Annotated in this window: 56 protein-coding genes and 2 riboswitches (1 of these 58 running past the window's edge); of the genes, 42 read left to right on the top strand and 14 right to left on the bottom strand. The window is 39.5% G+C overall.

The genetic code is table 11. The annotated features are described in order from the left end of the window. On the bottom strand, positions 1-348 hold the 5' end (the start) of the coding sequence (locus tag V4T18_RS13910; protein WP_332650298.1) for a CPBP family intramembrane glutamic endopeptidase. 390 nt of this gene lie to the left of the window's left edge; the window shows 348 of its 738 coding nt (coding positions 1-348); its start codon is at positions 346-348; the stop codon falls past the left edge of the window. A 203-nt stretch (positions 349-551) separates the two neighbouring features. On the opposite strand from V4T18_RS13910, the gene groES reads away from it, so the two are divergent. The 3 genes from groES to V4T18_RS13895 all read left to right on the top strand — a co-directional run bounded on the left by groES (position 552) and on the right by V4T18_RS13895 (position 3,496). Then, positions 552-836, top strand: coding sequence for a co-chaperone GroES (gene groES / locus V4T18_RS13905; RefSeq protein ID WP_332650297.1), 285 nt, complete (start codon positions 552-554; stop codon positions 834-836). A 108-nt stretch (positions 837-944) separates the two neighbouring features. After that, the gene (gene groL / locus V4T18_RS13900; protein ID WP_332650295.1) at positions 945-2,585 is read left to right on the top strand and encodes a chaperonin GroEL; all 1,641 of its coding nucleotides are present in this window, start codon (positions 945-947) and stop codon (positions 2,583-2,585) included. Positions 2,586-2,860: 275 nt separating this feature from the next. Further along, a complete protein-coding gene (locus tag V4T18_RS13895; protein WP_332650294.1) occupies positions 2,861-3,496 on the top strand; it encodes a transmembrane-type terpene cyclase in 636 nt (211 codons plus the stop codon). A gap of 10 nt (positions 3,497-3,506) precedes the next feature. Here V4T18_RS13895 and V4T18_RS13890 read toward each other — a convergent pair whose 3' ends face one another. The 3 genes from V4T18_RS13890 to V4T18_RS13880 form a co-directional block, all read right to left on the bottom strand. Next, positions 3,507-3,746, bottom strand: a complete 240-nt coding sequence (locus tag V4T18_RS13890) for a hypothetical protein (protein ID WP_332650293.1) — start codon at positions 3,744-3,746, stop codon at positions 3,507-3,509. Positions 3,747-3,774: 28 nt separating this feature from the next. Continuing rightward, positions 3,775-3,987, bottom strand: coding sequence for a DUF6199 family natural product biosynthesis protein (locus V4T18_RS13885; protein WP_332650292.1), 213 nt, complete (start codon positions 3,985-3,987; stop codon positions 3,775-3,777). Between the two features lie 241 nt (positions 3,988-4,228). Further along, the gene (locus V4T18_RS13880; RefSeq protein WP_332650290.1) at positions 4,229-4,666 is read right to left on the bottom strand and encodes an ABC transporter permease; all 438 of its coding nucleotides are present in this window, start codon (positions 4,664-4,666) and stop codon (positions 4,229-4,231) included. A 270-nt stretch (positions 4,667-4,936) separates the two neighbouring features. On the opposite strand from V4T18_RS13880, the gene V4T18_RS13875 reads away from it, so the two are divergent. Both V4T18_RS13875 and V4T18_RS13870 read left to right on the top strand, forming a co-directional pair. Next, positions 4,937-6,226, top strand: coding sequence for a glycoside hydrolase family 18 protein (locus tag V4T18_RS13875; RefSeq protein ID WP_332650288.1), 1,290 nt, complete (start codon positions 4,937-4,939; stop codon positions 6,224-6,226). 515 nt (positions 6,227-6,741) lie between these two features. Continuing rightward, the gene (locus tag V4T18_RS13870) at positions 6,742-6,915 is read left to right on the top strand and encodes a hypothetical protein (protein WP_332650287.1); all 174 of its coding nucleotides are present in this window, start codon (positions 6,742-6,744) and stop codon (positions 6,913-6,915) included. 69 nt (positions 6,916-6,984) lie between these two features. Here the strand turns inward: V4T18_RS13870 and V4T18_RS13865 are convergent, their stop codons facing one another. Continuing rightward, complete coding sequence (locus V4T18_RS13865; RefSeq protein WP_332650285.1) at positions 6,985-8,670, bottom strand: methyl-accepting chemotaxis protein; 1,686 nt, start codon at positions 8,668-8,670, stop codon at positions 6,985-6,987. A 429-nt stretch (positions 8,671-9,099) separates the two neighbouring features. On the opposite strand from V4T18_RS13865, the gene V4T18_RS13860 reads away from it, so the two are divergent. Both V4T18_RS13860 and V4T18_RS13855 read left to right on the top strand, forming a co-directional pair. Next, positions 9,100-9,624, top strand: a complete 525-nt coding sequence (locus tag V4T18_RS13860; protein WP_332650284.1) for a YusW family protein — start codon at positions 9,100-9,102, stop codon at positions 9,622-9,624. Between the two features lie 178 nt (positions 9,625-9,802). After that, complete coding sequence (locus V4T18_RS13855; protein WP_332650282.1) at positions 9,803-11,161, top strand: S-layer homology domain-containing protein; 1,359 nt, start codon at positions 9,803-9,805, stop codon at positions 11,159-11,161. Between the two features lie 172 nt (positions 11,162-11,333). On the opposite strand, the gene V4T18_RS13850 is transcribed toward V4T18_RS13855, so the two are convergent. Then, on the bottom strand, positions 11,334-12,083 hold the full coding sequence (locus tag V4T18_RS13850) for an alpha/beta hydrolase (protein WP_332650279.1): 750 nt from the start codon (positions 12,081-12,083) through the stop codon (positions 11,334-11,336). A gap of 222 nt (positions 12,084-12,305) precedes the next feature. Here V4T18_RS13850 and V4T18_RS13845 point away from each other — a divergent pair, with 222 nt between their 5' ends. The 10 genes from V4T18_RS13845 to V4T18_RS13800 all read left to right on the top strand — a co-directional run bounded on the left by V4T18_RS13845 (position 12,306) and on the right by V4T18_RS13800 (position 26,465). Further along, positions 12,306-13,190 carry a LysR family transcriptional regulator gene (locus V4T18_RS13845; protein ID WP_332650277.1) on the top strand — a complete coding sequence of 295 codons (885 nt, stop codon included), beginning with the start codon at positions 12,306-12,308 and terminating at the stop codon, positions 13,188-13,190. 11 nt (positions 13,191-13,201) lie between these two features. Continuing rightward, entirely contained in the window at positions 13,202-14,068 is an 867-nt protein-coding gene (locus V4T18_RS13840; RefSeq protein ID WP_332650276.1) for a tetratricopeptide repeat protein, read from the top strand. 206 nt (positions 14,069-14,274) lie between these two features. Next, positions 14,275-15,567: a globin-coupled sensor protein gene (locus V4T18_RS13835; protein ID WP_332650274.1), complete on the top strand. Its 1,293-nt coding sequence runs from the start codon at positions 14,275-14,277 to the stop codon at positions 15,565-15,567. A gap of 128 nt (positions 15,568-15,695) precedes the next feature. Further along, positions 15,696-17,081, top strand: a complete 1,386-nt coding sequence (gene hemG, locus V4T18_RS13830; protein ID WP_332650272.1) for a protoporphyrinogen oxidase — start codon at positions 15,696-15,698, stop codon at positions 17,079-17,081. Positions 17,082-17,179: 98 nt separating this feature from the next. After that, a riboswitch (SAM riboswitch) is annotated at positions 17,180-17,283 on the top strand. A 107-nt stretch (positions 17,284-17,390) separates the two neighbouring features. Further along, positions 17,391-19,235, top strand: a complete 1,845-nt coding sequence (locus V4T18_RS13825; RefSeq protein WP_332650271.1) for a bifunctional homocysteine S-methyltransferase/methylenetetrahydrofolate reductase — start codon at positions 17,391-17,393, stop codon at positions 19,233-19,235. Then, entirely contained in the window at positions 19,228-22,656 is a 3,429-nt protein-coding gene (metH, locus tag V4T18_RS13820; protein ID WP_332650269.1) for a methionine synthase, read from the top strand. Before V4T18_RS13825 ends, metH begins: the two co-directional genes overlap by 8 nt. A gap of 62 nt (positions 22,657-22,718) precedes the next feature. Further along, the gene (locus V4T18_RS13815; RefSeq protein ID WP_332650267.1) at positions 22,719-23,222 is read left to right on the top strand and encodes a GNAT family N-acetyltransferase; all 504 of its coding nucleotides are present in this window, start codon (positions 22,719-22,721) and stop codon (positions 23,220-23,222) included. A gap of 330 nt (positions 23,223-23,552) precedes the next feature. Beyond that, positions 23,553-24,587, top strand: coding sequence for a fatty acid desaturase (locus V4T18_RS13810; RefSeq protein ID WP_332650265.1), 1,035 nt, complete (start codon positions 23,553-23,555; stop codon positions 24,585-24,587). Between the two features lie 143 nt (positions 24,588-24,730). Continuing rightward, entirely contained in the window at positions 24,731-25,858 is a 1,128-nt protein-coding gene (locus V4T18_RS13805) for a sensor histidine kinase (protein WP_332650264.1), read from the top strand. Between the two features lies 1 nt (position 25,859). Further along, positions 25,860-26,465, top strand: coding sequence for a response regulator transcription factor (locus V4T18_RS13800; RefSeq protein WP_332650263.1), 606 nt, complete (start codon positions 25,860-25,862; stop codon positions 26,463-26,465). Between the two features lie 45 nt (positions 26,466-26,510). Here the strand turns inward: V4T18_RS13800 and V4T18_RS13795 are convergent, their stop codons facing one another. From V4T18_RS13795 to V4T18_RS13775, 5 genes are all read right to left on the bottom strand, one after another. After that, positions 26,511-27,479 carry a proline dehydrogenase family protein gene (locus tag V4T18_RS13795; RefSeq protein WP_332650262.1) on the bottom strand — a complete coding sequence of 323 codons (969 nt, stop codon included), beginning with the start codon at positions 27,477-27,479 and terminating at the stop codon, positions 26,511-26,513. Positions 27,480-27,548: 69 nt separating this feature from the next. Next, on the bottom strand, positions 27,549-28,307 hold the full coding sequence (locus V4T18_RS13790) for an ABC transporter permease (protein WP_332650260.1): 759 nt from the start codon (positions 28,305-28,307) through the stop codon (positions 27,549-27,551). Continuing rightward, positions 28,304-29,032, bottom strand: coding sequence for an ABC transporter ATP-binding protein (locus V4T18_RS13785; RefSeq protein WP_442916943.1), 729 nt, complete (start codon positions 29,030-29,032; stop codon positions 28,304-28,306). Before V4T18_RS13785 ends, V4T18_RS13790 begins: the two co-directional genes overlap by 4 nt. Positions 29,033-29,191: 159 nt before the next feature. Continuing rightward, the gene (locus tag V4T18_RS13780; protein WP_332650257.1) at positions 29,192-30,499 is read right to left on the bottom strand and encodes an ammonium transporter; all 1,308 of its coding nucleotides are present in this window, start codon (positions 30,497-30,499) and stop codon (positions 29,192-29,194) included. 14 nt (positions 30,500-30,513) lie between these two features. Continuing rightward, the gene (locus tag V4T18_RS13775; RefSeq protein ID WP_332650256.1) at positions 30,514-30,855 is read right to left on the bottom strand and encodes a P-II family nitrogen regulator; all 342 of its coding nucleotides are present in this window, start codon (positions 30,853-30,855) and stop codon (positions 30,514-30,516) included. Positions 30,856-31,307: 452 nt separating this feature from the next. Here V4T18_RS13775 and V4T18_RS13770 point away from each other — a divergent pair, with 452 nt between their 5' ends. The 17 genes from V4T18_RS13770 to V4T18_RS13690 all read left to right on the top strand — a co-directional run bounded on the left by V4T18_RS13770 (position 31,308) and on the right by V4T18_RS13690 (position 49,834). After that, positions 31,308-32,774: a nicotinate phosphoribosyltransferase gene (locus V4T18_RS13770; RefSeq protein WP_332650255.1), complete on the top strand. Its 1,467-nt coding sequence runs from the start codon at positions 31,308-31,310 to the stop codon at positions 32,772-32,774. An 18-nt stretch (positions 32,775-32,792) separates the two neighbouring features. Next, complete coding sequence (gene nadE, locus V4T18_RS13765; RefSeq protein WP_332650253.1) at positions 32,793-33,623, top strand: ammonia-dependent NAD(+) synthetase; 831 nt, start codon at positions 32,793-32,795, stop codon at positions 33,621-33,623. A gap of 117 nt (positions 33,624-33,740) precedes the next feature. Then, the gene (locus V4T18_RS13760) at positions 33,741-34,082 is read left to right on the top strand and encodes a hypothetical protein (protein ID WP_332650251.1); all 342 of its coding nucleotides are present in this window, start codon (positions 33,741-33,743) and stop codon (positions 34,080-34,082) included. 406 nt (positions 34,083-34,488) lie between these two features. Continuing rightward, on the top strand, positions 34,489-35,136 hold the full coding sequence (locus tag V4T18_RS13755; protein ID WP_332650249.1) for a nitrous oxide reductase accessory protein NosL: 648 nt from the start codon (positions 34,489-34,491) through the stop codon (positions 35,134-35,136). 58 nt (positions 35,137-35,194) lie between these two features. Continuing rightward, on the top strand, positions 35,195-36,478 hold the full coding sequence (locus tag V4T18_RS13750; protein ID WP_332650247.1) for a right-handed parallel beta-helix repeat-containing protein: 1,284 nt from the start codon (positions 35,195-35,197) through the stop codon (positions 36,476-36,478). Then, positions 36,475-36,927 carry a nitrous oxide reductase accessory protein NosL gene (locus tag V4T18_RS13745; protein WP_332650245.1) on the top strand — a complete coding sequence of 151 codons (453 nt, stop codon included), beginning with the start codon at positions 36,475-36,477 and terminating at the stop codon, positions 36,925-36,927. Before V4T18_RS13750 ends, V4T18_RS13745 begins: the two co-directional genes overlap by 4 nt. Then, positions 36,927-37,739 carry an ABC transporter permease gene (locus V4T18_RS13740; RefSeq protein WP_332650302.1) on the top strand — a complete coding sequence of 271 codons (813 nt, stop codon included), beginning with the start codon at positions 36,927-36,929 and terminating at the stop codon, positions 37,737-37,739. Before V4T18_RS13745 ends, V4T18_RS13740 begins: the two co-directional genes overlap by 1 nt. Continuing rightward, the gene (locus V4T18_RS13735) at positions 37,736-38,422 is read left to right on the top strand and encodes an ABC transporter ATP-binding protein (protein WP_332650243.1); all 687 of its coding nucleotides are present in this window, start codon (positions 37,736-37,738) and stop codon (positions 38,420-38,422) included. Before V4T18_RS13740 ends, V4T18_RS13735 begins: the two co-directional genes overlap by 4 nt. Positions 38,423-38,597: 175 nt before the next feature. Beyond that, positions 38,598-39,716 (top strand): ABC transporter, encoded by a 1,119-nt coding sequence (locus tag V4T18_RS13730; RefSeq protein WP_332650242.1) that lies wholly within the window; start codon positions 38,598-38,600, stop codon positions 39,714-39,716. A 13-nt stretch (positions 39,717-39,729) separates the two neighbouring features. After that, a complete protein-coding gene (locus tag V4T18_RS13725; protein ID WP_332650240.1) occupies positions 39,730-40,911 on the top strand; it encodes an ABC transporter permease in 1,182 nt (393 codons plus the stop codon). Between the two features lie 18 nt (positions 40,912-40,929). After that, complete coding sequence (locus V4T18_RS13720) at positions 40,930-41,841, top strand: ABC transporter ATP-binding protein (RefSeq protein WP_332650238.1); 912 nt, start codon at positions 40,930-40,932, stop codon at positions 41,839-41,841. 180 nt (positions 41,842-42,021) lie between these two features. Then, on the top strand, positions 42,022-42,966 hold the full coding sequence (locus V4T18_RS13715) for an AAA family ATPase (RefSeq protein WP_332650236.1): 945 nt from the start codon (positions 42,022-42,024) through the stop codon (positions 42,964-42,966). Continuing rightward, on the top strand, positions 42,963-44,162 hold the full coding sequence (locus tag V4T18_RS13710; RefSeq protein ID WP_332650235.1) for a DUF58 domain-containing protein: 1,200 nt from the start codon (positions 42,963-42,965) through the stop codon (positions 44,160-44,162). Before V4T18_RS13715 ends, V4T18_RS13710 begins: the two co-directional genes overlap by 4 nt. Further along, the gene (locus tag V4T18_RS13705) at positions 44,159-46,309 is read left to right on the top strand and encodes a transglutaminase TgpA family protein (RefSeq protein ID WP_332650234.1); all 2,151 of its coding nucleotides are present in this window, start codon (positions 44,159-44,161) and stop codon (positions 46,307-46,309) included. The genes V4T18_RS13710 and V4T18_RS13705 overlap by 4 nt, the downstream gene beginning before the upstream one ends. A gap of 29 nt (positions 46,310-46,338) precedes the next feature. After that, positions 46,339-46,440: riboswitch (purine riboswitch) on the top strand. Between the two features lie 310 nt (positions 46,441-46,750). Beyond that, complete coding sequence (gene guaA, locus V4T18_RS13700) at positions 46,751-48,301, top strand: glutamine-hydrolyzing GMP synthase (protein ID WP_332650233.1); 1,551 nt, start codon at positions 46,751-46,753, stop codon at positions 48,299-48,301. A gap of 375 nt (positions 48,302-48,676) precedes the next feature. Beyond that, complete coding sequence (locus tag V4T18_RS13695) at positions 48,677-48,811, top strand: hypothetical protein (protein WP_332650304.1); 135 nt, start codon at positions 48,677-48,679, stop codon at positions 48,809-48,811. A 657-nt stretch (positions 48,812-49,468) separates the two neighbouring features. Further along, positions 49,469-49,834 (top strand): hypothetical protein, encoded by a 366-nt coding sequence (locus V4T18_RS13690; RefSeq protein ID WP_332650231.1) that lies wholly within the window; start codon positions 49,469-49,471, stop codon positions 49,832-49,834. Positions 49,835-49,889: 55 nt separating this feature from the next. On the opposite strand, the gene V4T18_RS13685 is transcribed toward V4T18_RS13690, so the two are convergent. Both V4T18_RS13685 and V4T18_RS13680 read right to left on the bottom strand, forming a co-directional pair. Further along, entirely contained in the window at positions 49,890-50,510 is a 621-nt protein-coding gene (locus V4T18_RS13685) for a class I SAM-dependent methyltransferase (RefSeq protein ID WP_332650229.1), read from the bottom strand. Between the two features lie 22 nt (positions 50,511-50,532). Continuing rightward, positions 50,533-50,859 (bottom strand): GNAT family N-acetyltransferase, encoded by a 327-nt coding sequence (locus V4T18_RS13680; RefSeq protein WP_332650300.1) that lies wholly within the window; start codon positions 50,857-50,859, stop codon positions 50,533-50,535. Between the two features lie 354 nt (positions 50,860-51,213). Between V4T18_RS13680 and V4T18_RS13675 the strand changes: the two genes are divergently transcribed. Further along, positions 51,214-51,453: a hypothetical protein gene (locus V4T18_RS13675; RefSeq protein ID WP_332650227.1), complete on the top strand. Its 240-nt coding sequence runs from the start codon at positions 51,214-51,216 to the stop codon at positions 51,451-51,453. A gap of 52 nt (positions 51,454-51,505) precedes the next feature. Further along, a complete protein-coding gene (locus tag V4T18_RS13670; protein ID WP_332650226.1) occupies positions 51,506-51,799 on the top strand; it encodes a hypothetical protein in 294 nt (97 codons plus the stop codon). A gap of 48 nt (positions 51,800-51,847) precedes the next feature. On the opposite strand, the gene V4T18_RS13665 is transcribed toward V4T18_RS13670, so the two are convergent. Beyond that, positions 51,848-52,255, bottom strand: coding sequence for a hypothetical protein (locus tag V4T18_RS13665; RefSeq protein WP_332650224.1), 408 nt, complete (start codon positions 52,253-52,255; stop codon positions 51,848-51,850). A gap of 573 nt (positions 52,256-52,828) precedes the next feature. Between V4T18_RS13665 and V4T18_RS13660 the strand changes: the two genes are divergently transcribed. The 6 genes from V4T18_RS13660 (at position 52,829) to hslO (ending at position 57,537) form a co-directional block, all read left to right on the top strand. Beyond that, positions 52,829-53,680, top strand: a complete 852-nt coding sequence (locus tag V4T18_RS13660; protein ID WP_332650223.1) for an S-layer homology domain-containing protein — start codon at positions 52,829-52,831, stop codon at positions 53,678-53,680. Positions 53,681-53,895: 215 nt separating this feature from the next. Then, the gene (locus tag V4T18_RS13655; RefSeq protein WP_332650221.1) at positions 53,896-54,375 is read left to right on the top strand and encodes an RrF2 family transcriptional regulator; all 480 of its coding nucleotides are present in this window, start codon (positions 53,896-53,898) and stop codon (positions 54,373-54,375) included. A gap of 31 nt (positions 54,376-54,406) precedes the next feature. Further along, the gene (locus V4T18_RS13650) at positions 54,407-55,357 is read left to right on the top strand and encodes an LLM class oxidoreductase (protein WP_332650219.1); all 951 of its coding nucleotides are present in this window, start codon (positions 54,407-54,409) and stop codon (positions 55,355-55,357) included. 49 nt (positions 55,358-55,406) lie between these two features. Beyond that, entirely contained in the window at positions 55,407-55,622 is a 216-nt protein-coding gene (locus V4T18_RS13645; RefSeq protein ID WP_332650218.1) for a DUF896 domain-containing protein, read from the top strand. A gap of 24 nt (positions 55,623-55,646) precedes the next feature. Further along, positions 55,647-56,639 (top strand): LLM class flavin-dependent oxidoreductase, encoded by a 993-nt coding sequence (locus V4T18_RS13640; protein WP_332650217.1) that lies wholly within the window; start codon positions 55,647-55,649, stop codon positions 56,637-56,639. Between the two features lie 19 nt (positions 56,640-56,658). Beyond that, positions 56,659-57,537, top strand: coding sequence for an Hsp33 family molecular chaperone HslO (gene hslO, locus V4T18_RS13635; protein WP_332650215.1), 879 nt, complete (start codon positions 56,659-56,661; stop codon positions 57,535-57,537). The last annotated feature ends 134 nt before the right edge of the window (positions 57,538-57,671 follow it).

Here is a 57,671-nt window from a genome sequence, read left to right as displayed (position 1 = left end):
TTCGATATATGCCCCAATCGATTGACCTAATAATACTAGGAAGAAACCGATAATGCCCCAGCCGATCGCTTGAAGGGTTGAGGCCTTTTCCCCTTTAAAGATGTTGAAAAATTGCTTATTTCGGTTGACTAGCACAAGACAAATGATTAGTGATAGGATACCAAAAATAGTGGACCACCAGGCAACTAAGATAGAACCTTTTTGCGCTGCTGGAGCGTCAATTAAGCCAACTATAAACTCCCGTAAACCAGGAATGAATAAAATAAACGCAGATAGCTGAAAGACAAAAATATACGTTAATAAAATATAGAACGCGGTTTTTTGTGCTTTAAACCTCGGTGATTGCATCGTGCTCAATGGAATAACTCCCTCTTTCTTTGACTATGATGTATAGGCGCTAGCTTTATTTTAGTTGAAAATGGAAAGAAAACAAAATTTTTTGATGTTCTCGCTTGCAAAAAAAAAAAGAATTTATTAATATTAAAAATGTGTTAGCACTCTTTATTGACGAGTGCTAAAATAAACAAACATATTTTGTAGGAGGTTGTTTCATGTTAAGACCATTAGGTGATCGTATCATTATCGAACTAGTTGAGGTAGAGGAGAAAACGGCATTTGGTATCGTCCTTCCAGACTCAGCAAAAGAAAAACCACAAACAGGTAAAGTCGTTGCTGTGGGAACAGGTCGTGTACTAGATAACGGCACTCGTGTCGAGCTTGACGTGAAAGAAGGCGACGAAATCATCTTCTCAAAATTCGCTGGTACAGAAGTTAAATACGAAGGTACAGAGTATTTAATTATACGCGAAAGCGATGTATTAGCAGTAATCGGTTAATCTTGAATATTTCAATCTAGACAGGTAAGCCCCTATAAATAGTAGGTGCTGCCATGCGTATTATGATTCTATTAAATAAACGTTTTTAAATTCAGGAGGTTAATCACAATGGCAAAAGATATTAAATTCTCAGAAGAAGCTCGTTCATTAATGCTTCAAGGTGTAGATAAATTAGCTAACGCTGTAAAGGTAACTTTAGGACCTAAAGGCCGTAACGTAGTGTTAGAGAAAAAATTCGGTTCTCCATTAATTACAAATGACGGTGTATCCATTGCAAAAGAAATTGAGCTAGAAAACCCGTATGAAAACATGGGGGCAAAATTAGTAGCAGAGGTAGCGTCAAAAACGAATGAAATCGCTGGTGATGGTACTACAACTGCAACAGTTTTAGCTCAAGCAATGATTCGTGAAGGTTTAAAAAACGTTACAGCTGGTGCAAACCCTGTAGGTATTCGTAAAGGGATGGACAAGGCTGTAGCGGCTGCTTTAACTGAGCTGCAAGCTATTTCTCGTCCAGTAGAAAATAAAGAGTCAATTGCACAAGTAGCGGCAATCTCTTCAGCTGACGAAGAAATCGGTGGTTACATTGCAGATGCAATGGAGCGCGTTGGTAACGACGGTGTTATTACAATCGAAGAGTCTAAAGGCTTCACAACAGAGCTAGACGTAGTAGAAGGTATGCAATTCGACCGCGGTTATGCATCTCACTATATGGTAACTGATACAGATAAAATGGAAGCTGTACTTGATAACCCATATATTTTAATTACAGATAAAAAAATTACAAACATCCAAGAAGTACTTCCTGTCCTAGAGCAAGTTGTACAACAAGGTCGTCCACTACTGATGATTGCGGAAGATGTAGAAGGTGAAGCACTAGCAACACTAGTAGTAAACAAGCTACGTGGTACATTCCATGCAGTAGCAGTAAAAGCACCTGGCTTCGGTGATCGTCGTAAGGCAATGCTTGAAGACATCGCGATTTTAACAGGTGGTCAAGTGATCACACAAGATCTAGGCTTAGACTTAAAAACAGCTGACTTAACTTCACTAGGTCGCGCGGCAAAGGTTGTTGTATCTAAAGATAACACAACAATCGTTGAAGGTGCTGGTGACGTAGTAGCAATCGAATCTCGCGTAGGTCAAATTCGTGCACAGCTTGCAGAAACGACATCTGAATTCGATAAAGAAAAATTACAAGAGCGCCTAGCAAAATTAGCTGGTGGAGTAGCAGTCATCAAAGTTGGTGCTGCAACAGAAACAGAGTTAAAAGAGCGTAAACTTCGTATCGAGGATGCATTAAACTCTACACGCGCGGCAGTAGAAGAAGGTATCGTATCAGGTGGTGGTACTGCCCTTCTAAACGTATACGGTGCAGTAGAAAAAGTACTTGAAACAGTAGAAGGCGACGTAGCAACAGGTGTGAAAATCATCCTACGTGCTCTTGAAGAACCAGTACGTCAAATTTCTGACAACGCAGGTCTTGAAGGTTCAATCATCGTTGACCGTCTAAAACGCGAGGAAGTAGGAACTGGCTTCAACGCAGCAACAGGCGAGTGGGTAAACATGATGGAAGCAGGTATCGTAGACCCAGCAAAAGTTACTCGCTCAGCACTTCAAAACGCAGCTTCTGTAGCAGCTCTATTCTTAACAACTGAAGCAGTAGTAGCAGACATTCCAGAACCAGCTGGTGCAGGTATGGGTATGCCTGATATGGGTGGAATGGGCGGAATGCCAGGGATGATGTAATTAGAGCCCCAAACCCTTTGAGGCTCTACCACTTACACATAAGCTCTGTCTTAAATTTAACATTTGCTTAACTGAGCCCACTCATAAGTTCACTGAACTTGTGAGTGGGCTCTTTTTTAGTTTTGTTACATGTTGATATACTAAGTTTTTATTCAGCGTTTATGAAGGTATTTCAGGACTCAATGGTGAATCTAATTTTGGTATAAAATTTAATATACTTCTCATATAGTAACAGAGGTGAGCAGCAGGTTTTATTAATCAAAAGGATGGTGTATTTGACGAATCAAATTAATTGGTTATTAGTGATGCAATTAGGAATGGGTCTATTTTGGATTGTGACATACATACTCATTATATTTCGTGGATTTCGAGATAAGGCATATGGGATGCCGATGGTTGCGATTTGTGCCAATATTTCATGGGAATTCATTTTTGCATTCATTTACCCAATAAATGATTTACAACAGAAAATCACGATGATTTGGTTTGCCCTGGATATTGTCATACTGAGGCAATATTTAATTTACGGTCCAAGGGAATTTAAAAAATACCTATCAAGGACGCTTTTTTATTCATCCTTTTTCATAACACTAGGCATTAGCTTTCTTATGATGTTGACAATCATACATGAAATTAATGATTTCGAAGGGAAGTATATTGCTTTTTCTCAAAATTTAATGATGTCGGGCTTATTTATCTCATTATTATTTTGGCGAGGGAGTTTGAAGGGGCAATCGTCAGCTATCGGCATTTTTAAAATGCTGGGCACTTTATGTGCTTCGATTGCTTCTTATTTCTATTTCAAAACAAACCTGATTACAATTATTAGTGTGGCTATTTTAATATATGATTTGATGTATATTGGTTTAATTTATAAGGTAAATAGAAAAAGTCACTCTTACATTAGTTAAGAGTGATTTTTTAGTTATGATAAGAAAGTGAAACAGTCATGTAGAGAAAAAGATATTGATAGAATACATATACCAGAAGAGGTGAGGCTAAAAGATAGATGATATATGTTTGGAAAGCAATAAAGGGAACACCCTCGAAAATATTTGAGAAATCCTTGTAGTAAACACCAAAAGCAAATGCCAATGAAAAAGAGAAAATAAAAGGCGAAGCTATAACGGACATTGCATGACTGATCATTAGTTTACTCAAATGATAACCTCCTTCGAACAGACAAAAGCTAAGCTGTAATACTTGGGAAGAAAAAGGATAAAATATAACAAACGCCCACGATTAAAAGAAAATAACCAATAATACGGTTTACTTTAAGGGCAGTGTCACTAGGTTCGGCATCTCGAAATTGCCATCCTATAGAAAAAAACCAAACAAGACCAGGGAGTAAAATATTTAATAAACCAAATAAAACAAGTATACTTCCAACAAATAATGGCATAAAGTAACCTCTTTTTTAATAAATTATCTATTCTATATCTACTTTTTTTAAAAGTACATTACTGCAATAAATACTTTTTTATGTCTATAAGTTAAGAAAATAAATGAATCAACAAAAAACTATAACTATCTCATCACCGTGGTATTCCAAAAGATTACTTGTCATTAAGCTGACTAAATCGTTAATTTCATTCGCCAATAATTTAAATTTCATGATTAATCCTCCACGTACATTAAAGGATCTAGCTGTCGATCCCATCATTTTTTCGGTTTCTAGAAAAGTCGATAATACTGTAAGTTCCTGTAATTAAAAGGGCGATTACCATAGGATAAAAAATTAAGATAGCTTGATGCAAATATTCTGCTAGTGTATATTCTCCCCATTCAAGCCATATACGCCAACCCATTCCTAAATAACCTAATAGTAAAGTAATAATAAAAACGAGCCATGCCCGTTTCGTATAAAGGCCAACAAAAATATTAGCGCAAATAAAATACATCAGTAATGCAAGAAGTAATTGAGACCATGTAAAACCTTTTAACCCTGGAATAACAAACGTAAAAGTAATACCTGTATGGAATAAAAGAATAACTAAAATAAAGATGAAAAAGCCCATTCGTGAGCGTTGTACCTTTTGATAAAAAAGTTCATTAAACACCTTTATCAGCCTTTCTCCCATGGAAGGGTTTTATAAACAGTAAGTAAATGCTTTTTCTCCTTGTTAAAAATATATACTGATTAGTAATGTTTTTCCATCATTTGATATAATTTAAATTCTGCTTTTTTTTATGAATACTATTGGTCTGACCAACTACCGACAGTCTCGCGCACCGTCATGAAATGAATGAAAGTGTTCGACGATATCTCTAAAAAATTGCATGTTCCGTAAATGCAGTTCATAAAGTTAAGTAATGTTTTTATTAATTGCTTTATGAGGGGAGGTAAGGGGATGCATATACATGTTGTGCAGCAGGGTGATTCATTATGGAAAATTTCACAGGCTTACGGGGTAACGGTTGATCAAATTGTAGATGCTAATAAACTTCCTAATCCAAATCAGTTAGTCATAGGGCAGGCGTTAGTAATCCCGATTGTTGGTCGATTTTATTGGGTAAAGCCTGGGGATAGCCTGTGGTCTATTGCGCAACGTTTTGGAATAAATTATGTGACACTCTCTCAAATCAATGGTTTAGATCCGAATCAAACGTTATGGGTTGGACTGCGCCTTTATATACCTTCACCACCAAAAATGAATGCGGAAATAATGGCGTATATTGAGCCGCGGGGAGATACCGTCAGTGATTTGTTATTGGAGCAAGCCCGAGAAGCGAGCCCATATTTAACCTACCTAGCATTATTTAGTTATCAGGCAAAGCGGGATGGTACGCTTACGGCTCCACCAGTTGCAGGACTTCCAGAAATCGCAAAGCAGCACGGTGCAACGATGTCGATGGTCATTACGAACCTAGAGGAAGGGGCGTTCAGTGGGGAATTAGGAAGAGATATTCTTCAAAGTACAGCCGTACAGGATATTTTATTTGATAATATTGTAAAAGAAGCGCGTAAGGTTGGAGGCATTACTGATATTCATTTTGATTTTGAGGCTTTGCCAGGCGATCAGCGTGTAGCTTATGGTAATTTTTTACGAAGAGCGGTACAAAAATTCCATCCAGAAGGGTATTTAGTGTCGGCAGCACTTGCACCGAAAACAAGAGCGGATCAGCCAGGAGTGTGGTTTGAGGCGCATGATTATCGGTTAATTGGCTCAATTGTAGACTTTGTTGTAATTATGACATATGAATGGGGCTATTCTGCTGGTCCCCCTTTGGCTGTATCACCAATTGGAGAAGTAGAGAAGGTGCTACGTTATGCCTTGACTGAAATACCAGCAAATAAAATTATGATGGGGCAAAACCTATATGGATATGATTGGACCCTTCCATATGTACCTGGAGGACCTTATGCTAAGGCACTGAGCCCACAACGAGCGCTAGAGCTAGCGAGACGTTATAATGTAATGATTCAGTTTGACCCCGTTGCTAGTGCTCCATTTTTCAACTATGTGGATGAGTCTGGGAAGCAGCATGTCGTGTGGTTCGAGGATGCAAGGTCGATTGGAGCGAAATTTAACTTAGTGAAGCGCCTAGGACTACGTGGTGTTGCCTATTGGAAGCTCGGTCTGCCATTTCCACAGAACTGGTTGCTCATTGGTTCGAATTTTAATGTGAAGAAATTATAAGAAACAGTATGTAAGAAAATCCTGCTAGATACATGTAGCCTGATTCAGATTGTAGACAAATCATTCCTTAAAAATCGGCAAGCCCCGCCACTGCGCTTTTCGTGGGCGAGCGCCGAGCCTCCTCAAATTTGCACAGGTGCAAATTCTGCGGGGTCTCGGGGCAACACGATGTTGGTCAAGAAGGCGTAGTCACACGACGTGACGGTCTTTGCCTTCGTTCCATTATCGCTATCCCACAGAAGTCTACGTGTAGGGGGTTGCCTTGTATTCCGACGTATTTTAATAAAATTTTCTAATGGCAACTGGCACAATCAGCTTTCCCCCAAATGGTTAAATGAAAATGATAAAGATGGTTGCATTTACTTTACGAAGAAGTGGTCTCCTGATACAAGCTGTTTGAAAACATTTCAAGTTGTAAACGTTCATGGATTTAATTTTTTATAATCATATTTATTATCACTTGAAGCATTTAAATTAAGTAGAGAGCAACTTATTTTACTATTAGTCAATACTAGTTGATTGGAGTGAAAGGCGCGACACTCCAGCAGGAAAAGCGCGAGCTGAAAATCCATTTTTGCGGCGGTTCGCCGCAAAAATTAGTTGAAGCCGTGCCTGCGGAAAGGGAGCGCCTGGAACGGAAATCAACGGTTTCTTACTCATTGTTGTTAAAAGAAAAAGACTGCAAGTAAACTCGAATTAATATCCGATTGTCTACAGTCTAAATCCCGCTATGATGAAAAGTAGCGGGATTTACTATGCTATGAGAGCTTAAATTGTTTAACAAGATCATTCATTAGCTCTGCTCGCTGTGCTAAGTTTCCTGCGTTTTCAGAAATCTCCTCCATCGAGCTCGCCGCCTGTTCTACAGTAGCACTAGTTTCCTCTATGCCAGCAGCAGATTGCTCAGAAACAGCCGCTATTTCATCGATAGAATGGTTGATTAGAGTAGAGCTATCGGCCACAACAGCGAGTTTTTCTGACATACCATTAATATTATCTACCATTAGGCGAAGAGCATCTGCAATTCTAATAAATGTGTCGTTCGTAGAAGCGATTTGTAACGTGCCTTTCTCAACCTCACTGTAGCCTTGCTCTAAAGAGGTTGTGACAATAATAGATTCGTGTTGAATTTTCTCAACAATATTAGAAATATCTACAACAGAGACAGATACTTGCTCGGCAAGCTTTCGTACTTCATCGGCTACAACGGCAAAGCCTTTACCATGCTCCCCAGCGCGAGCCGCTTCGATTGCAGCGTTAAGTGCAAGCAAATTCGTTTGGTCAGCAATATCATGAATAACAGAGACAAGCTTGGATATTTGCTGCGTATTATTACTAAATCCTTCAACCTTTTCAACGGCTCCTTGAACAATTTGGTCAATCGTATTCATTTGTAAGGTTGAATGCTCCATCAACTCACGACCATTAGCTGTAAGAGTCATAACTGTTGAGGAGTGTGATTTTAAGCTGTCACTGGAATGGTGCAAATCTGAAATTTTACTAGCAAAATCGTTCATTGTAATGGCAATATTACTAGCATTAGATGCTTGGAGCTCGGTACCGTTCGTAATTTCGCTCATAGCTTTCGACACATGAATGGTACCTTCTTTTACTTCGTGAGCCGCCTGTGTAAGCTCCTCACTACTTGCCGCAACCTCTCCAGCAGTATCTTGAATCTCCCTTAGTATCGTTGAGATTCGTTCGGACATGGCATTCGTTTGCTCGGTTAAATGACCTACTTCATCCTTTGTTGTTGGAGGCATAGCAGGTAAGCTTAAATCACCATCAATAATAAACGACATTCTTTCTGAGAGGGCTTTTACAGGTCTTGATATTTTTCTCGCTGTATAGATCGCGAAAACGATACTAGCAACGATTAAAATAAGCCCAAAAACGATTGTTTTTATTAATCCCTCCTGACCAGATTTTTGGAGTTCTACTGTTGTTTGATTAATTTGATCGCGTCCATTTTGGGCAAGCTCCTCGTATCCTAATCGGATTTCATCTCCGGTTTTTTCAAGAATAGCCAAATTTGCAAGTGCTGTTTCAGCATCGCCCGCATCATAAACATTAAAAACATCCTTTTCGACTAATTGTCGCCATTGGACAGCTTTATCGTAAAGAGATTGAAATTTTGCCGATTCTGGGGTGGAAAGAAGGAAGTCAGCATTTTCCTGTGCAGATTGAACATAAGTAAAGAAAAGATCTTTGTAGTGTGGTTCGCCTGTTAGCATATAGCCTCGAGCTGCAGCAAGACGAGCGTGAATGGATGTTGCAAGCTCATAGTTTGCCATAAGAATAGGAAGTTCCTGTGAAGAGATAGATTCGAAAGCTTTATTTTCTTTTGATTGTAGCTGGTTGTTGAAGGTGTTGTTACCAATAATAAATAAGATGATAAAACTAAAGCCTAATAAAATACGTGAACTGATAGATCTGAGCTTCATAAAACCGCACCCTTTCAAATTAGTGTGTTTATAATGGGAATGCTATTGTTCACTATATGATTATAATTTTTTGGTAACTTTACTTTATAGTAACATAAATTACCGGGGTTAAATATGTAAATTTTCTGAAAATTAAAGTTACGCGAAATCTAGGATGTTTTTTCGTTCCGCCTTAGGTTAGAGTATACAAACTAAAGGTTAAAACTAGGTTAAAAAAACACATAGAAAAATTTTTACTGGTGTAAATTTTATAAATGGTGATTTCGCATAAAAAGACGAACATTGTTTTCGATTGAAGCGGAAATCAACGTTGTACACGCTTGCATTAACAATAATAGGTAAATAAACACGTGGGGAAAATACATTATTTTCTTCACATGATTCTTGCTCTCTTAGCGCATATTAAAAAATAAAAAGGAGCGTGCTTTCATGATTAATGAACGCCTATTGCTTATTGTTTTGCTATCGATTGGAGTACTGTTTGCGTGTAACAACGATAACGATGTTGTAGAGAATCCGGATACGAATAGCGACAACACAACGGCTAATATGGGGACCAATAAGGATGATGTAGGGACAGATGAAAATGTAAAAGATAATATGTTGCAAGATAAGGATGGTGAAAAGTATAATTTTTCTGAGTTTTCATTAGAGGTAGAGTATTCAGCAACAGAAGCGTATGAGGCGGATTATGAGTATCAGCTACGGGAAAATCAACGAATTGTGGAAGCCTCAATTGAAGATGATCGGAATAAGGAATACTTTAGTGGAGATGAGGCGTACTCTAAATTAAGACCTTTATTAAAGCAAATCAACTTTGATGAATCCACCTCCAATGACGAGGTGTTAAATCAAATCGTATCTATTTTTTCTATTTCAGACGACTATACGAAAATTGATGTTGACGTAACATTTAGTGATGGTACAAAACGAGAATATACATTCACAAAATAATGAGGCTCCTAACAATTAAATAGGATCACTAAGGCAACGAAGGTGGGATGTATCACTTTTCGATGCCTTTTATTTTGTGCATTAGGATATTTTATCGGAAAATGTATATTTATTTAACCTCATTTTAACCTTTACGTTATATTGTAAGTAAGAACGATCTATTAGGGAGGGGAAAATATTGCTCGTTTTAAATGTGTTTAAAGTTTTTATCGTATTGTTACTCGTGCTTCAACTAGCCTTACCAGCTTCAGCGCGAGGTAATAGTGGGCAACCGGTGGATTATTTAGCAATAGGGGATTCATTAGCTGCTGGGGTGAATGAGTTAAATGGCCTAGGTCGAAGCTATGCAGACTTTTTAGCACAGGGAATTCTAGAAAAAGAGTTGCTAGAATCATATAATAAAGGCTTTGCATATCCAGGCTATACGACAGAAAAAGCACTAAGTGAATTAAAAAGTGATGTAACAAAGCCCGTAGTTAATTTAAATGGGCAACAACAAGAGCAAGCATCGCTTAGAGATGCTGTACGCCAAGCGGAGATTATTACGATTAGTGTTGGCGCTAATGATCTATTAAAATATTTATCAAAAGATGAGACAGGTGTACCTAAAATCGATATTGTCGGTGTTCAAGCAGGAATAAAAACGGTTGCTACAAATTATGCTGCTATACTAAAAGAAATAAAGCTATTAAATCAAAATGCAGAAATTTTTATTATGGGCTACTATAATCCGTATCCATACTTAGAGGGCTATCAAACGGAGCTTTCATATGCTGTGTCAACATTAGATGCGACGGTAGGGCAGCTTGCAAAGGCAAGTGGAGCACATTTTATCCCTGTGGCGAATGTGATTGCCTCGGATTATAAAACGTATTTGCCTAACCCAAAGAACATCCATTTAAGTGAAGAGGGCTATGAAGCGGTAAGGGATGAATTTTTAATGCCGGTGCTAGATTATATTATGTTGACATCACTTCCAGAAATTTTACCTGATTTTAAGGATATAGAGAATCATCCGTTACGTGATTATATTGAGCAGGCTCATTATTATAGCTTGATGAAAGGGTATGGAGATGGGACATTCCGACCTCAAAATCAATTGCCACGCGTACAAGCGGCATCTATATTAACTCGTGTACTTGATCTTGAAGCGAAAAATTCAGTACCATTTTATGATATGGGGAAATATAATAGAGTAACTCAAAAGGAAGTTGCTGCAGCTTATGAGGCTGGTATTATTCATGGTGTTGGCGGGAACTTATTTAAGCCAGATGATAATATCTCACGAGCTCAATTAGCGTTAATGCTTCACCGTGCATACGAGCATGCTTCAGGTGAGAAGTATGTGCCGAAAAAAGTTGCAACGTTTACAGATATCTCCTCATATAATGAAGTATACAAAGATGCAATCTCATTCGTATATGATTTTAAAATTGCAGAAGGCACTGGCAATGGCGAATTTAAGCCAAAAGAGTACGTCACTCGTGCACAGGCTGCTAAGATGATTGTGAATTTTTATAAGCTATTAGAGAAATAGTTCTAAATATACGACAAAGTACCGAAATTAAAATAAGCTACGAGGTAAGATGGGGAATCTTACCCGTAGCTTATTTTGATGTATATATAGCAGAAGGGGTATTCTGCTGGGGATAATAAAGTCTGTTATAGCTTATTTGTCATAGCGCCCCTTGAGCTACCTACGACTATTTTTATTGCTCTTTCCATTTTAACCCTTCAAAGAAACGATAAACTTCCTCGAATACTAAATCACGTTCTTTTCCAAGTGTTAAAATATGACCAGAGTTAATAAATGTTTTAACCGATTTAATAGGTGATCTAACTGAGCTATAAATTAAATCTGCACTTTCGCAGTAATAAGCATCGTCCTCTAGACCGCGTAAAATATGAACAGGCGAACTAATGTTATTTAGTCTACTACTAGTATCATTAATCATGCCTTGTAAATAGTCAAGTGAAGGCATTTGCACAAGTTCTGCAACCTTATTAGGACTGTCTACTGCTGCATCATAAGTACCAGATAATTTTTTGTAATTAATTGCATAATCAACAATGCGCTTTTGCAGGCTTTCTGCATTTTTCGCTATCGCTGGTGCAGACATTGTAACGATTGCTTTTGTCGGACGCTCCACACCTAATTTTAATGAGAAAATACCACCAAGTGAAACACCTGCTACAGCAATTTCTTCATAGCCTAGCTCGCGTAGTTTGTCATAGCCTTCAATAACGCTATTCCACCATTCGATAGGGTTCGTTTGAATCAGTGTGTGTGGATCTGCTCCATGCCCTTTATAAAGTGGAGCATGCACAGTATAGTTACGTTCAGATAAATATTTACCTAGCCGCTTTACATCATTTGTATTGCCAGTAAAACCGTGTAGTAATAGTACTGCACGTTTACCTGCCTCAAATGTGAACGGTTTCGGTGGGATGATCTTCATTTTAAAACAGACTCCTTTGTCCTCGTTAATAAATGCGTTCAAACAGTTCACGGAAATGTGACAATTGTTTGAAAATTCTTAGATAATAGTTGTAATTAATAAAAAAATTTGATAAGAAATCGTTTTGCTAATGCCTATTATAGTGTTATAAATACATAAGTACAATTTATTATTTTTATCATTTCAATTCCTATTAGTTATGAAAGCAGGGTGTGATTTTCAATGGAAATTCAACAATTAGAATACTTTAAAGTAGTTGCTCAATTACAGCATATGACACGCGCTGCAGAGAAGCTTAGCATATCACAGCCAGCATTAAGTAAGTCGATTTCTAATATTGAACAGGAGCTTGGAGTCCCTCTTTTTGATCGGCAAGGTCGTTCTATTGCATTAAATCGATACGGAAAACTTTTTTTAGAAAGTGTAGATGTTATATTAGCCGAGTTTTATAAGATGAAGCAGGAGTTTGGAGATATTATAAAGCCAGGGCATGGTGAGGTTTCTCTTGGATTTATTCATACATTAGGAATGGAGGTAGTGCCGGAGTTAATGGCCATCGTTCCAAAGAAGTATCCACATATGGAGTTTTCGCTAACACAGGCGACATCGCTTAACTTATTGAAACGGTTAGAGGAGGGGGCTATTGATTTATGTCTTTCCCAGGAGTTTGAATCGAGGCTCATCGAGATAAACTGGATAGAGCTATGGACGGAGGAGTTATTTGTTATTGTGCCAAAGAAGCATCGTTTTGCAAATAGAGAAACGATAGCCTTGAAGGAGATCAAGGATGAACCATTTATCTCTATTAAAAGAGGCAATGCCTTACGTCAAATAGTGGATGAATTATTTAAAAAGGTGGGCGTCACAACGAATACGAAATTCTCAGGCGAAGAAATGCATACTGTTGCAGGCTTTGTTGCGGCAGGATTAGGAGTGTCGCTTATTCCAAATATTAAGGGACTCGATCATTTTAATATAAAAAAAATACGTGTTAGTTCGCCAGATTGCTATAGGAAAATTGGCGTTGCGTGGGCAGCTGAACGTTATTTGTCACCTGCAGTAAATGAATTTAAACAGTTTTTAATTGAATATTTTAAAGAAAAATAGGGGGGCTTACATTGTTTGAAAATGAAGAGGGGATTAGGCAACTATTAGAATCAAATTATATACACTATCCGGAGTTAATAGAAGGTTTCAATCGCGCGGTTGCGGGGAATACAGAGAGCATGGTTGAAATTGCATATATCCTGCGAGACTTACATGAGGATGAAGCATCGTGCTACTGGTTCGAAAAAGCGGCGCAGTTAGGAGAAGTGGTAGCCCAATATGAATTAGCGAATTGTTTTTTAGAAGGTAGGGGCGTTGCAGAAAACGAGGAAAGAGCATTTATCCTTTATAAAGAAGCGGCAGAGCAGGGACATCTGGATGCGGCAAATAATTTAGCCGATATGTACTTAAATGGAGAAAGTGTAGAGGTCGATGAGGAGACTGCGCTGAAATGGTTTACGTTTGCAGCAGACCGAGGAGCTGTCGAATCAATGTTTACATTGGGTATCATGTATGAGCAAGGGCTAGGAACAGACATAAACGAAGACAAGGCATTGGACTATTATATGCTCGCTGCAGAAGGTGGCTATGATGTGGCGCAATACAGAATGGGGTCTATTTATTTAGAGGGGCTCCTCGAAGTAGAACAGGATTATAGCAAAGCAATCACTTGGTTTGAAAAGGCAGCTCAGCAATTTTATGTTGATGCTATTTTTAATTTAGGCTATTTGTATGAACAAGGGATTGCCGTAGAGCAGGATTGCCAGCGGGCAGTTCAATATTACAAGCAGGCAGCGCTCCTTGATGATTATCAGGCTAAAGTAAATTTAGCACGCTTATATGGATCAGGGTGCTGTGTGACGAAAAATGAAGAAGAGGCCAAAAAGTGGATGGAAGCTGCAGAAAAACAACTACACGCTCAAGTTGATTTTATGTAAAGGGATTAAATTCGGTATTCATCGTGTTAAAACAGGTACTTTAGTAGGTAGTATTAATAATTAAATAAGGAGAAATAACAATTGTAGTGTTCGTAATGAAACTAATTTCTTATTTTCTAAAAAATGTATAATTTTTTCTTGTATATAAAGAATTCCATAGTAATCTTTAATAGGGTTAAATTTTAATCGAAAGTAGCGTGAGTTAAATGTTTTTTAAAAAGACATTACATCAAGAGCGCATCGACATAAATAAAAACGAAGTCAATATTCTCATAAATAATAATAACAAAATCCAGCTGCAACTGGATATGCTTCAATTGAATGAGCAGGATTTGAAGTATTTACAAGTTTTACAGCCGTATGTAGACTTGCATCTTAACGAATTAGTGGATGATTTTTATAGTGTATTAGGTATGGATCCATGTTTAACGACTATTATTCATAATCATAGCACTGTCGAGAGATTAAAAATAACATTGAAAAAGCATATTCATGAAATGTTTAGCGGCTTAATTGATGAGGAGTTTATTCAAAAGCGAGAGATTATTGCGCGTGTTCATGTGCGGATTGGTTTGCCAACAAGAAGTTATATTGCAGCATTTCAAACGTTGAATCTTTCTTTTATGAAGCTAGTTCAACAATATATTGCTCATGGAGAAGATCGTTTTGCAGTATTGCAGGCGGTTTCGAAAATTTTGAATTTAGAGCAGCAACTAGTGCTTGAAGCATTTGAGGCTACTGTCGAGGAACAGAAGTCTAAGGTCGAGCAGCAAAAAAGACTTGTAGGTAGTTCAATCATTGAGTCAACAGAAAGCTTAGCTGCTATATCTGAAGAAACGAATGCTTCATTTCATCAGCTGACAAGCCAGTCAATTGAATTGGCAAACTATGCGACAAGGGCGAATGAAATTTCTGACAATGCTGAACAACAAGCGAATGACGGGAAGATGCAAATGCATGAACAGTCAGAGACGATGCAATCGATTATTATGTCTGTAGATCAAATTGGCGATGATGTTCATAGCCTAGCGGACAATGCAAAGCAAATGGAAGGTATTATGGCAATTGTGACGAACATTGCTGATCAAACGAATTTGCTTGCTTTAAATGCGGCTATTGAAGCAGCACGAGCAGGGGAATTCGGAAAAGGATTTGCTGTTGTGGCGCAGGAGGTACGTAAATTAGCTGAGCAAACACGCGCCTCGACATCAACTGTTGAGGAGCTTTTGCATAATACGAACGAGCAAACGAATAAACTAAAAGGTTCGTTAGGTACAATTCAAGCCTCTGTTCAAGTGGGGAAGGATAGTATGGAGCAGTCCTCTCAGCAATTTTCGGAAATCCTACAATCAGTATGTGATTCTAAGCAACAAAACAGTCTAATCCAACAAGAAGTTGAGCTAATCAATGCTATTGTGCAGGAGTTAGGTGTTGCATTCGATGAAGTAACCCGTTCAGCGGATCGACTAGCTACTGTTGCACAGGAATTAAATCATTAAAGGGATGTTCAGAAAGTTTTCACTTTCTGGTCATCCTTTTCTTTTTTGTAAAAGAAGTCACACGTATTATGAAAGAAAAGAGTTTATACTATTCGTAGAACAATTATGTATGTATAGGAGTTGTAGTTATGAAAACAGTTGTTGTTGTTGTTGGTGGAGGTATTACAGGATTATGTACGATGCACTATTTGAAACGACAAATGAGCGAGCAAGGGAAAGATGCACGACTAATTTTGATTGAGCGAAATGAATACCTAGGTGGGAAAATCCATTCAGAGCAGGTAGAGGGCTTTATTATGGAAACGGGTGCTGATTCAATCGTTGCACGACATCCTGGAGTACTAGAGCTAGTTCGTGAGCTAGACTTTGAAGATGAGCTTGTTTATAACGAAACGGGTATTTCCTATATTCATACAAATAATGAGCTACATGCAATACCTGCTGGTTCGACGTTTGGTATTCCGATGAGTAGTGAGTCACTGCATGCTAGTACGCTTATTTCTGAGGAAGGGAAAGCACGAGCTCTACAAGAATTAACAATGCCCAATACGAATTTCACAAAGGAAAGTTCGATTGGTGAGTTTTTAGAATACTTTTTAGGTGAGGAAATCGTTCGTAAGCAAATTGCCCCTGTGCTAGCGGGTGTTTATTCGGGTGATCTTTACAGCCTATCCCTAGCTTCTACCCTGCCGTATTTAGTCGATTATAAAAATGACTATGGCAGTATCATTAAAGGGTTTGAAGCGAATCGTGCTCAATTTGAAAAGGCTGCTAATAAAAAGTTTATCTCCTTTCGAAAAGGCTTATCGTCATTAATTGATCGATTAGAGGAGACGTTGCCAGAAGTTGAATTTTGGAAAAATGCAGATACACAAAAGATTACGCAGAATGGCGATCAGTATGAGGTTATAGTAAACAATGAAATGATTTTAGCCGATGTGGTTGTTCTGGCGGTTCCGAATGAAACCGTGAAGGCGGTACTAGTGGATGAAGAGTTAGATACGAGTTTAAGTAAGTTTACGACAGCATCCGCAATTACGATGTACCTTGGCTTTCTTGTTCCTGATGCTATCCTGCCAGCAGACGGTACAGGCTTTATCGTTTCTCACAATAGTGACCTTTCGTGCGATGCGTCAACGTGGACAAGTAGAAAGTGGAAGCATACGTCGGGAGATGGGAATCTTTTAGTTCGACTATTTTATAAAAATAGTAATCCTCGTTACGAGGAATTTGCAGCTATGTCTGATGAGGAGTTAACGAAGGTAGCCTGTGAGGATATTCGACTAAGCCTAGGCATCGATGCAAAGCCAACCGTAGTTAATATAACAAAATGGATTGGTCAGATGCCACGTTATGATTTAGCGCATAATGAAGCGTTATCCGTTTTACTAGCAGATTTAGAGGAGCGATACCCTAATGTACTAGTAGCTGGATGCTCCTATTTTGGTGTAGGTATTGGCGCATGTATTCAAAATGGAAAGCAAACTGCAGAGAGAATTATAACGACTATTTAAAGAAATATTACATGAAACCGCTTTACTTAAGTAAATGGTCTTGACGTTCTATTCATATAGCGATATGATTCTTTTAATTATTGACAAAATTCATATAATTCTTATCAAGAGAAGCTGAGGGACTGGCCCGATGAAGCTTCAGCAACCAACGCAGCTTGCGCCAGGTGCTAAATCCAGCCGGCATTTGCCGTAAAGATGAGAAGGGACTCGTAGTATAAAGCCTTCTTGTAGAAAAGAAGGCTTTTTCTTGTACTGAGAAAAGTGCTCATAAGAATACATAACCTATTTGGTAGAGAGAGAGGGACTTTCATGGGATTGCTTGAAGCTTTACAAACGCGCGTACTTACAGCGGACGGTGCGATTGGAACACTACTTTATTCATATGGCTTGGATTATTGTCATGAAGAAATGAATGTGACTAAGCCGGAAATTGTTCAAAAAATTCATGAGCAATATATCGAAGCTGGTGCAGATATTATTCAAACGAATACATACGGTGCCAATTCTATTAAACTAGCTCGTTACGGCTATGAAGGACGTGTGAGGGAGTTTAACGAGGCGGCTGTTTGTATTGCTAAACGTGCAGCGGCAGGTAAAGACGTCTTTGTCTTAGGCACAATTGGTGGTATTCGAGGGATTCGTAAAAGTGATGCAACTTTAGAGGAGATTGTGTCTGCTATTCGTGAGCAAGCAGAGGTACTCATTGTTGGTGAAGTGGATGGCATTTTACTTGAGACGTTTTATGATGTAGAAGAGATTCGAGCGGCTGTCACAACGGTGCGTCAATTAACCGATTTACCAATCATTGCGCAAGTTTCTATGCATGAGCCGGGTATATTGCAGGGCGGTATTTCATTCTGTGACGTGTTAACTGAACTTGAAGCGCTCGGAGCTGATATTGTAGGAAGTAATTGTCGTCTCGGACCATTCCATACAATTCAAGCTTTTGAAAAAGTAAATTTACCCAGTAAAGCGTTTTTATCGGCTTCTCCGAATGCTTCTCTGTTAGATGTAGAGGATGGCCGTGTGGTATATGAATCAGAGGCGGATTATTTTGCGCGAGCAGCAGAGGAATTAGTGAAGCAGGGGGTTCGTTTAATCGGCGGCTGCTGCGGAACAACACCAAAGCATATTGAAGAAACGAAAAAACGATTAGCCAATAGTAAGCCGATAACAGAAAAAGAGGCGCGCCCTGGTAAAACAGAATTTGTGCGTATGCCTGAGCCTCGTAAATACGAGCCCTTACATGAAAAGGCGAAGCGTGAGCGCTCTGTTATTGTAGAGTTGGATACACCTAGACATTTAGAGATTGACGGATTTATTACAGGAGCAAAAGAGCTGTATGAAAATGGTGCGGACGTCATTATGATGGCGGATAACTCACTTGCCTCTCCGCGTATAAGTAACATTGCGATGTCAGCGTTACTTGTACAGGAAGGCGTTCGTGTTTTACCTCATTTAACTTGCCGTGATCGAAACTTAATCGGTTTACAATCACATTTAATGGGATTAAACGCACTTGAGCTCCACGATATTTTAGTTATTACAGGAGACCCAACAAAGGTAGGGGATTTCCCAGGGGCGACAAGTGTTTATGATGTTTCCTCGATGGAGCTCATGTCGATGATTAAGGGATTAAATGAAGGAATTTCATTCTCAGGGAAGCCGCTTCGTAAAAAGGCGAACTTCTCGGTAGCTGGAGCGTTTAATCCGAATGTCCGTGTTGTGTCACGTGCAGTTGATCGTTTAGAGAAGAAGCTAGAGCATGGCTGTGATTATTTTATTTCTCAGCCTGTTTATTCAAAAGAAAAAATTGAAGAAATTTATGAGGCGACAAAGCATTTAGAAGCACCTATCTATATTGGTATTATGCCACTCACATCATTTAGAAGCGCGGAATTCTTGCATCATGAGGTACCGGGCATCAAGCTTTCAGAGGAAGTATTAGCCCGAATGGAGGCGTGTGGTGATGATAAGGAGAAGGCGACTGCTGAAGGGGTTGCTATCGCGAAGGAATTACTAGATACAGCCTGCCAATACTTTAATGGAATCTATTTAATTACACCGTTTTTACGATATGATATGACGTTGCAGCTGATGGATTATGTGAAGGAGCTGGACGCGCAAAATAAAGGAGTACAATTTAATGCCTAACCACTCAATATACGAACAACTTGAAAAAAGAATTTTAATTATTGATGGAGCAATGGGAACAATGCTTCAAAATGAAAATTTAACACCCGAGGATTTTGGTGGAGAAGAATTAGATGGCTGTAATGAAAATCTAGTCATTACAAGACCGGATGTACTTAGTAAAGTTCACCGAGAGTATCTAGAGGCTGGTGCAGATATCATTTGTACGAATACATTTGGTGGGACGCCGCTAGTTTTAAATGAATATGATTTAGGCGAGCATGCTGTTGAAATTAACACGCGCGCTGTTCATTTGGCAGTAGAGGCAGTGAAGGAGTTTTCTACACCGGAATGGCCTCGCTATGTAGCTGGAGCAATTGGTCCGACGACGAAAACCCTATCCGTCACAGGTGGTATTACATTTGAAGAATTACAGGAAAACTTCTATGTGCAGGCCAAAGCACTTGTAGAAGCAGGTTCAGATTTAATTCTGTTAGAGACGAGTCAGGATATGCTAAACGTAAAGGCGGCAACTCTAGGAATTCGTCAGGTGTTTGAGGAGCTAGGGACAGAGCTTCCTATTATGATTTCGGGTACGATTGAGCCGATGGGAACGACTCTTGCTGGACAGTCTATCGAAGCATTTTATATTTCAATAGAACATATTAAACCATTATCAGTCGGCTTAAACTGTGCTACAGGTCCAGAGTTTATGACGGATCATATTCGTTCGTTGTCAGAGCTAGCAACAAGCTATGTGAGCTGTTATCCGAATGCTGGTCTTCCGGATGAAGAGGGCTGCTACCACGAGACACCTGATTCGTTATCGAAAAAGCTCCGCGGCTTTGCGGAAAAAGGCTGGTTAAATATTGTTGGTGGATGCTGTGGTACAACACCAGCACATATCGCTGCTATTCGTGAGGCAGTAGCAGACTTTTCACCACGACCGCGTCCTGAAAAAACGCATGGTCATGTAGTGTCCGGGATCGAGCCACTTCAATATGATGACTCTATGCGTCCATTATTTATGGGCGAACGAACAAATGTAATCGGCTCTCGTAAATTTAAACAGCTCATTATCGATGGGATGTTTGAGGAAGCGGCAGAAATTGCCCGTGCACAGGTGAAAAACGGTGCGCATGTTATTGATGTTTGCTTAGCAAACCCAGACCGTGATGAAGTAGAAGATATGCGCGGCTTCATGGCTGAAGTTGTGAAAAAGGTGAAGGTACCTCTTGTGATCGACTCAACAGATGAGAAAGTAATGGAGGAAGCGTTAAAGTTCTCTCAAGGAAAAGCAATTATTAACTCGATCAACCTTGAGGATGGTGAGGAGCGCTTTGATGCTGTTTTACCACTTGTGAAAAAGTACGGTGCCTCTATCGTTGTCGGGACAATTGATGAAATAGGGATGGCGGTTAGTCGTGAGCGTAAGCTAGAAGTTGCTGAACGCTCTTATAAGCTACTGACAGAAAAATGGGGCATTGAACCTGAGGATATAATTTTTGACCCGCTAATGTTCCCTGTTGGTACAGGTGATGAGCAATATATTGGTGCAGCAGAGGAAACAATCGAAGGAATTCGTCTCATTAAAGAAAAATTACCACGTACGCTTACGGTGTTAGGGGTAAGTAACGTATCTTTCGGTTTACCACCAGTCGGGCGTGAAGTATTAAATGCGGTGTATTTATATCACTGTACACAAGCGGGCTTAGACTATGCGATTGTAAATACGGAAAAACTAGAGCGTTATGCATCGATTCCAGAACAGGAAATTAAGCTTGCCAATGATTTAATCTTTAATACGAATGATGAAACACTTGCTGTCTTTACTGATTTTTATCGTGATAAGAAGAAGGATAAGGCGGAGGTTAGTTTACCTGAAACAGTGGAAGGTCGCCTTGCTTATTACATTTTAGAAGGAACAAAGGAAGGTTTAATTCCCGATTTAGATGCAGCGATGGAGCTGTTCCATTCACCGTTAGATATTATAAATGGGCCTTTAATGGACGGGATGGCTGAAGTCGGTCGCCTCTTTAATGATAACCAGCTTATCGTTGCCGAAGTGTTACAATCTGCGGGTGTAATGAAGGCAGCTGTTGGGCATTTAGAGCAGTTTATGGAAAAGAGTGACGAATCCGCAAGTAAAGGGAAAATGGTGTTAGCAACGGTTAAAGGTGACGTGCATGATATTGGAAAAAATCTGGTGGATATTATTTTAAGTAATAATGGCTACAAGGTTGTGGACCTTGGTATTAAAGTAACACCAGCTGAACTTATTGAAGCGATCCGTCGAGAAAACCCAGATTTCGTTGGACTTTCGGGATTACTTGTTAAATCTGCACAGCAAATGGTATTAACTGCCATGGACTTTAAAGAAGTGGGGATTGATATACCAATCATGGTAGGTGGTGCAGCACTTTCTCGTCGATTTACAGAAACGAAAATTGCCGGTGAATATGACGGCCCGGTGCTGTACGCGAAGGATGCGATGCAGGGGCTAGAGCTAGCGAATCGTTTGATGAATCCTGCAGAGCGTGAAGTACTAGAAGTAGAGCTACGCGAGGCAAGAGAAAAGCGTCTTGAAGCAGATGGTAAACGAGCAGCAAAACCTGTTGCAGAAGCACCAAAGCCAGTACGTACGGTTGGCGATGCAGAAGTATTCCTGCCGAAGGATTTGGTTCGTCATGTAAAGCGTGAGTATGCTGTATCACATTTACAGCCTTATGTGAATATGCGTACGTTAATTGGCCATCACCTTGGCTTGAAAGGCAATGTAGACAAGCTGCTTTCTGAAGGAGATGAGCGTGCAACGCAATTGCATGAGCTTGTCAATAGCTACTTGTCTGATGAAATATTAATGCCTTCAGGAATGTATCGATTCTTCCCTGCACAGGCGGATGGCGATGATGTTGTTATTTATAGCCCGGAAGATCATAAAACAGAAATTGAGCGTTTCACATTCCCGCGTCAGTCTGTAGCGCCGTTTCTATGCTTAGCAGACTTTCTTAAAAGGGTTGGAAGCGGTGAAATGGATTATGTTGCCTTAATGGTTGTCACAGCTGGTCGCGGTGTAAGCGATCAGGCACGCGAACTAAAGGAAGCGGGGAAATTCCTTGAAAGTCATGCACTTCAAGCTACGGCACTAGAGCTTGCAGAAGGCTTTGCAGAGCGTATTCACCAAGAAATCCGTGACCAATGGGGCTTCCCAGATGGAGTGGATTTCACAATGCGTGATCGTTTTGCGGCGAAATATCAAGGGCAGCGCTTCAGCTTTGGCTACCCAGCTTGTCCAAATTTAGAGGATCAAGAAAAGCTGTTTAAATTACTAAAGCCAGAAGATATTGGTGTAAATTTAACAGAAGGGTTTATGATGGAACCAGAGGCAAGTGTATCGGCTATTGTCTTTGCCCACCCAGACGCGCGATATTTTAACGTTTAAGAAACTAGGTGCTCTTGTCCTGTGACAAGGGCACTTTTTAAATTGAAAAATGGAGGATTAATATGATTCGTAAAGCAGTACGAGAGGATATCCCGACAATACTAGAAATTTTTAATGACAATATTTTAAATAGCACAGCGATTTATATGTATAAGCCCCAAGTATTAGAGGAGCGTTTAGCTTGGTTCGATGCGAAGGTGGCAGCGGGTGAGCCGTTATTTGTGTATGAAGATAACGGTGTAGTAGCTGGCTATGCAACATACGGTCCGTTTCGTGCTTATCCCGCTTATCAATATACGGTAGAGCATTCTGTTTATGTGCATAAGGACCATTTCAAAAAGGGGATTGGTTCGAAGTTAATGAAGCATTTAATCGCCTATGCAGAGCAGGCTGGTGTAAAGACAATGGTCGCTTGTATTGATGCGGAAAATGACGGAAGTATTGCAGCGCATGAGAAGCTGGGCTTTGTATACGCAGGTACAATTCAAAATGCCGGCTATAAATTTCAACGCTGGCTGCACCTCGCCTTTTACCAGCTAAATTTAAAAGGTCCTTTTAATCAATAAAATGGTTCATTGCTATAGCTTTTGGGTTGATTTCCGCTGCGCCAGAGACTAACAGATGTTTTGTGTAGCGAAAGCGAAGCGTCAGCTACACGACGTTGTTCACGAAGGCGTTGCCACACGATGTGACAGATGCACGCACGCTGGCTCCACTACGAACAACCCCGACTTATAGGGAGGAATCAATAAAAAAATATAGTTTATACAATTATTACCTGGTCATATGACATATGTCATAAAAAAATAGTGATGTTTGCTTCTGTTTGTCATATTGCTAGTTTTGTATGATTTATATATCGCATAACAGAAACGAAAGTAGGGAATAACGTGAATATGACAGATGCAGAAAAGACGAAAAAGTTACGTAAAGATGTAGCGCCTTTTGCGAAGTCTGAAGTTAATAGAAGTATTATGCAAATGGTGAATACTATTTTACCACTGCTAGCAATTTGGGGATTAGGCTATTATGTATTGCAATTTTCTGTTTGGTATACAGTGGCTTGTAGTGTGATTGCTTCAGGCTTTGTTGTTCGAACATTTATCATTTTCCATGATTGTACACATGGCTCTTTCTTTAAAAATAAGAAGGCGAATGATTATGTAGGGTTTATCACAGGTGTATTAACGTCGTTTCCGTATGAAAAATGGAAGCGTGAGCATACAATTCACCATGCATCAAGTTCTAACTTGGACAAGCGTGGTATCGGTGACATTGATATGTTAACGGTTGATGAGTATTTAGAAAAATCAAAGCTAGGTCGCCTAGGCTATCGATTATATCGTAATCCACTGGTGATGTTCGGATTAGGTCCGCTATTTATGGTACTTATCTTAAATCGCTTTAATCGCAGCGATGCGAAGAAAAAAGAACGTATTAACACACATTTAACGAATGTAACGCTTATTGCACTCTGTGGAACATTAATTTATTTTGTTGGCTGGCAGGCATTTTTACTTGTTCAAGGTGTAACGTTATTTATTGCAGGTTCTCTAGGGATTTGGCTATTCTATATTCAGCATACGTACGAGGATTCGTATTTCGAATATGATGATGAATGGGATTATGTAAAGGCTGCGGTTGAAGGTAGCTCGTACTATAAATTACCGAAAATCTTACAGTGGGCTACAGGAAATATTGGTTTCCACCATGTGCATCACTTAGCTCCTCGTGTACCTAACTATAATTTAGAGGCAGCGCATGAATCTATACCACCATTACAAAATGCTACAACAATTACGCTATCAACAAGCTTAGAGTCAATTCGTTATAAATTATACGATCCTGACCGCAAGAAGTTTGTGTCGTTTAAAGAAGTGGAAGCATTGATTGCTCTGCGAGATAAAAACTCTTCTAAAAAGGCTGCGTAAGTCTAGTAGAACTATATAATTAGCATAAAGCTGTCTCATGAATTTTGAGGCAGCTTTTCGTTTGATGTTCAAGCTGAGTTATGTTGAAATAACATAACAGATAGGCTCTTTGCTATAATAGAATAAAAAGAAGTGAGGATTTTATGCAAAGCTGGTACAGTATTATTCCAAAAAGTCCATGGTTAAGTATTTATATATGGATTATTTTTTGTATTATGCCATTTTTCTTTATCATACGTGCCTTTTCGTTTTGGTATATTTCAATAGGCATTGTCATGATTTTGTTTTACTTTTTATGCCATAGATTTTCGTTTCAATCTAAAAGCGGACTTGTCTATATGTGGATTAGCTTTCAAATGGTGCTCAATGTCGCGATGACGCTTATGTTCGGCTATATTTACCTATCCCTCTTTACGGCGTTTTTTATCGGTAATATTCGCCAAACGGTCGGGTTCTATATTATGTATGGCTTACATATTGGCTTTACGGTTATTTCAATCGTGGCGGGCTATTTTATTTTCCTGGATTTATTTTTATCTCAAACACCGTTTATTATAATTGCGGTTATTGGTGTTGTCTTGCTACCCTTTACCCTCTATAGTCGGAATAGAAGAGAAAACCTGGAAAGCCAATTAGAAACTGCTCGTGACCGTATTTCAGAGCTGATCATTCATGAGGAACGCCAGCGTATTGCGCGTGATTTACATGATACACTCGGGCAAAAGCTATCCATGATTGGGTTGAAAAGTGACTTAGCCGCACGTTTAATCGAAAAAAATCCTGAGCAGGCCATAAATGAAATAAAAGATATTCGCCAAACTGCGAGTGTGGCATTAAAAGAGGTGCGCGAGCTAGTAGCTGATATGCGGGCTGTTCGGTTGGTCGAGGAGCTGCTACGGGTAGAGCAAATACTACGCGCAGCAGAAATCCAATTTACATTACACGGTGAACCAAATAGAATTCAACTCCCTGTTCTCTCTGAAAATGTACTAAGTATGTGTTTAAAAGAGGCAGTCACAAATGTAGTCAAGCATAGTAAGGCGTCGAAATGTGATATTACGATTCGTCAAAATAACGTAGAGCTAACCTTATCCGTAAAAGATAATGGTATTGGCTATGAAGAAACGTTTACAATGAGTGGAAATGGCTTGAAGGGTATGCGTGAACGAATTGAATTCATTAATGGAACTGTAGAAATGAAAAATAATCGGGGAACAGAGCTCGTTATTCGTGTGCCTGTTACGATAACTCACCAAAAAGGAAGTGACTAGTTTGATTCGAATTGTTATTGCGGAAGACCAAGGGATGCTACTCGGTGCGATGAAATCACTACTTAGTATGGAAGAAGATATGGAAGTTGTAGGGTTAGCTAAAAATGGTGAAGAGGCTATAGAAATTGTCCAAAGGCTAAAGCCGGATGTTTGTATTATGGATATTGAAATGCCACTCAAAACGGGTCTTGATGCTGCAGAGGCGCTTCGCGAGGAAGACTGTAAAACGATTATCTTAACGACCTTTGCAAGGCCGGGATATTTTGAACGTGCACGCAAGGCAGGAGTTCGAGGCTATTTATTAAAGGATAGTCCGATAGAGGAGCTTGTTAATTCTATTCGTATTATTATGGATGGTCGTAGAATTTATGCACCAGATCTTGTCGATTTTGTTTATGAGGATGATAGCGAAAATCCATTAACGGACCGAGAAAGCCAGGTGCTGGAGCTCGTTGCGGAAGGGAAAACGACAAAAGAAATTGCAGCTGAACTCTATTTATCTGCTGGTACAGTGCGTAATTATATTTCAACGATACTAGATAAGCTTGGCGTAGGAAATCGAATTGAGGCGATTGCTCGCTTTAAAGAAAAAGGCTGGAATAAATAATACGTCCATTGTTCGCAGTATTGCACAGCGAGCAATGGACTTTTTTTATTTCTTTTTTGTTAGACGCCCAAGAACAAATGCCCCTGCAGCGACTGCTAAAAGTGTATTTGTTTTTTTATTAAACATTTGCTTTGTTACGAGATTGATATTTTGTGGACGTTCAGCAAGACGACGCATAAAGTAGCCATACCAATCCTTGCCGAATGGAACGTACGTACAGAAGTTGAAATCCCTTGCGAGCTCAGCCTGCATATCTGTTCGGAAGCCATAAAGCATCTGGAATTCGAACTTTTCGTTCGGTATCTCGTGTTCCTTCACAAAGCGCTTTACGTGCGCGATAATGTTATGATCATGTGTAGCGATTGATGTAAACTTTCCGTGTAATAAATGATATTCAATCAGTTCAAGAAAGTTAATATCTATTTCTAATTTATCCTGATAAGCTACATCTGCAGGTTCCTTATAGGCCCCTTTCACAATACGTAGACGGAAATCCTTGAATTTCTCAATATCCTCCTTAGCCCGGAAAAAGTAAGCTTGTATAACGGTTCCTACATTATCGAAAGATTTAGCGAGCTCCTGTAGCATATCGAATGAAGGCTGTAGGCGTGCGTAATTTTCCATATCAAAGTTAACGAAAATACCGTATTGGGATGCTCTCTCTACGATTTCTCGCAAATTGTCATAGCAAAAGTCAATATCGATATCGAGACCAAGTTGTGAAGGCTTTAATGAAATGTGCGCATCTACGCCCTCATTGTGAATGGCTTCAATGACAGCTAATATTTCTTCTTTTGCTCTGATTGCTTCCTCTTCTTCAAAAACAAATTCACCTAAACTATCTACGGTGCACGAAATACCTTGTGAGTTTAATTTTTTTATACTTTCAATTACTTCTGGAATAGTTGTCCCGGCGACGACGCTCCGTGCCCCAAGCTTTAGACCGTATTTTTGGGCTGCGCCATTCAATAATTCGCTTTCAGATAATTGATAAAAAAAGTCACGTAATGCCATAAATGATCTCCTCGCTTTCATGTAAATTATACCATATAGCATTGGATTGCTAGAAATTTCTACAATACCCTAAGTTCCTAACCTATGAATTCGTTGCATACGCTCATTAAATAAGGTTGGGTATACTAACAGCCCAAGAATAACACTTGATAATGTGGCGCAAGTCAGTAGGGCAAAGATAATTAAAATTTGAAACTGTACTGCCTGCACGGGCGCGGCACCACCAATGATTTGTCCGCTCATCATTCCTGGTAGTTGTACTAAACCGATTGTTTTTTGTGCTTCAATGGTTGGAATCATGCTAGCTCTTATAGAGTTTGTTAAATGGCGCTGTACGGCCTGTTTGGGTGTACCGCCTAGTGATAAAATAAGCTCGATTTCATCCTCATTAGCACCTATTTCGGCTTGGAAGCGATTTAAAAAGAGAATAGAAAGCACCATGGCGTTGCCGATCATCATGCCGCTAATGGGAATAATGAACTGAGGTGTAGGGGGGACGATTTGTAGACCAAGCAATATCCCTTGTGTAACGACCTCGACAACGCTTAATGTAACGGCGATTTTCCATGTAATACCCGGAATGAACTCGCCTTTTTTTCGTGCATTTAATGTCGCAACAGCAATCATAAACAAAATCATGCTTACAATATAAATTGGGCTATCTGTTTCGAAAATGAATTGTAGGACGAATCCGATAGCGAGTAGTTGGATAATTGAACGAATTGTGGCGATCGTAATATCCTTCCCAAGACCAAGCTTTAATGCTTTCGATAATAATAGTGGAAGCAGTATGAAAATTAATGTTAAAGATAGCGTACTGTACGTCATACGACACCTCCACTTAGAAACTGTTGTAAGGTTGGGTTTGTTGAGCTTTCTAGAGTGGCATATTCTCCACTTTCCACAAGTTGCCCGTCCTTCAGCACCCAAGTGAAATTACTGAGCTGCTTTGCTTGCTTTAAGTTATGGGTAATCCAAATAATTGTGACGCCGTATTTTTCGTTAATTTTCAGTATAAGCTCCTCGATATCATGGGCTGAGGCAGGATCGAGTGAAGATGTTATTTCATCTAATAATAAAATTTCGGATTTATTAATCAGTGTCCTTGCAATCGCGAGCTTTTGCTTTTGCCCGCCAGATAGCTCTGTTGCTTGTCTGTATAGTAAGGATTCATCCAAACCGACATCCTGTAAAAAGCTAATGGCCTCTTCCTTTGAAAGGGTTTCCTTATGTAGTTTTCTTGGAAGTGCTAAATTTTCGTATACAGAGGCACGAATAATTGGTGCACTTTGTAATACAATGCCGACAGTCCTTCTTAATAACGTTGGTTCATATTCCTCAATCGGTTGACCTTTGATTAGAATCTTTCCCTCGGTTGGCAGGAGTAAACCGTTACACATTTTGAGTAGTGTGGTCTTACCAGCGCCAGAAGGACCGACAAGTGTTGTAATTTTCCCTTTATAAAACGAACCCGAAATGGATTGTAAAATAGGCCGGTTCTCTATTGAGAAGGATAGCTCCTTGAATGTAATCGCTGCATCCCATTTCATCATAACAACTCCTAATTACGTCAGTATTTCCTTTTAAGGATACGTCTTTGCGAATGGGAAGGCAAAAGAAAAAGAGCTCGTTTAGGGGAACGAGCTCCGTCTTCATTATGTTTGGAAGGTTTGTAATATGTTTTAGGGGAAACATATCTAGTCGTAATAAGCTTACACCTGTTTTTCTCCTACAACGGAAGGGGATTTACCTAGAGTTGTTAAACGTTGTGCAAATGTATCGCTCCTGCTAGCTAAGCCCTTGAACGTATCTTGTTGGAATTCGTAAGCGTACGATCCGTGCTCTGCAAGGTCTAATCCTTCGATTTCTTCTTCACGAGATACACGTAGAGGCACGAAAAGTTTGACGACGGACAAACCAATACCGACTGTTGCTGCTGTCCAAGCGATTACTGCTAAAACCCCAATTGCTTGCACTCCGAGAAGCTCAATGCCGCCGCCGTAAAATAGACCGCCACCGCCAGCTACATCGAATAAGCCGACTGCAAGTGTACCCCAAATGCCACAAATACCGTGAACGGCTACTGCGCCAACTGGATCATCCACTTTTAGCTTCCATTCTATGAATCGAACACCTTCAACTAATAGGGGTCCCGCAATAAAACCGATAATAATTGCCCCTACTAAACTTACATTTGCTGCACCTGCAGTAATACCGACAAGACCAGCTAATGCGCCGTTTAATGTTAAAGACCCGTCAATATGACCGTAACGGAATTTTGTATAGAAGGCTGTTGCGATGATACCAGCGGATGCAGATAAGAAGGTGTTGGCAATCACGGTAGGAACTAATGATGGATCTGCAGCTAAAGTAGAGCCTCCGTTAAAGCCAAACCAGCCTAACCATAGAATAAATACGCCTAATGCACCAAGTGGAATAGAATGCCCGGGGATTACATTCACAACGCCTTTTTTATATTTACCGATACGAGGTCCAATGATAGCTGCTGCCACTAATGCACCTGCTGCTCCGGTTAGGTGTACTACAGTTGAACCTGCAAAATCAATGAAGCCGAGGTTTGTTAACCAGCCATCCCCTTGCCAAATCCAGTGACCTACTACAGGATAGATGAATAATGTCATAAGTACGACAATAGCTAAATAAGCATTAATATTCATACGTTCTGCTACGGCACCGGAAATAATTGTCGCACAAGTGGCTGCGAACATTGCTTGGAATACAAAGAATCCAATATCATCGACACCTAAAAGTGCGAAACCCGAGGTCCCGATAAAGCCGCCAGCACTATCGCCGAACATGAGTGCATAACCTACTAGGAAATAAACGACACCACCAAGAGAAATTGTTAAAATGTTTTTCATTAAAATATTTACAGCATTTTTTGCGCGCGTAAAGCCAGCCTCTACCATTGCAAAGCCAGCATGCATAAAGAAGACGAAAAATGCACCAAGCATTACCCAAACTAAATTAATCGACATTTCTAATGCTTCATTTGTCATAACATTCTCCTCCTTTAATCAATCGCTACAGAGCCGAGCTCTTTTGTGCGAATCCGAATTGCTTGTTCTATTGGATAAATGAATATTTTTCCATCGCCTACTTCACCAGTAGAGGCGTCACGTAAAATGACGTCTACGATTGCTTGAACCTTTGAATTATCAACGACCATTTCGAGCTTTAGCTTTTGCGAAAACTCCATTGAATAAGAGTTGCCACGGAATAATGCTGTACGTCCCTCTTGACGACCGCAGCCTGCGATTTCTGAAATGCTTAAACCATCAATCCCCTCCCTAGCTAAGCCTTCACGAACATTCGCGAAAACCTCAGGGCGGATAATTGCTTCGATTTTCTTCATTCTCAACAACTCCTTGCGTTAGGTTATATAACATATTATAGGGTATAATTCATTTAATCAATGATTTCGTGTTAGTTTTTCTTACAATTAATTTCGATGGGTTTAATCGAAATGTGAGATAAGCGCTGGAAAGCTTGATACAAAACGTTTCAGTCTAATATGTAAAGCTCATAGTCTATGGAATATGTCAAGAAGAAGTGGAGATGATTGGGAGGGAAGATAGTTATCTCTCCCGTTTTCGAAAGGGGGGATGTGTTCTAGCCTTAGGAATTTAAATTATTAACAAGGTGTTTTTAGGGGGAAATCAAATGTTTTGCTAAAATCCTTCTCTTTATGTAAGAAAAACTAACAAACTTAAAATAGCGTATCGAAAAATAAGCTGTCAGACGCCTCGCTACAAGTTAAATAGTGTATACTATGCTTAATTATGTTTCGGAAGAAGGGACTTTATAATGAAAGCAAAATACGAAGATGATAGCTTAACGCTACACACGGACCTTTATCAAATTAATATGGCAGAAAGCTACTGGGCTGATGGGATTCATAATCGCAAAGCAGTCTTTGAGTTATATTTTAGAAAGCTTCCGTTTGGCAATGGCTATGCGATATTTGCTGGACTTGAGCGTATGCTCGATTATTTACAGGATTTCCGCTTTAAAGAATCGGATCTTGCTTACTTACGAGAAGAGCTAGGATATAGCGAGGACTTTTTAAATTATTTAAAAGATATACGATTTACTGGCACTATGTATTCGATGGTTGAAGGGGAGCTTGTTTTTGCGAATGAGCCAATCGTGCGAATTGAGGCGCCATTAGTAGAAGCTCAGTTAATTGAGACGGCTCTACTGAATATCGTCAACTACCAAACGTTAGTAGCGACAAAGGCGAGCCGTATTAAGCAAGTGGTGAAAAATGAAGTAGCGATGGAATTTGGAACACGCCGAGCGCAGGAAATGGATGCTGCAATTTGGGGAGCACGAGCAGCAGTTATTGGTGGTTTTGAATCAACCTCAAATGTTCGTGCTGGGAAAAAATTTGGTATCCCTGTTGCGGGGACGCATGCACATGCACTAGTACAGGCGTATAAAAATGATTACGATGCCTTTCATGCATATGCAAAGCGTCACCGAGATTGTGTGTTTTTAGTTGATACGTACAATACGTTAAAATCTGGCGTACCTACTGCTATTAAGGTGGCGCAGGAATTAGGAGATCGCATTAACTTCATCGGTGTACGATTAGATAGTGGAGATATTTCCTTCCTATCAAAAGAAGCACGCCGTATGCTCGATGAGGCTGGATTTACAGAGGCGAAAATCATTGTTTCGAATGATTTAGATGAATATACCATTTTAAACTTAAAATCACAGGGTGCTCGTGTTGATATGTGGGGAATTGGCACGAAACTAATTACAGCATACGATCAGCCGGCGCTAGGGGCGGTTTATAAAATGGTGGCAATTGAGAATGAACACGGTGAAATGGAAGACACAATCAAAATTTCAGCAAACGCCGAAAAAGTAACAACACCGGGCTTAAAGCGTGTATTCCGTATCATTGATAAATCCAATGGAAAATCAGAGGGTGATTACATTGCGATGGCGGATGAAAACCCGCAACAGGAGGAACGAATTAAAATGTTCCATCCTGTTCATACATTCGTATCGAAGTTTGTAACAAACTTTGAGGCGAAAGAGCTGCATGAAAAAGTAATCCATGCAGGGCAAGTAATATACGATAACCCGCCTTTAGAAGAAATGCGCCAATATGCCTTCGATAACTTAGAGCTGTTATGGGATGAGTATAAGCGTTCCCTTAACCCGGAGGAATACCCTGTCGATTTAAGCCAAAAATGCTGGGATAATAAAATGCGTAATATCCAAGAGGTACGCGATATGGTCGATGAGGTTGAAAATTAATTAAAAGGGGGGATCATCATGGCTGATTTACAAAAGAGGATTATTGAAGAGCTGCATGTATTACCTGGGATAAATGTGGAAGAGGAAATTCGAAAGTCAATTAACTTTTTAAAGGAGTATGCTCATAAGCATAGCTTCGTAAAAGGCTTCGTGCTAGGGATTAGCGGAGGACAGGACTCTACATTGACAGGTAAGCTTGCGCAAATGGCAGTCGATGAATTGAACGCGGAAGCTGGAGAAAATAAATATGCCTTCTACGCAGTTCGCCTCCCGTATGGTATTCAAGCGGATGAGCAGGATTGCCAGGCTGCAATTGACTATATACAGCCGGATAAAGTGTATACCGTAAATATTAAAGAGGCAGTGGATGCTAGTGTTCGCGCACTCGCCGCTGCAGATATAGAGCTAAGTGACTTTGCAAAAGGCAATGAAAAGGCTCGTGAACGAATGAAAGTGCAATTCTCTATTGCGGCAATGAAAAATGCAGTTGTTCTCGGCACAGATCATGCTGCTGAAGCGATTACAGGGTTCTTTACGAAATTTGGAGATGGCGGCGCCGATTTAATGCCCATTTTCCGTTTGAATAAACGACAAGGAAAGCAAATTTTAAAGTATTTAAATTGTCCCGAGCACTTGTATTTAAAGGTGCCAACTGCTGATTTAGAGGAGGATCGACCGTCTCTACCCGATGAAGCGGCACTTGGTATCACATACGAGCAAATAGATGATTATCTAGAGGGCAAAGAAATCCCTACAGAGGCTCGTAAAACGCTTGAAGGACACTATTTACGCTCAAAGCACAAACGTCATCTACCAATTACGATATTTGATGATTTTTGGAAAGAGTAGCCCGAGCTACTGCGAAGGATGCACCTTATGACATACAGAGGTGCATCCTTTCTAAATTATTTCGGGAATTAGTCGATATAAATACCTAAGAAGTGTATGGAAAGGAGGTAAGCTGTGATGAGAACTTCGCGAGTAGGAAATGTGCTAACAAGTACGTACAGAAATGCAAAGCGTTATTTAGAAACAGAGGATGCATTCATTAATGTGATGAATGATCGAGATGCATTAAACCATTTTAACCGTCAGCAGCAGGATAAACAGAATGCTTCTCAAAGGAAAAAGGCACCTGTGAAAAAAGTAAATCTAGTCAATAACCGTCACCATGTTTTAATTAAGGGCATCCAGTATGATGGGGATACAGCAGCAATAATGCGAAATCGATTATTAAGACAGGCAATAATGGTAAGCTACGCAACGAAAATGAAGCGTCGAAATCACACTTACCGAACATCAATATAATCACCTGAATGAATCAGATTCGTTCAGGTGATTTTTTTTGCATTAAGCGGTTCATCATCAAAAGACGGGGTGCTAATATGCACCGCACACTGAGCGGACGCGCATCCAGAGCATGGGTTCAGTCTCCTCGCCGCTCTACGTTACGTGTGCTAGAAATGTATAAAAATAATTCTTCTTAAAACACTTTGGTATATAAATCTCATGTTAATAACCACATTATGAATAAAGCATGTGGATTGTAGTGAAGCCGCGTCCCCAGGAAAGCATGCTGGCGCAATAGAAATAACCTAATTTTTAGGAGGGTATTTTTCTAGAAAATATTTGCAATTATTTCACATGTATTTTCATCTTATTTCACAATTGCACTGTAAAGTAATCTATAGATAGAAATGAAAGGGGAATCATTGTGAAAAAGCTATTACGATTATTCATTATTGCCGGTGCAGCGCTAGCCTTAGCAGCATGTGGTGGCGAAGATAAAGAAACGAAAGAAAAAGAAAATGATCAACAAGATGTAGCGAAAGATGATACGACAGTAAAAGAAGGGGATAGAGTCGCTTCTCTAGCAGACCCTCGACTACAGGAGCCAACAGAAGAATCAGTTTGTGAAATGTGTAATATGAAAGTTTACACAAAAGATCACGAGCTAGGTGTATTCTCGGCTCAAGCAATTAAAGCGGATGGCTCAACAGCATTTTACGATGATATTGGCTGTTTATTAAATGCAGAGCTTGCACATAATGAAACAAATGATAAATATGTTCGTGATTACAATACAAAAGAATGGGCTTTAGTAGAAGATGTTGTAATTGTGAAAACAGAAATTAAGTCACCGATGAACTGGGGATATATTTACTTCGTGAAGCAAGAGGATGCGGATGCTTACATAAAAGAGAATCCAACTGCCTTTGTAGAAAAGCTTGAAAAAATCAAAGAGGATGCTAAAAAGCGTCGTGAAGAAAAGATGAAGAAACAAGCAGAGGAAGAAGCGAATAATAATCAGCATGGACAAGAGCAAGCTGACAGTGAGGAAGAAGACCATAGCGGTCATTAAAGTTTGGTAAGACTAGAGGAAATTCTTCTAGTCTTTTCGTCGTTGGTGAGGTGATTTTATGAAAAAGATAATAGGTCTGCTCCTAATAACTCTCTTTTATTGTGGAAATGATGTATATGCTGCCAAGCAGGAGCTACAAAGGCTAATTGATGAAGCGGAGGATGGCGCTGTCATTCAATTGGAGGCACGAGTATACGAGGGAGATATTATCATTAATAAACCGATTACTATTGAAGGACAGTCGGATACCGTTATTAAAGGGAAACGTGATAGCGAAACGACCGTAACGATAGAGGGGGCGAGTGATGTCACGATACGGAATGTAATGATTGATACAAAGGGAACGGCACTAGTCGTTAAGCAATCTGAGCAAGTTCGACTGCAAAACCTATCGATGTGGCATGTTCAGAAGGGGATTGTAATTCAAAAATCAAAGGATATTTCGGTGAGTGGCAGTAAAATCGGAGGCAATGATCTGCATTATGCTAAAAAAGGGAACGGGGTGGCGGTTTATAATAGTGAAACCGTTGGGCTAATCGATAATGAAATTCGCGCGGTACAGGATGGCTTTTATATTGAGGGAGTAAAGGACATTACGATCGAGAGGAACATTGTTAAGGATAGTCGTTATGGTACACATTTTATGTATAGCAGCGAAGGAAGTGTACGGGATAACCACTATACACGTAATGTGACGGGCCTGATGATTATGATGACAGCAGATTTGCAGCTAGAAAATAATTCAATTTTTTATCAGGAAGGCTTTAATGGAACAGGCATTACACTTTTCGATGCCCATAAAATGGTATTGCAGCATAACAACATAATTGGGAATCGAATCGGTCTTACGTTACAAAGTACAACTGATATTCAAGCGTTAAACAATCTGTTCCAAATGAACCAAACGGCAGTGGAATCAATAAAATCCTCTCGGTCGAATAGGGCAATGAAAAATATTTTTATTGGAAATTTAGTAAATGCAAGATCCGATCAGTCGGGGCTTATGTTATCGAATAATTTTTATGATGATTATAGTGGCATTGATTTAAATGGAGATGGCACAGGCGAAGAGGCTTATGTTGCCCTGCAAAGCTTTGGTCAGTGGATGGTACGAAAGCCGGTATATCAGTATTTTGTTGAATCCCCGAGCATAGTGCTGCTCAATACTATAGATAAAAGGGCGAACCTATCGACAAAGGATATACTTGTTGATGATGCACCGCTGACAACTAGTACATTGACGAAAGAAACGAGTGTCAAAATTCATTTCAAACAGCTGCTATTTGGACTCTTTTTACTACTAGGCTGTATCGTTTTATATAGAAGGAGTGTTGTTTTATGAAAAAAAGAATGATGATAGTACTGTTGGCTCTCGTGGCGCTTGCTGCCTGCTCGGAGAAAACCTATGAGCCAAGAGAAATTAATGCTGAAACGGATATTTGTAAAGTATGTAATATGAGCATTGCCCATGAGGATTACGCCGCACAGCTTGTTCATACGAATGGTGATTATGAAATGTTTGATGATTTAGGCTGTTTAATGGAGTTTATTGCAGATACAGAGGAATCGGATATTGGCGCTGCCTTTATTAAGGAAATGAAAAATAACAAGTGGGTCAATGTAAAGGATGCAACCTACGTCTACTCGAAGGATTATTGGACACCGATGAATTATGGAGTTGTGGCCTTTGCAAGTGAGGAAGAGGCAAAGGCTTGGATTGCCAAAGAGGGTGAGGGACAATTCCTAGCATACGATGATTTAAAAACGTTTAAGTGGGGGATTCACCATTGATGCAGCACATGTTTATCTCACTTGAATGGCGGCAAATGGTGCGCAGTAAATGGCTACTACTTGTCGCCCTATTATTTACCTTTGTCTTTGTTGCAATTGTCATGATCCAGCAAATGGCCTTACCGGATGTAGAAGGTTTTACAAGACAAACGGCGTCCTTTTTAAACCTACTGTTATTTTTATTACCGCTCTTTACGCTGACGATTGGTAGTATGAGTATTGCAGGAGATATCGAGTCGGGCTGGTTTTCTCTATTGAAAACATACCCGATCTCATTATCGCAATATATTTTCGGGAAGTTTATCGCATTATGCGGAGCGTTTTTCTTTATTGTTGTGTTCGCTTTTGGCATCGTTCTATTGCTAGGTGGCGTTCTTGGTGGGGTCAAGCTACCAATGCCATTTATTGTGCTGACGCTTCTTTTAATTGTAATTTGTGCCTCGCTTTCGACGATGATTGGAGCTTTGGCACGAAACCGCCTTCACGCTCTTGCAGTATCCCTCGTTGTATGGGCGTTCTTTTTACTGCTTTTATCCTATGCATTAATGGCTGTCGGTACAGTAGTTGCAGGGCATGTACTACAAAAGCTTACGATCGTCATGCTACATATGAATCCAATTGAATGGCTTCGTTTTGCTTACTTTATAATGGCAGACCAAGCAGCGGCTTTAGGACCAACCTATTATGATCTCATTCAGTTTTATCAATCAGCTATAGGGAAAATACTATTCGTCCTAGTAACCTTACTCTGGATAGTAGCTCCATTATGGCTAGCAAAACGAGCGTTGAAAAAGGTAGGTGGGGCAAAATGATAGTAGAATGCAAAAGCTTGCAGCAAATTTATGCGAATGGGCGCGGCTTACAGCATGCGAGCTTTACTATTCAAAAAGGGCGTATTATTGCGCTAGCTGGCGGAAATGGAGCGGGTAAAAGTACGCTTATCCGAATGCTAACGAAGCAGGAAATGCCACAGCAGGGTGAGCTAGTATGGCATGAAAATAAAACAATACGTTATATGCCGGACGATGTTGATTTTCCAACCTCACTAACGGCGGAGGAAATTTTAAAGCTGCTTTCATCCTTAAAAAAAGCGACGCAAGACGAACAAAGGGCGGTGCTTCAAAAAGTAGGACTGTCTGAGGTGAAAAAGCAAAGAGTGCAGCAATTTTCTAAAGGAATGCGTCAGCGTTTAAATCTAGCACAAAGCCTATTAGGTGGGGACGGTTTACTTATTATGGATGAGCCGACAAATGGCCTTGACCCGTACTGGATTGCCCAATTAAAGGATATGATAAGACAAGAGCGAGATCGTGGTAGCACCGTTATTTTTTCAACGCATATGCTCTCCTTTGCACAGCAACTTGCAGATGACGTCATTATTTTACATGAAGGCTCTGTGCTAGTGGCAGGTGATATGGGGGAGCTATTAGATAAATATGGATACGATGAGCTCGAGCAACTCTGGTTAAATAGAATAGGACTTAGCGAGGGATAGCCCTCCTCACAATGCCCCCGATAGTAGATTTACAACCGTATGTAAATCTCACTATCGGGATTTTTGCTATTTCCTAGCATCCGATTTTTGTGATGAGCTACAAAAATGATATAGTGGTAAAATATAGTAAACTTTATGCGTTTTAATAGGAATGCTTGGTAAAGGGGGGCTATAAATGTGGCGAATGCTAAAGACACTATTTATTTTAGAAAAGACGGATAAGAAGAATATATTCTCTATTTTGCTCGTCGCCATTTTTGTCATTGGAATGGTCGTATTTGTTAACGCTGAGGACTTAGGAAATTCAACAAAAGAGAAGTCGGGTGAATATCAAACGGTCAAAATGGCGTTAAATAAATTTCAAAAAGAGGACGCGAGTGAGGACGGCGATGGGAGTGACCTGTATAAAAACATTGTGAAACAGTACCACTCTGTTTCAAAGCAGGTAATGGCATTAAAAACGGATCGACCCCAATTATATTTTGATGCCGCAATCGATTTAACCGAATTAAGAAGACAAGCATTTGAAATGGAAGATTACGAGCGTGTTGCAAACAATCTTCCGACCAAAATCGAGAATGAATTAGACTATGCGTACTATCAATATTTAAAGAAAAATGAACTTGACCTTTCTTTAAATACGTTTAATTTCTTTCAGTTTTTTGCGTTTTTATTCAGTGTAGTAGGAGCGATTTGGTTTGTATTTATTAGCCTATACTCTTCTAATAGTATGATTGAGGATTTCCGGCATACGTCGCTCATTAAGGGCTATCCTATATCCTTTGGTCAATATGTATTAGCAAAATGTATGACGTCCATGGGAATTGTGATTATTTTCATTATTGAGCTCGTAGTTTGTAGCCTGCCACTAATTTATTTTAAAGGCTTAGGAGATGCTGCTTATCCGGTATCTGTATTCACTGGTGAGGTAACGATTTATACGATTGCACAATACGTAACGGTGTCGGTACTGTATATGATTTTTATTGCTATTTTTACGATTCTATTATCGATTATTTTGAATGTTCTTTTGAAAAATGTTTATTTAACATTGTTCGTACAGCTATTATTATTTATTTTCCCAACATTATTTCCTAGTCTTGTAAAGCTAATGCCCTACAATCCGTTTAACTACTTGAATTTTACGAGTGTATTAAGGGGAGATGCGCTAAATCTAGAAAACCCAGTCGCTTTATCGAGCGGTGATGGGTTACTTACACTTGGCATTAGTATTGTTTTGCTAATGGTCATGGTGAACCGGTTTTTAACTTCTGGAAGGCTAAAAAACTTATAGGGGGTGAAAGGAAATGTGGGCATATTTTAAGTTTGAGCTAAAACAATTTATTACGAATAAAAAAAATATAGCAGTTTATGTGATTTTGCTTTTCTTCGCCCTTTTTTATGCGCTGAAAATGGCACCAGCCTATGAGCCAGTAGAAAAAGTCGATGTGGATGAAATGGAAGCGAGATACTTGACCCGAGAAGAATTTTTGAATACGGCAAAGAGTAATCACTGGGCAGTTGAATATGCGCGGGCGATTTTTCCACAGTGGAATGAATATGAGAAAGCGAGAATGGATGCACTCGTCCAAAAGGATAATGTAAAGTATGCAGAGGCAACAGCAAACTGGTACACATATTCGGACATGCTTACTTATAAAAGTCGTGATATGTTTTATAACCCTGCTTATTATACATATGACAACTCATATGGACACAAGGATGGGCATTATGGCTATTCTTATTCAGCTAGTCGCTTTGAAGCCTATTCAAAAGGAGCTACAGAGCTTTCTATATCAGTATTTGAGGAAAGAACCGCCATTCAAACGCTACAGCGATTGCTCCACTCCTACTTACCGTTTGTCCTATTTGCTACCCTAATTTTTTTAACGGTAGATATTGTGCTAAAGGACCGTCACAATAAGTCGGCTTTACAAGGCTTTCCGATTGCCGATTGGAAAAAGCTATTGATAAAAGGAAGCGTTTCTTTCTTAGGGACGATATTTGCATTTATCCCGTTGTCTATCGGCTTTATCATTATTGGTATTCAAAGTGGATTTGGTGATTTATCGCTGCCAGTACCAATTTATTCGTATGTAGAGGGGAATTTTACAAATAGTACGATGGGTGAATACTTCCTAAAAAATAGCGTGTTCCTTGTTGTTTGGTTCCTCTTCTTGATCTCACTCATTTTACTTTTAAGTATTCTAGTGAAGGCTGAATTTGCAAGTGTTGTTGTTGGCTTAGCAATTATTTCGGCGGAGTGGATTTATTTTGAGCGTGAGATGGGGGCTTACACAGAAGTTCATCGATACCCAACATCCTATGTACAGGTAGGGCAAATTCTAACAGGCTATCGTAATTTTGTGTATGAATCAAAGTCCTTTACAGCCGAAAATGGGCTATTCATTGTTGGAGCATGTGCTGTCGTGTGTATCGTGTTGACATTTATAATAAGTCATTTTAAAAAGTTTAAGCTACTATCGTGAGAAAGGACGGTTCATAGGATGATTGAATTAAAAAATATAAATATGCAGTTTTCGGGTAAAGATATATTAAAAGACATTTCGGTTACGTTCGAGCAAGGTGAAATTATTGGCTTAGTTGCACCGAATGGAACAGGAAAGTCTACTTTAATGAATGTTATTATGAACTATTTATCACCAAGTGCTGGCAAGGTTATTTTAAATAATGAACTACACTATTCAAGTAAAAAGAATGAAGTAAAAATGCATCAAAAAATATCGATGATGCCAGATCAAAGTGATTTATATAATCATGTTTCGGGGAAAAATCATTTAAAGATTTATCAGTCGATGTGGAACAGTGATCCGAAACTAATCGAAGAGACAATTGAACGTTTAGGCATGGCCTCCTATGTGAAAAAGAAAACGGGCACATATTCTTTAGGCATGCGTCAGAGGCTGTGCTTTGCCATGCAGATTGTTGCAGATACACAGGTTATGCTTATGGATGAGGTGATGAATGGCCTCGATCCAACACATGTCGAGCTTATATCTCAAATACTTGTTCAAAAGAAATCGGAAGGAAAAACGATTATTATCGCCTCGCATTTACTCGAAAACTTAGAGCAATATGCTGACCGTATATTCTTTATAAAAAACGGTGAGCTCATACTAGTAAATGATAGAGTGGCAGGGTTTGACAAGCAAGAGGTAACGACAGTTCGAGTGTCAAATTTTACGGGAAGCACTCTTGAAAGGTTTAAAAAGCAATTCCAAGAAACGAATGTACGAACATTACCGAATGGAAAAACGCTAATTGATGTTATGGAACAAGATGCTGCAAAGCTAGCGGAAATTACTCAATTTTTAATCTCCCATAGGATATCCGATTTTAGCTTCGGTAAAGTGACATTAAATGATATTTATTCAATGACCTATGGGCAACAGAACTAATCACTGGGGCGATTCCGGTTGAAAAGCGGTTGTAAAAGTGCTGGGGATAGACTGTTTTTTTGTCGAATGTGTATAGCGTTAAAGTAAATGGTAAAAGTTGTGTTAGATCGTTCTTTTCGATATGCTAATAGTAGTTTTTATATTCAAAAAATTGCGTTTTTATTTTAGGGAGGCTGAGCTATGCAGCAGCAAATTCAAAAGATTGTCGAAAATATAGAAAAAGTAATGATTGGGAAGCGTGAAATTACAGAGTTAAGTATTGTGGCCCTTCTTGCTGGAGGACATGTATTACTAGAGGACGTACCGGGTGTCGGGAAAACGATGATGGTACGATCCTTATCGAAATCCGTCGGTGCAAATTTTAAACGAATTCAATTTACACCAGATTTATTGCCATCAGATGTTGTAGGCGTGTCAATTTATAACCCAAAAACACTGCAATTTGAATTCAGGCCTGGTCCGATTGTTGGAAATATTATTTTAGCGGATGAAATTAACCGTACATCCCCGAAAACACAGGCTGCTCTATTAGAAGGGATGGAGGAGGCGTCTGTCACAATTGACGGGGAGACAATTCAAATCCCGAAGCCGTTTTTTGTTATGGCAACGCAAAATCCAATTGAATATGAAGGGACGTATCCTTTACCAGAAGCACAGCTTGACCGCTTCTTATTAAAAATCAAGATGGGCTACCCGACGGCTGTTGAGGAAATTGAAGTACTTCGACGTGCTGAAAATAAGGAGCCAATCAAAGAGATTAGTGCGGTTATGTCTGTCGAAGAGCTGCTGGATTTACAAAAACGTGTAAGACAGGTGTATGTCGAGGATAGTGTAAAAAGCTATATCGTAGAGCTAGCACGTGCAACTCGTGAGCATGAAAAGGTGTATTTAGGTGTGAGTCCACGTGCCTCTATTGCCTTGATGAAAGCGGCACAGGCTTATGCATTTATGCAAAACCGTGATTTTGTAAAGCCAGATGATATTCAATATTTAGCGCCTTTTGTCTTTAGTCACCGTTTAATTCTTGAGCCGGAAGCTAGATATGAGGGGACAACGCCAGAACAAATCATCTCGCAAATTATTGGACAAGCATTTGTACCCGTGAAAAGGTTTGCGGAACAATGAAGCGGATCTTCCAGTATGTGAAAAAAAGTAGTCGTTTTATTACGATTATTGGCTTACTCCTATTTGCCTTTTGCTTTGCCATGTTCCAAGGAGGCTTTGTAAGCTGGTTTATTTTTTTCACGGTATTACCGTTTTTACTGTACTCCTTTTTACTATCACTCGTACCACTTCAAATAACGAATGTACGACGTGAAATGGATCAGAGCCACCTCGTGCGCGGAGATACGGTCAATATAACGGTACGCTTTGAAAATAAATCACGTTTTCCGATTGTATTTCTCGTCGTGAAAGAGCTGGATACTGACGAGCGATTGTATCGGATTGAAGACGGTCACTCGGGTCATCTATTCTTAGTTGGCTTTAAGCGCAAGTTTGAGTGGACGTATTCGTTAGAAGGCTTAAAACGAGGAGAGCATCAGCTTTCGGCGCTAGAGTTTACGTTTACGGATTTTTTCGGATGGACGGTGCGTAAAAAGCTTGTAACAGAGCCACACACGGTTATGGTGTATCCGAAAACAATCGATATGAAATATGCCTCTCTACAAATGCAATATGATCAAGGGGTTGTAGCTTCTAAATATTCCATTGTAAAGGATACCTCAATGGTAACAGGTGTACGAGATTATCAAGCTGGCGACCGTTTTTCATGGATTCATTGGAAGTCCTTTGCGAAAAGTGGCAATTTAAAAACAAAGGAATTTGAGGATCGCCAATCACAAAGCTTATTCGTATGTATTGATCGTGCCACAACCGAGCATTTTGAGGATGTAGTGGACTTAACAGGCTCCATCATGAAGGCAATAGTCAAACGAAATGGTGATGTTGCATTTTTATCTGGTGGAGAAAATCGTGTGTTTTATCCGATAGTGCGAACGGATATCCAGCTTGAAAAGGTGATGCATCATTTGGCGATTGTAAAGCCAGATGCCGTATCCTCTATGGAATCCGTTCTACGATCAGAGCGACAGCTAAATAACTCCATACTACTCGTTATAACTGGAAAGCTAACAGATGAGCTAAAGCATTTTTTAATGGACGGCTCAAAATATGCACGTGCCGTCGTTTGCTTTGTAGTTGTAACGAAGGAGCAATATAAACGAATTGATGAATCTAATACGCGCTTTGGCAATAGTAGGGTAATTTATTTAACGCCAGAAATGTTTAGCCAGGCGTTCACGGAGGTGAATAAGCCGTGAAAAAAGAAGCCATGCATTATGTTGAACTGATAATCTATTACACAATTCTATTTTTCATTTTAAGAGAGTGGTTAGTGCCGGTAATGGAGTTAACGTCAACTGGGCATTTATATTTATTTATGCTGTTTATAGCGCTCTCGTTTGTGATTAATATTTTTAGAGTGCATATCGTTATTTCGTGGCTGTTAAAACTGGGCTTTATCGGATTTTTCCTCATTACGGTCTATAGTGAAGAATCGCCCTTTACCGTAAATGGATTACACTATTTGATAAATGAAATGAGGGTAAATGTATCGTACATACTTGCGAGTGATTTATCCTCTGTCACCGATCCATTCCGAACGATTCTATTTTTCGTGCTAATTTGGATGCTGATTTATTTACTGCACCACTGGCTTACTGTACGAATGACGATTTTTTATTTCTTTGTGCTTACCGTATTCTTTATCGCCACACTCGATACATTTACTGGGTATGATGGCTCGATGGCAATTGTAAAAGTGGTGCTGCTCGGTTTAATTATGACAGCATTTCTTTATGTAAAGCGTCTAATGACAACGACAGGAACAGCCTTTGCCCTTCGCAAATTCATGCTCTATATATTGCCGGTTACATTGTTTATTGGGATTGTTGGGTTTGTCGCGATTCTTTTACCAAAGGCCGAGCCACAGTGGCCAGATCCTGTGCCGTATATGAAGGGCATGGTCGGCATGGGTGGAGGCACCTCTCAAGTAGGGCTGGGTGAGGATGATAGTGAGCTTGGAGGATCCTTCACGGCGGATGATACAGTCGTATTCGAGGTGCATGCAAGAAAAAAACAATATTGGCGAGTCGAAACGAAGGATTTCTACACATCAAAAGGCTGGGAAACATCCTACGAGGAAGAAGAAATGATTCTTCAAGATGGCTATATTCCTACCTCCCTTCCTATCGGTACACCGGAAAAAACGGCGTATGCCGAAATATATCCTCGCATTACTCGTTCGTATGTAATGCAGCCATATGGAGTAACAAAGGTGAATGTAGAGGAGCCGGATACTGTCATTCAATACAATATGATGACAGAGCGAGCGTCTACAATGCTAAATGGTGATGACTTTGTACCAGAAAAATATACGGTGGAATATAGTACGCCAGAATACAGCTATACAGCGCTGAAAACAGTGACAGATTCGTATGTTTCAGATCCACGTTATTTGCAGCTGCCTGATACATTACCTGATAGGGTTGGTAATTTAGCATATGAGCTAACCTCTTCTCGTCAAACGGAATATGACAAGGCACGAGCAATTGAGCAATACTTTAAGCGCAGCGGCTTTGTATATGAGACTAAAAATGTCCCAGTACCAGAAGAAGGTATAGACTATGTTGACCAGTTTTTATTTGATACAAAGCAAGGCTATTGTGATAACTTTTCTACGTCAATGGTTGTAATGCTACGTTCAATTGGCATCGAGGCGCGTTGGGTAAAAGGGTATGCAAGTGGCACAGAGGTTGGGCGTACAGATGATGGTCTACTAAAGTTCGATATTGCGAATAACGATGCTCACTCCTGGGTAGAGGCGTACATTGAAGGTGTTGGCTGGATGCAATTTGAGCCAACGATTGGCTTTACAAATCCGACAGAAATTGAGTTTGATTTAGAGCGATCAGGCAATGCTAGCGATGAAATGATAAAAGAGGAAAAAAAGGAACGCGAAGAAAAGAAACAAGAGCAAAAAACGCAAGAGAAAGAAGACGAGAAAAAAGCGAAGGAATCTACTCCAGTTTCACCTGTAGTAAAATGGATTGGAGCTAGCTCTTTGCTTATACTAGCCTTAGTCGCGATTATTATGTACAAGCGTCGACGAAAATGGTTACCAAAAGTGTATGTGAAAATGCAGCAACGAAAGCCGAATGATGCTTCCAACTTAACCGTAGCGTATAAGCGACTACTGAAGCAGTTAGCGCTATCTGGGCTAAAACGTGAACCGAACGAAACCCTGCAATCCTTTGCGCAGCGGGTGGACGAGCATTTCGGCGTAAAGGATATGTCGAAGATTACAGAGGTTTATGAAAAGGTAATTTACAGTAAAAATATTGAGCATCATGAGTTCGACGAAATAAAAGAAAGTTGGGAATATTTAATCAATCGCACAACCGGTTGATTTTAAGGGTATTAAAGAGTAAAATTTAGAAAAAATAATAGGTGTGCCTTCATATAAGTCCGATAATATGGTTCGGATGTTTCTACTAAGTTACCTTAAATAACTTATCTATGACGGTAGGTCGAGCTATCCGTAAATTCGGATAGCTTTGCCTACTTGTATATAAATGAAATGAACGCGTGGAATCTTTTTTTTCGACGCGTTTTTTCTTAAATAAATGAAACTTCTTACTTTGGCACTATAGAAATGTCTAGGCATTTGTGCCAACTGCTCGAGGTCGCTTCGATCCCTCGGGCGAAAGCGGAAAAAATGCTTTCGCTTCGGGGTCTCCAGCGCTTGTCGCAGCTAAAAGGGCACAAATGCACTTTTCTTATAATCGGTTTTGCAGAGGTAGGACTTTTTATTGGGCAGTTCCTTAAAATATTAGAAGAGGTGGAAAACGTGTCAACTCCTTTATTAAAAGAGCAAGAAAAAGTAGTCGTACTTGATTTCGGTAGTCAGTTTAACCAATTAATCACACGCCGTATTCGTGAATTCGGCGTATTCTCAGAGCTACACCCACATACAATTACAGCTGAAGAAATTAAAGCTATGAATGCTGTAGGGATTGTATTCTCAGGCGGACCAAACTCAGTTTATGATGAAAATGCCTTCAAGGTAGATCAAGCTATTTTTGAACTAGGCTTACCGATTTTAGGTATTTGCTATGGTATGCAATTAATGGCTCACACAAACGGCGGTAAAGTAGAGAGCGCTGAAACACGTGAGTATGGGAAAGCAGAATTAACAGTTGCAACGGAAAACAAATTATTCGGCGACTTACCAAAAGAGCAAGTAGTATGGATGAGCCACGGCGACCACGTAACAGAAGTACCAGCTGGCTTTGAAGTAATCGCAACGAGCCCAGCTTGCCACATCGCAGCGATGGCGAACGTAGAGAAAGAATTCTATGCAGTACAATTCCACCCAGAGGTTCGTCACTCTGTATACGGTAATGACTTACTGAAAAACTTCGTATTCAATGTATGTGAAGCTAAAGGCGACTGGTCAATGGCGAACTTCATCGATATCGAAATCGCGAAAATCCGTGAGCAAGTAGGCGACAAGCAAGTTCTTTGTGCCCTATCAGGTGGAGTAGATTCATCTGTAGTAGCTGTATTAATCCATAAAGCAATTGGCGACCAATTAACGTGTATGTTCGTAGATCACAACTTAAACCGTAAAGGCGAAGTTGAACAAGTTATGAAAACTTTCACAGAAGATTTCGATATGAAAGTAATCAAAATCGATGCTCGTGAGCGTTTCATGAACAAGCTAAAAGGCGTTTCTGACCCAGAGCAAAAACGTAAAATCATCGGTAACGAATTCATTTACGTATTTGACGAAGAGTCTGCAAAATTAGAGAACATGGACTTCTTAGCTCAAGGTACTCTTTACACAGACATCATCGAATCTGGTACAGCAACAGCGCAAACAATTAAATCTCACCATAACGTAGGTGGATTACCAGAAGATATGAAGTTCGAATTAATCGAGCCACTTAACACATTATTCAAAGACGAAGTACGCGCTTTAGGTTTAGAGCTTGGCTTACCAGAAGCAGTCGTGTGGCGTCAACCTTTCCCAGGTCCTGGTCTTGGTATCCGTGTACTTGGCGAAGTAACAGAAGAAAAATTAGAAATCGTACGTGAAGCTGACTTCATCCTACGCGAAGAAATCAAAAATGCCGGCCTAGAGCGCGACATTTGGCAATACTTCTGCGTACTACCAGACATCCGTTCAGTAGGTGTAATGGGCGACGGTCGTACGTACGACTACGCAATCGGTATCCGCGGCGTAACATCAATCGACGGCATGACTTCAGACTGGGCACGTATCCCTTACGACGTACTAGAAAAAATCTCAGTACGTATCGTAAACGAAGTACAAGGCATCAACCGCGTACTGTATGATATTACTTCTAAGCCACCAGCAACGATTGAGTGGGAGTAAACGCTCGCCAAATTTCGAGGAGCTTTAGCACCGCAGAAATTTTTTGCGCAGTAAAGTGAGCGTTTGCGACGAGCAGCGTAAGCAGCGCAGGAGCATACACGTAGATAGGAACCACTCGAGAAATCGAGTGGTTTTTTGCGTTCATTATAAGGCGATGGATAGAGGAGCTAATGCACTGTTGAAATTTTTCACGACAGTCGCTATAATAGCGCAGCCAAAAAGCTTTCTACCAAATTTTTACGGCTATTAGCAAGGGTGGGCAGTACACTAATAAAGTAAAAAGGTTTACCTCAGTAAAATAGGGTATATTATATTTGATGTATAGATTCTCTTTAAAGACAAGAAAAGTAGGTGAAAGAAGTGGGGAAATACCAATTGGATACTAAAGGCAAGATGGCTGTGACAAAGTATCATGAAAAAAACAAGCCTGCCAAATTTGATAAAAAGCAGCAACTTGAAAAAATACGTGCAGAGTATTTAAAAAAAAGGCAGGAACAAACAGATAAATAATATGAACGAAAACATATTCGAAGTTCTTTTTTTTTATGGATGATAAAGTTTATGATTTTCTTACATTTCAGATTCGGTAACAAAAAACTCGTCATCAGATATCAGTACCTCACTAATTGATTTTGACTTTGACACGACATAGCTATTATTTATTCAAAATAATAACGTTGTAGATAGAGGGCACCTGCTACAATTGAGGCCAAAATTACATGAATTGAACGGATTTTTCTGTTTTGGATTAAAATCCTTGTGTATCAATGGTTGGTGAGCGTACTTTACGATATTACTCTAAGCCACCTGCGACGAGCAGCGTAAGCAGCGCAGGAGCACACACGTAGATAAGAACCACTCGAACAATTAAGTGGTTTTTTGCGTTGGTAAAATGGCGATGGATAGAGGAGTCACTGGACCGCGGATTTTTATCACCACAGACACACATTTATAGAAAAAGCTTGGAAAACCTTATTTGAAAAGGTTTCTACCAAGCCTTTTGTATAATGCCTTTATCGATAAAAAAATTATGATTCTACAAACGTTAATTAATGATATAATACTTGGAAATAGGTGAGTCAATCGATCCCTTTGAAAAGATAGTTCGTGAAGAAGCTACGCAACTCACCATTTCTGTTCCAAATTTATTTGCTAGGAGGGAAGCTGATGGAAAACGATAAATTGATTATAGACATGCTACAAAAAATTACTACTAGTATGGATGAAATGAAAGTTGAACTGAAAGCTGATATCCAAGAAGTAAAACAAGAAGTAGCCCAAGTGAAACAAGAAGTTACCTCAGTAAAACAAGAAATCGTTGAAGTGAAAAAACGTCTTGATAACGTAGAAGGTAAACTTGATGGCATTGGTCAACAATTTGAAGAGTCTACAAAGCACAGAATTGAAGTTGAAAGACGACATGAAGATGATATTTATTACAAAAAGTGCAAGAAATGGACAAGGCCATCATCTTACAAGCAAAAAAGAACTAAGCAAATCCAATCATGTAAGACATATCTAATACACCTCTAAAAAATTGGGATTGAACTTTACCCACACCATTCTTAGAGGTGTTTTATTCTCTCAGTCAGCAAGTCTTCCCAACAACAATCTTCCTATACATCCCATTTAACATTACCGATGTATCCTGCTCCACTCTAATATTTCGCTGATCCTCAGGAAGTAGTACTTCAAAACTTCTCCCAATATCCGTTCCTAGTACACTAATAACCGGTCTTATCATTTTTTGGGGTAAGGACATTTTTTTATCCTTAGGAGCGAATTTATCAAATATAATGATTTTCCCCTCTGGCTTTAGCACTCGGAACATCTCTTGAAAGGTTTTGTGGTCGTCAGGTACTACGGATAACACTAGGCTTGCCACAACATAATCGAACGCTTCGTTTTCAAAACTCAAATGTTGAGCATCCATTTCTAAAAATTTGATAGGGGAACCGTTGAATTTTTTCTTTGCCTTGCTTAGCATTGCGGGTGAATAATCGATTGCGGTTATATCTAAGTTGGAATAGGGAATGAGCTCTAAATCAGCACCTGTTCCTACGCCAATAAACAAGATTTTTTGATGGGGTTGGAATGGGATGGATTGAAATATTTCTTTCCGAGCCTTTAAAAATATCCCGGAATTAAAAAAGAAATCGTAAATAGGAGAGCCAATCCTATAAATAATTTTATTCCAAGCATTATTCACAGTTTTCACCTCTTTTGCAAAATTATTTACTATAATAAAATCTACTGACCATTGTAATGGATGTTCCTTCAACTCCAACTTCTTTAAAACCTAATTTTTTATACAGATGAACGGCAGTTGTGTTTTCAGGATCTACACTTAATGAAATGGATGGATAGCCTTCTTGCATCGCTTTCTGAATTATCTTCTGCATTAGCAAGGTTCCTAACCCAAGTCCTCTTGCTTCCTTACAAACCGCTATCCCTAATTCAGGTGTAGAACTGTCTACATATCCATACCCTTTGTCCTTTTCGTCGAATAATCTATACCATACAGCACCCACCTCTTGCTTATTCGAGTTGAGGGCTATTAGGGCTGCATCTCCATCTCTTCCTCAGCCTTCATAGTACTTTTTTAAATGAGGCGAGTTTAATAGCTCCACTTTAGTTGGTTTATTCATCGGAATATAGATAGATTCATATAGCATATCCGTCAAAAAATCCATATTATTCTGTTCGAAATTTCTAATAATAAACATGGATCACTATTACCTCTCTTCTAATACGAGTCTATTATTAATTATAACATGATACCAGCAAATGGAAGGTGAATGGTGAAGCTCAGCCTAATAAAAGTGCCAATAATAACTACTAATAATATAAAAGAACGTATATTATTATAAAGTTGGTCGACCGACATAAAATTTTAATTTGGAGTTAAGAACATGTGGTTAAACATTTTATTAGCATTAATAGCCTTTTTAGGGCTGTACTTGATGTGGTTTTCGATATACGGAAAGAAACGCGACATAGAAAGTATATATACCGGTTCAACTTCTAGCTTTATCGAGTTCATCGTGACACTCGCTTATACATTTTCTCCAACAATAATGAAAAGAGTAATAACATTTCTATTAGGGCTGCTTGTTGCGGTATTTTGTACAATAGGAGCGTTAATAGCATAACTAGGTAGGGAGAGGCTTCGTATTTTTAATAATCAGGAGGTATTACATATTTGTGGGTACATCAAATAATCAATCAATAACCAACCAAAAGACAGCTGAGGAAATGATAAACGCTTTACAAAACATGAACAATGGAGAACGGATTAAGTTTTTAGAATACCTATTTCACACCCATTTTGATTCAAGGATTGGAGATGATCCGGATACAGCTTCCCAAAATCAAATTGAAGATGCTTTAGACCGACAGCTCTCAGAGGATGAGATGCTGGTGATGAAGATAGCTTATGGAAACGGGTACTTTACGGGTGGTAAAGATGGCATGGAAAAAGTGCTGAAGGGTGATTAATTAAATTAGCTTGGGAGTCAATAACATATGGCCCCCAAGCTTTTTGTCTCATTCGATCAATCCTTCAACCATCAATTGCTCTTTGTCCTTAATATTAAATAACCCAGGTGTCCAGCTTGGCAAAACGCCTATTGCTCCAAGTATTTCATTGTTTTTCTCGTAAATTGTGACCCGGATAGGTTCTCCACCATCATCGAGCTGCTCTAAAGTATAATTTGAAACCTTAACTTCCGAATCAATATGGTCATCCAGAAAATAAATGTTCGAAGCATGATAAGAATCCACGGTTTCGGGGTATAGGCTAAGCTCCATTGTTTCCTCACTTTCATAGAAATGAATCGTCCAGCCGAATCCTTTTAAATAGTTCTTATGCTCCTGATCAATACTACGACCGCTGCATGCACTAATGGTTAATAAAACAATGGCAATTAGTGCAACTGCGAAATCTCTTTTCACAAATATTCACCCCTTTTTTAATGATTTCTATCCTATTTTCACTAGAAATAAGTAGGGAAATAGAGAATCCTCATAGAGCTGTCGGAAAGGAATGTACGCTTTTTAATAGAATACACTATGTATGTGGGAAGTGAAATATGCTCATTTCTATAGAAAAATGAGCTGAAAATGAATAGATTTAAAAGTAATAAGAAGAATCGTTAGCTTGGGTTTGATATTTTTGTGCTCTTTTTTCAATACATAACAGATAAATAAGTTCGAATTATTAATCATGCAAATTTTTTTCTGGAAAAAGCCAATTTGGCAGGATTGATATACAACATATTTATAAATAAGTGCACATCCGAACGATTTTTGGGAAGAGCCCCCTAATATTCGAGTTGGCACATATTTTATAATAAGTAGTATATGAATTTTGACGAATCGCGTTTTTAATGATTTTTTAAGACGGAGTTTATTAATGATGGGGTGTTTGTAAAGTGCATATAATTTTATAAAACTCTATTTTTTAACCTAACTTTAACCTTCATACTATATCATTCTCATTACTACTAATATACGAGGAGGAATAGTATGAGGAATAAATTTATAAAATATTTTTTAGTTTCAAGTGCTTTATTATTTGGGATGAATATTTCGGATTCAGCTAATGCAGCAGTGGATTTTTCAGATATTGACGGTTCCTATGCGAGAGATGAAATACAGGAATTGGCTGCCCTAGGAATTTTAAATGGTACGGGAAATGGGAAGTTTAATCCTACTGCTAATATTACTAGACAAGATTTTGCGATCATTATGGCGAAAGCTCTTAATTTAGATTCTTCAAATCAACCTGCAACTCCAACTTTTAGCGATGTACCACAAGGTCATTATGCATTTCCAGCAATTGAAGGGGCTGTAAAAGCTGGACTCATTTCCGGAATGGGGGATGGGACATTTGGTACGGGTGAAAATTTAACGAGAGAACAAATGGTAGCCATTTTCGTTCGAGCACTTCGAAGAGATACTACAGGAATGGGTGCTAATCTCCCTTTTAGTGATGCAGGCAGTATCTCCGACTGGGCAAGAAATTATGTAGGAGCAGCGGTAGGTTTAGGGTTATTGAATGGCAACGGAAATGGGACGTTCAATCCTGGGGCAAGTGCAGAGCGTCAGGCCGCGGCATTAGTAGCTAGCAAATTCCTGAAAGCGAAGGATAATTTAACACCGGTAGAACCAAATCCAGAGCCACAACCAGAGCCAGGCCCGGTAGAACCAAATCCAGAACCACAACCAGAGCCAGGCCCAGTAGAACCAAATCCAGATCCGGTAGAGCCAGAACCACAACCAGATGAGGGAAAAGAACCAGAAATACCAAACCCTGATCACCCTAACCCGGAAATCCCAGAACCGGATAAACCAAAAGAGGAAATAAGAAATTACTGATTAAACGGACTATATATAAGAGCAACATAAAATGAAAGTCGATTTATCACAGCTGTGATAAAATCGGCTTTTTTAATAGTATAAATCCGTCGCTACCTAAAATTTGAAGATAGCATAGAATAGTTTACTTTTAGGTAGATATAGTTTAAACTAACGTGGATAACGATTGTCCGAGTTAGATATAGTACATATTATAAAATAAAGGTAGTGATGAAATGCAAATGAAAACGGGCGTTGAGCAGTCTGTATATGCCATTCTTATCCTGAACCTGCTACCGGATAAAGCAGTATTACCGGGCGAAGCGATTAGTCAGCAGTTGGGCGCCTCACCAACGTATTTTCAGAAATTGCTGAGAAAGCTAGTGAGTGCTGACTTGATTACTTCTGTACCAGGGGTAAAGGGAGGCTTTAAATTAAAGAAAAAGCCTGAAGATATTCGGGTATATGATATTTATCTAGCTATAGAAGGACAGCAATCTCTCTTTTCTTCTAGTGGCGTGCTGCATGACATGCTTGAGCTAGAGGAGGGCGATTGCTGTTGCTTGCTGGCAGATTTGATGGAAGAAGCGGAGTCCTCTTGGAAGGCTGTATTGAAACGCAAAACGATAGCCTCTTTATATGAAGAAATAAATAAAAGCTACCAATCGGAAGTACAATTGCTGCAAGAGTGGATAAAAGAAAAAATGGTTTTATAACAGTAAAGCGTCATAGTCAGGTGGAATAAATTTGGATAAATTTCAATCGCATAATGGTTTTGCACGAACATTTAAAGAAAATAAACTGACGCTTGGCATTTCGTTTCCTTTAGAGGTTAGTGACAATATCGGAACAATGGATTTAGCAGAGCAAATTAAGCTGGCAAAGCAAGCGGAAGATGTAGGATTTGCATCTTTGTTTGTAAGGGATTCCCCTCTTTACGATCCCAATTTTGGAGATAATGGCGTGATGTATGATCCTTTTCTCTTGCTTGCATATGTAAGTGCAAGTACGGAAAAAATCGCGCTTGGTACGGGGAGTGTTGTTACGACATTGCGGCACCCTCTGCACTTAGCGAAATCGGCCGCAACTTTAGATGAGATGTCTAAGCAACGTTTGTTATTTGGTGTTGCCACTGGAGACCGTCCAATCGAATTTCCAGCATTTAAAGTAGACCGGGATGAACGTGATGAATTGTTTAGGGAGTCTATTTTGGTCATGAGAAAACTGTGGCAGGAAACATTCCCTAAAATTCAGTCAAAACGAGTCGGGCTCATAGAGGGGGATGTGATTCCTAAACCACTTTTAACCGATATTCCTATATTAGGTACAGGATATTCAGGGCAAACAGTAGAGTGGTTAGCCGAAAATACAGACGGCTGGATGTTTTACGCGCAAGAGGCGAATCGACAGCAGGAGCTCATTAAGCTTTGGCGGAAAGCCGTAGGAAGATTCAAGCCATTCTCCCAGCCTTTAGTTGTTAATTTATCAGAAAATCCAATGGCTTCACCGTATCCAATTCCGATAAAGGTCGGTTTCACAGCGGGTCATAAGTTTTTAATTGATTATCTGTATGCATTACAAAACATTGGAGTAAATCATGTCATTCTTGTTTTGAAAAACGGGAACCGTCCACTGGCTGAAGTTATTCAAGAATTGGGTGAATATGTAGTACCGCATTTCCCCCCACAAACTCTATAAGTAGTGGAGTTATAGGCAAAACCAATAAAGAGAAAGGAGCGGAAATAGGATGATAAATATATTGGACCGTATTAATGAATTGGCGAAAAAACAGCGTGAAGAAGGTTTGACAAATGCTGAGCGTGTGGAGCAACAAGTATTACGCGAAGATTACTTGCGTGAAATTCGTGGACAAGTAATCACTACTTTTTCAGGGATGACGGTGCTCGACCCGCTTGGAAATGATGTCACGCCGGATAAATTGCGTAAAGAAAAGGAAGCATAACCTTATTGGAAGGATGATATCTATATGAGATTAAGTATTCTGGATCAAGCCCCTGTTACGAGAGGGAATACGGCAGCGGATGCTTTGAAAAAGGCAGAGGAGCTAGCGATTTTAGGAGATGAATTAGGCTACCATCGCATGTGGATGGCTGAACATCATGCTACAAATGTTTTTGCAAGCTCTGCTCCTGAAGTAACGACAGCTTATTTGACGGCTAAGACGAAAAATATTCGTATTGGCACCGGGGGAGTAATGATGATGCATTATTCCCCATTGAAACTGGCGGAGGTATTTAAAACATTAAGTGCATTTTCCCCAGGTCGTATTGATTTTGGTGTTGGTCGAGCTCCTGGAGGCGATAACTACGCTATTTATGCGTTATCAGAAGGACGCCAACCGATGTTCAACAATATGTATGAAAAATTTGATGCAGCATTGCAGTTGATTAACGATGAAGTACCTAAAGATAGCTTGTATCATAGAACAATCGCAACACCGTCTCAAGTTAATTTACCGGAAGCTTGGCTGCTAGGTTCAAGTGGTAACAGTGCTGTTCAAGCCGGGCAAAGAGGTGTTGGCTATTCTTTTGCCCAATTTTTTAATGGTGAGATGACGAAGGAGATTTTAGATGTATATAAAAGAAATTTCCGACCTTCAGCCTTTATGGAGAAACCTCAAATCAATGTCTCCTATATGGTGACAACGGCTCAATCAAAGGAAGAAGCTGAGTTTGAAGCAAAGCCACAAGATATTTGGCGCTTACTATTTATGAGAGGTAAGATTGGGCAAGTGATGACGCCTGAGGAAGCCCGTGATTATCCATTAACCGAAATGGATCGAATGATTATTCAGGAAAATCGTAAAATCCATCTAGTCGGAGACGTAAAAGAAGTAGCGGCAAGGTTACAGGAAGAGCAAGCTTATTATGGGTTTGATGAAGCCATGATTTGTAGCATTCCACATTCTCAGGAAAAACGTCTGAATGTGTACCGATTATTAGCACAGGAATTACTTTAAAAGAGAAAGGTAGAAAGAAATGAACGATTATTTAGTAAAAGCTTTAGCATACGATGCTCAAGTACGTGCGTATGCAGTCAACTCAACTGTAACAATAAGAGAGGCTCAACGTCGTCATAATACGTGGCCAACTGCTTCAGCTGCATTAGGGCGATCGATGACGGCAGGTGTGATGCTAGGAGCAATGCTTAAAGGTGAAGAAAAGCTAACGATAAAAATCAATGGCGGCGGTCCTATTGGAGCAATTCTTGTAGATGCAGACGCTACAGGGGAAGTGAGAGGATATGTATCACATCCTCAAACTCATTTTGACCTGAATGAAAAAGGTAAATTAGATGTGAAAAGAGCAGTCGGAACAGAAGGATTAATGACCATTTCAAAGGATATCGGACTCCAACATCCTTTCGTAGGGCAAATTCCGTTAGTTTCAGGTGAAATCGGAGAGGATTTTACCTCTTATCTTTTGAATTCTGAACAAACGCCATCTGCAGTAGGGGTAGGCGTTCTAGTGAATCCGGATAACACAATTCAATCAGCTGGCGGCTTTATTATTCAATTGATGCCAGGTGCAGAAAATGAGGTAATTAGTGCAATCGAAGAACGTCTGAACGTCATCAAGCCAATCTCTACAATGATTGCAGAAGGAATGACACCAGAGCAAATACTAGAGCAAGTACTAGGAGAAGAAAATGTAAATATTCTAGAAAAGATGCCGGTTCAATTCCAATGTCAATGCTCAGAAGAAAGGGTTACTAATGCAATCATTAGTTTAGGAAGCGAAGAAATCCAAGATATGATTGAAACGGACGGACAAGCTGAAGCTAATTGCCATTTCTGTAATGAAACGTACCATTTCACGAAAGAGAACTTAGAGGAATTAATGAAAGCTGCTGTTTAACAGCCTGCTTTATGATAAAAAAATCGATATAGCAAAAAGGGAGGCTGGGACAAAACCCGAAAACACCATTTTTCTCAATAAAAATGGTGTTTTCTTAGTATGGAGAAAATTGATTTCCGTTCCGGGGACGCTTT

This window comes from Lysinibacillus sp. 54212 (assembly GCF_036662795.1).
Classification (GTDB): Bacteria; Bacillota; Bacilli; order Bacillales_A; family Planococcaceae; genus Lysinibacillus_B.
Note: the sequence above shows the minus strand (reverse complement) of the source record. Positions and strands in the feature narration are given on the sequence as shown.

Coding starts and splice junctions, on each gene's coding strand:
- groES (WP_332650297.1), top strand. CDS start 552: ATGTTAAGACCATTAGGTGATCGTATCATTATCGAACTAGTTGAGGTA.
- groL (WP_332650295.1), top strand. CDS start 945: ATGGCAAAAGATATTAAATTCTCAGAAGAAGCTCGTTCATTAATGCTT.
- V4T18_RS13885 (WP_332650292.1), bottom strand. CDS start 3,987: ATGCCATTATTTGTTGGAAGTATACTTGTTTTATTTGGTTTATTAAAT.
- V4T18_RS13880 (WP_332650290.1), bottom strand. CDS start 4,666: ATGGGAGAAAGGCTGATAAAGGTGTTTAATGAACTTTTTTATCAAAAG.
- V4T18_RS13875 (WP_332650288.1), top strand. CDS start 4,937: ATGCATATACATGTTGTGCAGCAGGGTGATTCATTATGGAAAATTTCA.
- V4T18_RS13865 (WP_332650285.1), bottom strand. CDS start 8,670: ATGAAGCTCAGATCTATCAGTTCACGTATTTTATTAGGCTTTAGTTTT.
- V4T18_RS13860 (WP_332650284.1), top strand. CDS start 9,100: ATGATTAATGAACGCCTATTGCTTATTGTTTTGCTATCGATTGGAGTA.
- V4T18_RS13850 (WP_332650279.1), bottom strand. CDS start 12,083: ATGAAGATCATCCCACCGAAACCGTTCACATTTGAGGCAGGTAAACGT.
- V4T18_RS13845 (WP_332650277.1), top strand. CDS start 12,306: ATGGAAATTCAACAATTAGAATACTTTAAAGTAGTTGCTCAATTACAG.
- V4T18_RS13835 (WP_332650274.1), top strand. CDS start 14,275: ATGTTTTTTAAAAAGACATTACATCAAGAGCGCATCGACATAAATAAA.
- hemG (WP_332650272.1), top strand. CDS start 15,696: ATGAAAACAGTTGTTGTTGTTGTTGGTGGAGGTATTACAGGATTATGT.
- V4T18_RS13825 (WP_332650271.1), top strand. CDS start 17,391: ATGGGATTGCTTGAAGCTTTACAAACGCGCGTACTTACAGCGGACGGT.
- metH (WP_332650269.1), top strand. CDS start 19,228: ATGCCTAACCACTCAATATACGAACAACTTGAAAAAAGAATTTTAATT.
- V4T18_RS13815 (WP_332650267.1), top strand. CDS start 22,719: ATGATTCGTAAAGCAGTACGAGAGGATATCCCGACAATACTAGAAATT.
- V4T18_RS13810 (WP_332650265.1), top strand. CDS start 23,553: ATGACAGATGCAGAAAAGACGAAAAAGTTACGTAAAGATGTAGCGCCT.
- V4T18_RS13805 (WP_332650264.1), top strand. CDS start 24,731: ATGCAAAGCTGGTACAGTATTATTCCAAAAAGTCCATGGTTAAGTATT.
- V4T18_RS13795 (WP_332650262.1), bottom strand. CDS start 27,479: ATGGCATTACGTGACTTTTTTTATCAATTATCTGAAAGCGAATTATTG.
- V4T18_RS13790 (WP_332650260.1), bottom strand. CDS start 28,307: ATGACGTACAGTACGCTATCTTTAACATTAATTTTCATACTGCTTCCA.
- V4T18_RS13785 (WP_442916943.1), bottom strand. CDS start 29,032: ATGATGAAATGGGATGCAGCGATTACATTCAAGGAGCTATCCTTCTCA.
- V4T18_RS13780 (WP_332650257.1), bottom strand. CDS start 30,499: ATGACAAATGAAGCATTAGAAATGTCGATTAATTTAGTTTGGGTAATG.
- V4T18_RS13775 (WP_332650256.1), bottom strand. CDS start 30,855: ATGAAGAAAATCGAAGCAATTATCCGCCCTGAGGTTTTCGCGAATGTT.
- V4T18_RS13770 (WP_332650255.1), top strand. CDS start 31,308: ATGAAAGCAAAATACGAAGATGATAGCTTAACGCTACACACGGACCTT.
- nadE (WP_332650253.1), top strand. CDS start 32,793: ATGGCTGATTTACAAAAGAGGATTATTGAAGAGCTGCATGTATTACCT.
- V4T18_RS13760 (WP_332650251.1), top strand. CDS start 33,741: ATGAGAACTTCGCGAGTAGGAAATGTGCTAACAAGTACGTACAGAAAT.
- V4T18_RS13750 (WP_332650247.1), top strand. CDS start 35,195: ATGAAAAAGATAATAGGTCTGCTCCTAATAACTCTCTTTTATTGTGGA.
- V4T18_RS13745 (WP_332650245.1), top strand. CDS start 36,475: ATGAAAAAAAGAATGATGATAGTACTGTTGGCTCTCGTGGCGCTTGCT.
- V4T18_RS13740 (WP_332650302.1), top strand. CDS start 36,927: ATGCAGCACATGTTTATCTCACTTGAATGGCGGCAAATGGTGCGCAGT.
- V4T18_RS13735 (WP_332650243.1), top strand. CDS start 37,736: ATGATAGTAGAATGCAAAAGCTTGCAGCAAATTTATGCGAATGGGCGC.
- V4T18_RS13730 (WP_332650242.1), top strand. CDS start 38,598: ATGTGGCGAATGCTAAAGACACTATTTATTTTAGAAAAGACGGATAAG.
- V4T18_RS13725 (WP_332650240.1), top strand. CDS start 39,730: ATGTGGGCATATTTTAAGTTTGAGCTAAAACAATTTATTACGAATAAA.
- V4T18_RS13720 (WP_332650238.1), top strand. CDS start 40,930: ATGATTGAATTAAAAAATATAAATATGCAGTTTTCGGGTAAAGATATA.
- V4T18_RS13715 (WP_332650236.1), top strand. CDS start 42,022: ATGCAGCAGCAAATTCAAAAGATTGTCGAAAATATAGAAAAAGTAATG.
- V4T18_RS13710 (WP_332650235.1), top strand. CDS start 42,963: ATGAAGCGGATCTTCCAGTATGTGAAAAAAAGTAGTCGTTTTATTACG.
- V4T18_RS13690 (WP_332650231.1), top strand. CDS start 49,469: ATGGAAAACGATAAATTGATTATAGACATGCTACAAAAAATTACTACT.
- V4T18_RS13675 (WP_332650227.1), top strand. CDS start 51,214: ATGTGGTTAAACATTTTATTAGCATTAATAGCCTTTTTAGGGCTGTAC.
- V4T18_RS13660 (WP_332650223.1), top strand. CDS start 52,829: ATGAGGAATAAATTTATAAAATATTTTTTAGTTTCAAGTGCTTTATTA.
- V4T18_RS13655 (WP_332650221.1), top strand. CDS start 53,896: ATGCAAATGAAAACGGGCGTTGAGCAGTCTGTATATGCCATTCTTATC.
- V4T18_RS13645 (WP_332650218.1), top strand. CDS start 55,407: ATGATAAATATATTGGACCGTATTAATGAATTGGCGAAAAAACAGCGT.
- V4T18_RS13640 (WP_332650217.1), top strand. CDS start 55,647: ATGAGATTAAGTATTCTGGATCAAGCCCCTGTTACGAGAGGGAATACG.
- hslO (WP_332650215.1), top strand. CDS start 56,659: ATGAACGATTATTTAGTAAAAGCTTTAGCATACGATGCTCAAGTACGT.